Here is a 54,590-nt window from a genome sequence, read left to right as displayed (position 1 = left end):
GGCTGCCAAAGCTCGAGGTGATTTCCGTCAGCACCAGCGGGTCCGAGCACAAAGGCAAAATCCCCGAGTAAGGCGGCACGCGAAACTCCGCCGGCTGGTCGTGCTCGCGCGGCGCGGCAAAGGCCGAGGTAGCGCCGACGAGGCAAAATAACGCCAAGTGAAAAACAACGCGGCGAAAAACGGAGCCTGTCATGGGAATCCCCTCGATCGAGTCGGCCGAATTGGGGCGAATGCGCGCCGGCGCGTCAAGCGGCGATTTGCGAAGCTGCGAAAAAGCCCTTTATACTTTCCACATGGTTGACGCCCGCAACGCTCGTCCCGTCACGCTGCGCCGCGCGCTGGCGCTCGCTCTGATAGCGCTCGCCGCGCTCCTCGCAGGCCCGGAAGCCGCCGTGGCGCAGGACCCCTTTTCCGATTTCTTCGGCGGCCTGTTCGGCTTCAAGCGCGCGCCGGTTCAGCGCCCCGCCGACGAGCCGCGCGTGCGCCGGATCATGCCGCACCAGGAAAATCGGCCGCCGACCTATTGGCGCGGCGGCGAGGCGGCGCGCTCCACGCCGAAACGCGCCGTGAAGCGCAGCGAGCCGTCGCCGGGCGCGGGCGAAGCGGCAAAGCGCGAGACGCCCGAGGTCGCGGCGACTTATTTCGTCGCCGTGATGGGCGATACGCTGGGCATATTGCTCGCGAATGGCCTGGAGGAGACGTTCGCCGACAAGCCCGAGATCGGAATATTGCGCAAGGGCAAGGAAAGCTCGGGCCTCGTGCGCAGCGATTTCTACGACTGGCCGAAGGCGGCGAAAGACATCGCCAACGGGTCGCAGAAGATCGACGTCGCCGTGATGATGATCGGCTCGAATGACAGGCAGTCGCTACGCGAGGGCGCGCAGAGCGACGAGCCCTTCTCTCCGCGTTGGCGCGAGACCTACGCCGCCCGCATTGACGCGGTGATGGCGCCGTTCCGGGAAAAGAAAATTCCGGTGGTCTGGGTCGGCCTGCCGATGATGAAGAACGAGAGCTTTTCCGCCGACATGGGAAAGCTCAACGATCTCTTTCGGGAGGAGGTCGCCAAGAACGACGGGATTTACGTCGATCTTTGGGAAGCGCTCGCTGACGAGCGCGGCCGGTTCAACGCCTTCGGCCCCGACATCAACGGGCAGATCGTCAAGCTGCGCACGGCGGACGGCGTGCATTTCACCGAGGCCGGCGCGCTCAGCGTCGCGCATTTCGTCGCCACTGAAATCAAGAAGCTTTACGACGAGCGCAAGCAGCCGGAACTGGAAGCCGCTCCTGACGCGCCGGCGGCAAAAGCGCAGCCGCCCGCGTCGGCGGCCGCCCCCTCGGCCCCGCTCATTTTCCGCTCGCCCGAAAAGCCTCTCTCGAGCGAGGCCCCGGCGCTTCCCGAGCGCCCCGCCATCGGACCTGTCCAGACTTTGACTGGCGCGCCGGCTCCGGCCGGGGCGCCGGAACTGGCGCGACGCGCGCCTGCCCCGGCGCCCGCCGGCGCCGACGCGCAGGCGCTCGCGCGGCATGTATTCGTCGAGGGCGGCGATCAACCGCCGCGCCCCAATCGAGCGGACGATTATTCATGGAAGCCTGCTGCACCCTGACGCTCGATTGCGCTTTTACGCGATCGAGCGCGATTTCGATTTTTTGAAGGAAATTTTACCCTATCGGCCAATGTGCGCAGGCATATGGAACGCTTTGCCAGGCTCCGGCATTTTCCTGCCCAGATAAGTCTGGGGAGCTATTCAAATGCATCTTTTCGATTTCCGGCCTCTCGCCGCCGCGGCCTTCATGCTGACTGCCGGCGCCTTCTCAACAGAAGCCTCGGCGCAAGACCGTAGTTTCCTGGCGCTTTTTGAAGAACCGAGTCCCACCGCGGCTGGAAACGAGGATGCCTCTTACGGCCGCCAACAGGCCTCCTACGAGCAGCAGGACGACATGCGCGTGCAGCGGGACTATCCCACCGTAACGCGCGAGATGGTCTCCGACCCGACGAAGGAACGCCCCGGCACGATCACCGTCGATACGGAAAACCGCTACCTCTATCTCTCGCTCGCCGATGGACAAGCGGTGCGCTACGGGATCGGTGTGGGCCGTGAAGGATTTACCTGGAAGGGGCGCGTCCGCGTCGGCCGTAAGGAAACCTGGCCTGGCTGGACGCCGCCGAAGGAAATGCTGAAGCGCCGTCCCGATCTGCCGCGCCACATGGCCGGCGGCGAAGAGAACCCCCTCGGCGCGCGCGCCATGTATCTCTACTCGGGCGCCAAGGACACGATGTTCCGCATCCACGGCTCGAACGAGCCCTGGACCATCGGACAGGCCGTCTCCTCCGGCTGCATCCGTATGACCAATGACGACGTCACCGACCTTTTCAGCCGCGTGAAGATCGGGACGAATGTCGTGGTGCTGTGATACGAGATCCGCTTGATTGGGTCGGCGTCATTCTCGACGCTCGCGCCGTTTGGACACACAGGGGCTCACCGCCGTCATTTGCGAGGAGGCGGAGCCGACGAAGCAATCCAGGGCCGCATCGCCGCCCTGGATTGCTTCGCTTCGCTCGCAATGACGGGCTCTGGGCAAAACCAGCGCTTTTGCGGCTCTGGATTCCCGGTCGGGCCTTCGGCCCGACGGGAATGACAAGACCCCCACGCGAGCTATTCAACCGGAAATGATATGATTTATTTCTCCGCCGAAACAACAAAAGCCCCGGAAATCCGGGGCTTTTTTTGACTGTCGTCTGGCTGGACGCTTATTCCATATTGCAGTCGAAGACGAAATTGGTCAGCCCCGACAAGGTGATTTGAATGACGACCCAGGCCGCGATCAAAATCCAGGCGATTTTCTTCTGATCACGCCCGTAGAGAAAGGCGCCCGCCAGCGGCAGGACCAGAAAGAAGAACTGCCACGGCTGGGTGACGAATGTGTCGCAGTACCAAAGGTTCAATTTTTCGCTGACCATTTTTTCTCACCTTGGCAGATTTGTTTCGCCCATCAAATGCAGGTCGACCGCATGGGCGCATTGGCGCCCCTCGCGAATAGCCCACACCACGAGCGATTGACCGCGCCGCATGTCCCCGCACGCGAATACTTTTTCGCGCGATGTCTTATAGGCGCGCGTATCCGCCGCCACATTGCCGCGCGCGTCGAGATCGACGCCGCTTTGTTCGAGGAGCCCTTCCTTGATCGGCGAGACGAAGCCCATGGCGAGCAGCACCAGATCAGCCTTGATCGTGAAGGCGCTGTCGGGAATCTCCTGCATCTTGCCGTCGACCCGCACGCAGCGCAGCCCCTCGACCGCGCCGCCCTCGCCGATGAACTCCTTGGTCAGCACGGAGAACTCGCGCGCCGAGCCCTCCTCATGCGAGGAGGAGGTGCGCATCTTCAGCGGCCAGTCCGGCCAGGTCAGGAGCTTATTTTCCTTCTCCGGCGGCTTGGGCATGATTTCGAGCTGCGTCACCGACAGCGCGCCATGGCGCACCGAGGTGCCGATGCAGTCCGAGCCCGTATCGCCGCCGCCGATGACGACGACATGCTTGCCGGTCGCGAAGATCGGCTCGTTGGTCGTGAGCGGCTCGCCAGCGACGCGGCGGTTCTGCTGAGCCAGGAAATCCATGGCGACATGCACGCCGCGCAGCTCGCGCCCGGGGATCGGCAGCTCGCGCGGCTGCTCGGCGCCGCCGGCCAGAATTACCGCGTCATGGCTGGCCACGAGGTCGCGGACGTTCATGTCCACGCCGACGTTGACGCCATAATGGAAGACGACGCCCTCCGCCTCCATCTGCGCGACGCGGCGGTCGATCAGATGCTTTTCCATCTTGAAGTCGGGAATGCCGTAGCGCAGCAGACCGCCGGCCTTGGCGTTCTTTTCGTAGAGATGGACGTCGTGGCCGGCGCGTGCGAGCTGCTGCGCAGCGGCGAGACCCGCGGGGCCCGAGCCGACGACGGCGACCCGCCGCCCGGTCTTGCGCTTGGGCGGCTCGGGAACGACCCAGCCCTGCTCGAAGCCGCGGTCGACGATCGCGCATTCGATCGTCTTGATGGTGACGGGCTGGTCCTGAAGGTTCAGCGTGCAGGAGGCCTCGCAGGGCGCGGGGCAGATGCGGCCGGTAAACTCGGGGAAGTTATTGGTCGAGTGGAGATTGGCGAGCGCGCGCTTCCACTCGCCGTGATAGACGAGGTCGTTCCAGTCGGGGATCTGGTTATTGACCGGGCAGCCATTGTGGCAGAACGGGATGCCGCAATCCATGCAGCGTGCGGCCTGGCTTTTGGTCGCCTCTTCAGAGAGCGGGATCACGAACTCGTCATAGTGACGAATGCGATCGGCCGCCGGCTTATATTTGCGGTCCTGCCGGTCGATTTCGAGAAAGCCCGTGACCTTGCCCATATCGCATCCCACCTTTCGCATCGGGCTCCGGATGGTCGAAACCAGCCGGATCAAGCTCGAATTCCGCCAGTCCGCCGTCTGCTCAGCCCACTGCGTGATTTCGTGAGGAGTTCTAAACGCTTTCGCTTGGGCCCCGTCAAGCGAGTCCGGCTCCCAAATTGAACCTAAGCAAGAAAGCGCCTAGATATACGTCCTGCAAAATGGATATCCGGAGGCGCAAATGCGCATCTCAAGATGGGGCAACAGCCTGGCGGTGCGGCTTCCAGCCAAATTGGTTGAGGAACTCGGTTTGAAGGAAGGGGATGAGGTGTCGCTCGACGTGCAGCGCACCGAGGCCGGCGCTTTGTTGGCGCAAATCGAAAAGCTCGACGCGCTTCCGAAAATCTTCCCTGCCGACTACCGATTCAAGCGTGACGACGCCTATGAGGAGAAGTGACGTCTTTTTGGACACGAATATCCTCGTCTATGCTGTTTCGGAGGACAAGGAGCGGTCGGGACGCTCGAAGGAATTGCTGGCGCGCGGCGCCGTGGTGAGCGTCCAGGTGTTGAACGAATTCATTGCCGTTTCTCGCAGGAAAAGCCGCACCCCGTGGGAGACGCTGGAAAGGAGCGTCTCAACATTTAGAGAGACGCTCAATGTCGTCGCATTGACGCTCGAAACACATGAGCTCGGCGTCGCCCTTGCACGCCAGCACAATTTCGCTGTCTACGACGCCATGATCGTCGCAGCGGCGCAGCTCGCCGGCTGCCGCACACTCTACTCGGAAGACATGCACAACGGCCATCAGATTGGCGGGTTGAGGGTTGTGAACCCCTTTTCATGACCGCCGCGCTTATCGCAGTAGCCCAAAGAAAATGGCGCGGGACTCATCGTCCTGCGCCATTCTTTTAGAGGTCCGCTCTTAGGCTCGGCTCGTTACTCGCCCGCCGCCTTGAGCCGCCCCGGCTGCGCCTTCTTGGCCATCTCCGTCAGCGCGCGGCGGTATTCGATCGGCATCACCTTGCGGAACTTGCCGCGATAGTTCTCCCAATCATCGAGAATCTGCCGCGCGCGGGTCGAGCCCGTGTAGCGCAGGTGCCGCTCGATGAGCTGGCGCAGGCGCTCGGCGTCGAAGCGCGTCATATCCGACATAACATCGACCTTGCCATGCGTCTCCAGATCGCCGGTCTGATGATAGTTCTCGGTCATGAGCGTCTCTTCGGCGCTCACGGGTTCGAGATCGACCATCGCGAGGTTGCAGCGGCTCGCGAAGCTGTCGTCCTCATCGAGGACATAGGCGATGCCGCCGGACATGCCGGCCGCAAAGTTGCGCCCCGTCTGGCCCAGCACGACCACGACGCCGCCCGTCATATATTCGCAGCCGTGGTCGCCCGCGCCCTCGACCACCGCGACGGCGCCCGAGTTGCGCACCGCAAAGCGCTCGCCCGCGACGCCGCGGAAATAGCACTCGCCCGCGATCGCGCCGTAGAGCACCGTATTGCCGACGATGATGGAGTTCGACGGATCGATCTTCTTGGCGTCGCGCGACGGATAGACGATCAGCTTGCCGCCCGAGAGGCCCTTGCCGACATAGTCGTTCGCCTCGCCTTCGAGCTGCAGCGTCACGCCGCGCGCGAGGAAGGCGCCGAAGCTCTGCCCGGCCGTGCCGACGGCGCGGATGTTGATCGTGTCCTCCGGCAGGCCCGTGTGACCATAGATGCGCGCGACCTCGCCCGAGAGCATGGCGCCCGTGGTACGGTCGACGTTCTTGATCGACGTCTCGATCGACACTTTCGCACCGCGGTCGAGCGCCGGCCGCGCCTCGGCGATGAGCTTGTTGTCGAGAACCTTGTCGAGGCCGTGGTCCTGGAACTGCGAATGGCGGATTGCCGCGCCCTCGCCTTCCGGCTTGTAGAAGAGCTTCGAGAAGTCGAGGCCCTGCGCCTTCCAGTGAGCGATGGCCTTGCTCTTGTCGAGCATCTGCATCTGGCCGACGAGTTCGTCGAAGCTGCGGTAGCCCATCTGCGCCATCAGCTCGCGCGCTTCCTCGGCGACGAAGAAGAAATAGTTGATGACATGCTCAGGCTGGCCGGCGAAGCGCTTGCGCAGCACCGGGTCCTGCGTGGCGACGCCGACGGGGCAAGTGTTGAGATGGCACTTGCGCATCATGATGCAGCCGGCCGCAATGAGCGGGGCCGTGGAGAAGCCGAACTCGTCCGCGCCCAGCAGCGCGCCGATGATGACGTCGCGGCCCGTGCGCAGGCCGCCGTCGACCTGCACGGCGATGCGCGAGCGCAGACCATTCAGCACCAGCGTCTGATGCGTTTCGGCGAGGCCGATCTCCCAGGGCGAGCCCGCATGCTTGATGGAGGTAAGCGGCGAAGCGCCCGTGCCGCCATCATAGCCGGAGATCGTCACATGGTCGGCGCGGCCCTTTGAGACGCCCGCCGCAACCGTGCCGACGCCAACTTCGGAGACGAGCTTCACCGAGACACCGGCCTTCGGATTCACATTCTTCAGATCGAAGATGAGCTGCGCCAAATCCTCGATCGAATAGATGTCGTGGTGCGGCGGCGGCGAGATGAGGCCGACGCCCGGCGTCGAGTGGCGCACCTTGGCGATCACCGCATCGACCTTGTCGCCGGGGAGCTGGCCACCTTCGCCGGGCTTGGCGCCCTGCGCCATCTTGATCTGGATCATGTCGGCGTTGACGAGATATTCCGTCGTCACGCCGAAGCGGCCCGAAGCGACCTGCTTGATAGCCGAACGCATCGTGTCGCCGTTCGCGAGCGGCTTGAAGCGATCCGGCTCCTCGCCGCCCTCGCCCGTGTTCGACTTGCCGCCGATGCGGTTCATGGCGATGGCGAGCGTGGTGTGCGCCTCGCGCGAGATCGAACCGAAGGACATGGCGCCGGTGGCGAAACGCTTCACGATCTCGGAAGCGGGCTCCACCTCATTGAGCGGAACCGGCTTGCGGCCGTCTTCATCGGCGCTCTTGATGCGGAACAGGCCGCGCAGATTGAGCAGCTTCTCGTCTTGCTCGTTCAACGCCTTGGCGAAGGCGCGATACTGCTCCTGCGCATTGCCGCGGACGGCGTGCTGAAGCAGCGAGATGGTCTGCGGCGTCCAGCTATGCGCTTCGCCGCGCGTGCGGAAGGCGTAATCGCCGCCGACGTCGAGCGCGTCGCGATAGACAGGCGCGTCGCCGAAAGCGAGGCGATGGCGGCGCACCGTCTCTTTGGCGATCTCGTCGAGGCCCACGCCCTCGACGCGCGTCGTCGTGCCGGTGAAGAACTCGTCGACGAAGCTCTGCGCAAGGCCCACGGCGTCGAAAATCTGCGCGCCGCAGTAGGATTGATAGGTCGAAATGCCCATCTTGGACATGACCTTCAGCAGGCCCTTGCCGACCGCCTTAATGTAGCGCTTGATCGCCGTATCCGCGTCGACGTCCGCCGGGAATTCGCCGGCCGAGGCCTCCAGCGTGTCGAAGGCGAGATAGGGGTTGATCGCCTCGGCGCCGTAACCTGCAAGGCAGGCGAAGTGATGCACTTCGCGCGCTTCGCCGGTCTCGACCACGAGGCCGACCGAGGTGCGCAGGCCCTTGCGGATCAGATGATGATGCACCGCCGCCGTCGCGAGCAGCGCCGGGATCGGAATGCGATCCGGTCCCGCCATGCGGTCGGAGAGGATGATGATGTTGTAGCGGCCGGAAACAGCTTCTTCCGCGCGCTGGCACAGACGCTGGATAGCGCTACCCATGCCCGCCGCGCCCTTGCTGGAATCATAGGAAATTTCCAGCGTCTTGGTGTCGAAGCTGTCCTCCACCATGCCGATCCAGCGGATCTTTTCCAGATCCTCATTGGTGAGGATCGGCTGGCGCACTTCGAGGCGCTTCTTATTGGCCGAGCCCTCATGATCGAGAATGTTCGGACGCGGGCCGATGAAGGACACAAGGCTCATCACCAGCTCTTCGCGGATCGGGTCGATCGGCGGATTGGTCACCTGCGCGAAGTTCTGCTTGAAATAGGTGTAGAGCAGCTTCTCCTTGTCGGAGAGCGGCGACACCGGCGTGTCCGTGCCCATGGAGCCGATGGCCTCCTGACCCGTGACGGCCATGGGGAACATCAGCGTGTAAAGGTCTTCCTCGGTGTAGCCGAAGGCCTGCTGGCGATCGAGCAGCGTGACGTCGGCGCGCGCCGGACGCGCCTCGACGGGCCGCAGCTCCTCGAGCTGAATCTGCGTGCGCGCCAGCCATTCCTTATAGGGATGCGAGAGCGCGAGCTCCTTCTTGATCTCGTCGTCGGAGATGATGCGGCCCTGCTCCAGATCGACGAGCAGCATCTTGCCCGGCTGCAGGCGCCACTTGGTGACGATCTTTTCTTCCGGAATCGGCAGCACGCCCATTTCCGAGGCCATCACCACAAGGCCGTCGTCGGTCACAAGGTAGCGCGCCGGACGCAGGCCGTTGCGGTCGAGCGTCGCGCCGATCTGGCGGCCGTCGGTGAAGGCCATGGCGGCGGGGCCGTCCCACGGCTCCATGAGCGACGCATGGTGCTCGTAGAAGGCGCGGCGGTCGTCGTCCATCAGCGGATTGCCGGCCCAGGCCTCGGGGATCAGCATCATCACTGCATGCGCCAGCGAATAGCCGCCGCGCACCAGGAATTCGAGCGCGTTGTCGAAGCAGGCGGTGTCGGACTGGCCCTCATAGGAGATCGGCCAGAGCTTGGTGATGTTATCGCCGAAGAGCGGCGAGGACACCGACGCCTGACGCGCCGCCATCCAGTTGAGGTTGCCGCGCAGCGTGTTGATCTCGCCGTTATGCGCGACGAAACGATAAGGATGCGCGAGGCGCCAGGACGGGAAAGTGTTCGTGGCGAAGCGCTGATGCACCAGAGCGATCGCCGAGACGAAACGCGGGTCCTTGAGGTCGCGGAAATATTCGCCGAGCTGCGAGACCAGCACCATGCCCTTATAGACGATGGTGCGCGTCGAGACCGAGACCGAATAGAATTCGCGGCCGTTCTCGAGCTTGTAAATCTCGTTGGAAGACGACTTGCGGGCGAGATAAACGCGCCGCTCGAAATCTGCTTCGTCCTTCACATCGGGACCGCGGCCGACGAAGAGCTGCATGTGGTGCGGCTCAACGGCCTTCACCGCTTCGCCGAGGTCGCTCGAATCGACCGGCAGATCGCGCCAGCCGAGCACGACGACGCCCTCATCCTTCATCTGCGCGTCGAGAATCTCGCGCGCCTTGGCGCGCACTTCCGGATCGCGCGGCATGAAGAACTGGCCGATGGCGTATTCACCCGCGGCCGGAAGCGCGAAGCCGAGCTTGGCGCATTCCGCCTTGAAGAAGTCGTGCGGGATCTGGACAAGAATGCCGCAGCCGTCGCCGAGCTTCGGGTCGGCGCCCACCGCGCCGCGATGGTCGAGGTTGAGAAGAATCTGCAGGCCCATCTCGACGATGGCGTGCGACCGCTCATTGTGCATGTTGGCGACGAAGCCGACGCCGCAAGCATCGTGCTCTTTCGACGGATCGTAGAGCCCCTGCGCGGCCGGCAGGGCCGGATCGCGCCCGATGGCGATCTCTTGGCCCAGGGCCTCTTGCACGGCGTTATCAACGACCTTCGTCATGGCGGCGTCTCCTCGACGCGGCGCGGCGTGTTTCTGCGGCCGACGCCTCGTCACATTCGTTTTCCAAAAACTGCATAGAGCAAGTTCGCGGTGGATAGAAGCGCGCTTGCTCCCTCTCCAGCGCCTGCTTGCGCGCGCTTTCTTGCGCCTTCCCTTCGGCCAGGCCGCCGCGCCTCAGGCAAGAGGCGCGCCAAACCGTCTCGATCGTCGGTCGTTCGGCCCGCGCCGCCGGCTCTGACCGCGGCGCGATGGAAAATGGCGACTATCGAAGGGCGACGGCGCCGAAAGGTCAGCAGCACTGACATATCGACGCCCGTAATTTTTGCCAGATTTATGCTCCGGTGACAAGCAACCGCCTCCCGCGAGCGCCGTTCTTACCGGCAATTAATGTTGCGCGTCCAAGGCTCGCCGCAATCCCGGAGAAGATGGTAAGCGTGAGGGGGCGACGGTTTAAGGAAAAGTGTGCATGTCTTCTACCTGGCCGAAATGGGGAACCCCTCTTGCCCTCGGGCTCGCGTTGGCCTGCGGGATTGGCGCCGACGCCGCGACGGCGCAGTTCTTCTTCCGCCCTTTCGCCTATAGCTGGAGCTATCAGCCGCCGCCCGACGACGAGGATTTCGGAGAGCCGCGCTTCGCCTCGCGCGGCGCCGTGGCGCGCATCCTCGCCCGCGAGGGTTTCCAGCTCGTGGGGCCACTTGGCCGGCGCGGCGATCAGATCGTCGCCACGGGCGTCAGCCGCCGCGAGGGCGAGACGCGCTTTTTCATCGACCCCTTCGAGGGCGCCATCCTCCACGCCGTGCGGCTTGGCCCGCCGCCAGCCGCCGAGCGTCCTCGCCCGGACGATAACGGATTCGTTCCACAGCTTGGCGGCTCCCACCCGGTCGTCAAGGAGATCGGCAAAAACCGCGCGCCGGTCGACGAAGGGCGCGGAAATGGGCGTATCCTGCACGTGCCGCAGCCCGCCCCGGAGGCGCCCGCCGCCCAACAGACGCAGCGGCCCGCCAGCGGCGGCGCGGCGCGTCCCGCGCTTGCGCCCAGCGCGCCGGCCGTCGCCCAACCGGCTCCAACCGTGAAACCCGCCGAAACGCAAAAGCCGATCGAATGGGCGAAGCCGGCCGAAATTGCGAAGCCCGCCGAACCGGCCAAACCGACGGAGCCGCCCAAGGGGCCAGAAGCCGCCAAGGAGGCCCCTAAGCCGACGGAGGCGCAAAAACCGGCTGCGGCCACGCCGCCTGAGGCGGCTCCTGCCCCAGCAAAACCGGCTCCGGCGCAAAAGCCGCTCGAAACCAAGGCGGAGGCCGTCAAGCCACCGCAGCCGGGGCCGCTCGCCGACCCCGCCAAATCTCCGACCGCAGCGGCAAAGGCGCCCCCGGCGCGCACTGTCGCTGCGCGTTCGACCGCCGCCTCGCATCGCGCCATCGTCCCGCCGAAGGCGACCGAAGGCGCCGCCGCCGTCACCCCATCGGCGCCAACGACCGCCACGGCTCATGCCGCGCCCAGCGCCAAGACGCCCCAGAAGACGCCATAGAGTTTCCGGCAAAATAAAAGAGGCGCCCGAGCGGGCGCCTCTACAGGACGATTGACGAACGGCCTTACGCGGCCTTGGATTCTACAACCTTGGCGGTCGGAGCGCTGCCGCCAATCTCGATGCGACGCGGTTTCTGCGTCTCGGGGATTTCCCGCACGAGGTCGACATGCAGCAGGCCGTTGACTAGGCTCGCGCCCGTCACGACCACATGGTCGGCGAGCTGGAACCGGCGCTCGAATGCGCGGGCGGCGATCCCTTGATGCAGCATCTCACGACCCTGGGCGGGCGGGGTCTGATCCTTGGAGCCTTTGATCGACAGCGTATTTTCCTTGGTCTCGATCGTCAGCTCCTCGCGCGAGAAGCCGGCGACCGCCAGCGTTACGCGATAGGCGTTCTCGCCGGTGCGCTCGATATTATAAGGCGGATAGGTCGACGCGCCGTCGACGCCGCCGCCCTGGTCGAGAAGATTGAAAAGACGATCGAAGCCCACGGTCTGGCGATAGAGGGGCGAAAGATCGAAGTGACGCATGACATATCCTCCGTATGAAGCGACATGCGGCGCGCTGCGTAACGCGCCGCGCCTATTCGCGCGTCCAGTGCGGCCCGCGCTGAATTCGATTTGGGAAGCGGCTCGAGGGAGTTCAAGGGCCGGCTTTTTGTTGCTGGCCGAAAATAGGGTTGCCGAAAAGACACAGTTGAAGCAAATACGACTCTTATATGACCTAAGTCGCTAGCTAAGCCACGAACGCCTTAGCATAAATCCGCGACATGCGGATTCGAGGCCACATTTCCCGCGCGAATAGGAGCGGCGTCGTCATTGCCGGCTGGGCGCGTCACGCGCTCGCGCTGGCGATGACGCTGTTCCTTGTCGTGCAGGCTGGCTCCCCGCAGTGGATGCGCGGCGGCTCCGGGCACGGCTCGGCAATGGCCGCTGCGGAGTGCCAGCGTCCCGGCGTCGCGCTGGGCGCGGGCGCGCCGCATCTGCCGGGGACAAGCGCTGACCATGATTGCAGCGCGTGTCTGGCCTGCGTCTTTTCAGCGATCGACGCGCGCCCGTCCGTTCAAGTCGCGCCCGCCATTACGAGCCGGCTCGTCTTCTTCTTGCCCAGCGGCGTTGCGACGCCTCACGCCCGCCGGCGCGCCGCCCATCCCGCGCGCGCGCCGCCGCTTTTCTCCTGACGGAACCAGCCAACGCGAATCCAGTCTAACCGCCGTCGTTCGGCGGATCAGGAGAAGTTTGTCCATGTCACGTCTAGTCTTGACGCGCGGCGCATCCGCCGGCGCGATCGCTCTCGCCTTGTTCGGCTACGCCCAAGCGCAAACGCCCCTACCCGCAATTACCGTGGGAGCGGCCACCCGCGGCGCCGCTGCCGCCGCGCCGCGGCCCAACACGATTGTCGCCCAGCCCGACAAGCTGCAGGACGCGACCGTGATCGGACCGCGCGAGATCGCCAATGAGCTGCCGGCCGCCGCCGACACAGTGCAGCTCCTCCAAAATGCGCCAGGCGTGAATTGGTACGAAGCGGGCGGCGTCTCCCGATTGCCGGTCATTCACGGCATGGCCGACGATCGGCTGAAGATCCTCGTTGGCGGCGTCGAGGCGACCTCGGCCTGCGCCAACCATATGAATCCGCCGCTCTCTTATATCGATCCGAATAACGTCCAGAATATTGAAGTGCACTCCGGCGTCATGCCGGTGAGCAAGGGCGGGGATTCGATCGGCGGCTCCATTCTCGTGACGCCGCGGCAGCCCGCCTTCGCGCCAAGCCCCGCCGCCGCCCCGGCGGTCGTGGAACCCACGGGCCCGTTCCTGCTCGGCTCGCCTTATCCGCCGTTTTTGCCGTTCCGCGGCCAGGGCCTGCGCTTCGGCGCCCAGAACGAAATCCTCGCCACGGGCGCGATCTCGGCCTTCTTCCGCACCAACAACAACGGCATCACCGTCTCGGGCACGGCGAATGTCGCCAACGAGCATTGGAGCGTGCTCTACAACGGCGCCTGGTCGCGCGCGACGGATTATCATCAGGGCGGCGATGGCAGGAAGGTGCTGTCGACCAACTTCATCTCCGAGCAGCATTCGGTCACGGCGGCCTATCAGAACAACGGGCACCTGTTCTCGTTGCGCGGCGCCATCGAGAACATTCCCTATCAGGGCTTCCCCAATCAGCGCATGGATATGACCGGCAACCGCGCCTATACCGCGGACGCCAAATATCAGGGCGCCTATGATTGGGGCACGGTCGACGCGCGCGCCTTCTATCACTATGTCGCGCATACGATGGGCTTCCTGCAGGACAAGCAGCCGTCGAACATGCCGATGAACACGATCGGCAAGGATTTCGGCTATTCGATCAAGACGGAAATCCCCTTCACGCAGCTTTCCGGCCGCGACCTTCTGCGGCTTGGCAGCGAATATCACGGCTTCCGGCTGAACGATTGGTGGGAGCCCATCTACCGCTCGATGATGATGGGCCCCCTCACCTTCTGGAACATCAACAACGGCGATCGCAACCGCGTCGGTCATTTCGCCGAATGGGAAGCCAATTGGACGCCGCAATGGTCCACCCTGCTGGGCGTGCGAAACGACGTCGTGTGGATGGATACGGGCAATGTCTCGCCCTACGATCCGCGCGCGCGCATTCCGATGGGCATGATGATGGGCATGCCCATGTATATGAATAACCCGGACGCCATCACGGCCGGCATTTTCAACAGCCGCAACCGTTCGCGCACCGACGTGAACTTCGACATGGTGGCGAAGGCCCGTTACCAGCGCGACGAAACGAGCGCCTATGAGGTGGGCTATTCGCGCAAGACGCGCTCGCCGAGCCTCTATGAGCGTTACGCCTGGCCGGTGACGATGGGGACCACCATGAACAATTGGTTCGGCGACCTCAACGGCTACACCGGCAATATGGACCTCAAGCCCGAGGTCGCCCATACGTTCGGCGTCACCGCCGAATGGAAGGACCCGAGAGGTAATTGGGAAGCGCGCGCCAATCCCTATTACACCTATATTGAAAACTTCATCACGGCCGAGCGCTACGGCAACACGACCGGCCCTGCGGGACTGGTCTTCCCGGTCCTGCAGTTCCGCAATCACAAGGCCCAGATTTATGGTTTCGACATCTCGGGCCGCGTGAAATTGTGGGAGACGCCGGAATATGGGCAGTTCTTCGCGTCCGGAAATATCAACTACGTCTTCGGGCGCGATTTCGACATGCCCGATTACACGGCGTGCGGCCTCTCAGGCTTCAATTGCTATATGCTTGCGAAGAATGCGCGCAAGGGCGACGGCCTCTACCACATCATGCCGCTCAATGCGCGCGGCGCCATCGAACATCGCCTCGGCGGCTGGTCAAATGTGGTGGAGCTGCAACTTGTCGACAGCAAAACGCATGTCTCCGTTGCGCGCAACGAGCTGAAGACCGGCGGCTACGCTCTGCTCAATCTGCGCACGGCCTATGAGTGGGGCAATGTGCGCTTCGACCTCGGGTTGGAGAATGTCTTCGACCAGAAATATTTTTCGCCGCTCGGCGGAAGCTATTTCACCTTGGCCAAGGTCACGAACAACCCGGCCAATTACGGTCCCGTGCCGGGCATGGGCCGCAATTTCGTGGCCGGGATGACGATGAAGTTCTGAGGACGGGGGCGGCGCGAAAGCGTCGCCCCGATTTTTTGGCGCTGTCGCGCCGCATATCGAGAGACGAAATCCTTACATCTCTCCGGTTTGACGCAGATGCAGAAGCCCCTCATTCTGTGGCTGCTGCGACGCAAAAGCGTTGCTCAGTTCGTTGACAAACCTCCGAGGCGGCCTCGTCCTTCGAGACGCGAGCGTCGCTCGCTCCTCAGGATGAGGCCTAAGTGTTTGGCGAAGTTGCAGAAGCTCCTCATGCTGAGGAGCCTGCGCAGCAGGCGTCTCGAAGCATGAGGGGCGTCACCGCCACTTTGTCGGCAATCTGAGCGGCGCGAAAGCGTCGCCCTTTCGTTACGGAAGCGGCCAATGATATTCCGGATTGCGTTCCTTCTTATTTTTGCCTGCGCCGCCACTTTTGCCCGCGCGGAGCTCCTTGGCATGCAGGTCGAACGCTCGGTGACAGAGGCGGAGATGAAAGCCTCCTTGCGGGAGGTCGCGCTCGTCGACGAAAAAGGCGCCCCGCTCGATCTGCGCGCGCTCATGGCGAATGGCAAACCGACGCTTGTTTCCCTTTGGGCCTATTGGTGTCCCAATTGCCTCGGGGAGGTCTCCGGCTACAAGGCAATTGCCAAAGCCTGTCCGCAACGCTGGAACATCGTCGTCGTTTCGGCGATCGCAAAGGACTTCCCCAAGGACCTCGCGAAGTTCAAGAGCTACGGCCTGCCCTGGCAAATCTACCGCGTCGGCGATTTAAGCAAAACCGACCTCGCCAAGGCGAAGGCCGCGCGCGCCTTCTATGGCGAGACCAAGGCGGGCGGCGTGGCGACGCCCCTGCATTATTTCCTCGACGCCTCCGGCGCCGTCTCCGCCATTGTGACAGGCAAGATGAACTTTGCGGAGCCTGACCGGCTCGCGGCGCTCTGCTCGATGTGACAGCTTTCCGCCTGTTCCGGCGCCGCGCGAAAATGCACTATGGTCGCGCGGTTGGATTCGGGCCGCCATCGCCACGGAGGACACATGCTCGAGCTGGTCGCGACGTCAGATAATCCCATTCCCGACGGCGCCATCGTTCAGCAGTTGAAGGCCTATGATGGCAGACGCCTGCGCGCCGCGATCTTCCCCTGCCCGACGACGGCGCGCGGCACGGTCGCCGTTTTCCAGGGACACAACGAGTTCATCGAGAAATATTTCGAGACGATAGAGAATCTGCGCAAGCGGGGCTTCGATGTCGTCGCGCTCGATTGGCGTGGACAGGCGGGCTCGGAACGCGAACTCGCCGATCCCCGCAAAGGCCATGTCGACGATTTCTCGCAGTATCAGCGCGACCTCGACGTCTTTGTCGCGCAAGTGCTGAGCCCCCGGCCGCAGCCCTGGTTCGCGCTCGCCCATTCGATGGGCGGCGCGATCATGCTCGATCTGGCGCATTCCTCCCGCCCGCCTTTCGAGCGCATGGCGCTCATCGCGCCAATGGTCGACCTCGCCAATCTGCCTTTCCCGCGCGGCGCGCGATGGCTCGCCGATACGCTCGATATGCTCGGCCTCGGCGGCCAGTTCATCCCTTTCGGCGGCGGGCGCAACTATCTCGAATTAGCCTTCGAGGGAAACAAGCTCACGACCGATCCAGTCCGCTTCGCCCGCAATGCGCGCATTATCGCGGCGGCGCCGCAGCTCGTCATCGGCGATCCGACGATCGGCTGGGTCAACGCCGCCTTCCGCCTGATGAAGCGTTTCGAGGCGCCGGAATTCGCGCGCGCCATTCGCACGCCGACGCTGATTTTCGAAGCTGGGCGAGAGAAGATCGTGTCGAACGCCGCCATGGAGCGTTTCACGCAAAATCTCGACACGGGCGCGCTGCTCACCATCGCAGGCGCCAAGCACGAGATTTTGATGGAGCGCGATGAGTTGCGCGGGCAGTTTTGGCGGGCGTTCGATGCGTTTATTCCGGGCTCCGGGGGCTGACGATCGACGCCCCGAAGCTTTGGCTACGCGCCGATACTTCGACGAGATTCTTGCCGCTCTTTAAGCTACTGGACCCAGAGAAATCCCGATATTACAGTGCGATAATATGCCGCGGGAGCGAGGCGCGGAAAGCGACGCAAAGCAGTGGCCCGCATGCGACGACAAGATGACTGCGAAATTTCGACGCTGAAGCGCCTTAGCGACATCAGCACAAGGCTTTGGCGAGCCCGAGACTGCCAGCAGGGGCTGCAGGAAATGCTCGCCGCCACAATCGAAATGCTCGCCGCGGACATGGGCAATGTTCAAATCCTGCAGCCTGAACGCGGCATTTTGACCATCGCCGTCCAGCAAGGGTTCGATCCAGAATTTCTGGACTTCTTCGCCGAAGTTTCCGCGGACGATGACTCCGCCTGTGGCCGGGCTTTGCGCACGCGCGAGCGCGTTGTCGTGGCGGACGTCGAGACCGAACCGGCATTCGCGCCTTATCGCGACATTGCCCGCGCCGCCGGATTCCGCGCGGTTCAGTCGACTCCCCTCCTCTCGCACGACGGGACTCCCCTCGGAATCATCTCCACACATTTCCGCTGGCCCCGCTGCCTGAGCGAGCAAGAACATTATTGTCTCGACCTTTACGCCAGGCTAGCCGTGAACTTCATCGAGCGCTTCCACTACGAAGAGCGACTGCGGCAACGCGCCGATGAGCTCAGCGCGATACTGGACGCCTTGTATCAAAAAAACTGGGGCGCAGTTACCCTGCCAACAACCTCATCGCCGCCTCATGCAGCGCCTTGTCTCCTGCAGCGACAATCGCGCCGCCCTGCGCCGGATCCCCGCCGTCCCATGTCGTGACGACGCCCCCCGCCCCTTCGACGATAGGGATCAGCGCGACAATGTCATAAGTGTTGAGGCCCGCTTCAATCACGAGATCGACATGGCCGGCGGCGAGCGCGCAATAGGCGTAGCAATCGCCGCCATAGCGCGAGAGGCGCACTTGCGATTCCACGCGGTGGAATTTATCGCGCAGCGCCGGCTCGATGAGCAGCGGCGAGGTTGTCATCAGCGTCGCCTGGGCGAGCGTCGCGCAAGGGCGCACGACAAGCTTGCGCCGCTCCTCCGCGGCCTTGCCATGGCGTGATGGCCCGCGCCAGAAGGCGGCCTCGCCGTCGCCGTGGAAACGCTCGCGCGTGAAGGGCTGATGCATCAGGCCATAGCAGGGGCGCCCGCGATGTGAGAGGCCGATGAGCGTGCCCCATGTCGGAAAGCCGGAGATGAAGCTTTTCGTGCCGTCGATCGGATCGAGCACCCAGACATATTCGGCGTCCTGATTCCTCGAGCCGAATTCTTCGCCGATGATTCCGTGGCTCGGAAAGGTCCGCTCGATCAGCCGCCGCATCGCGATCTCGGCGGCGCGATCCGCCTCCGTCACCGGATCGAATGCCCCGCCATGCGCCTTATCGTCCGCGGCGATCGCCGTGCGGAAGAACGGCATGACGGCCTCGCCTGAAACATCGGCGAGCTCTTCCACGAATTTTTCGAAATCGACGACTGTCATAGATGCTCCAGCGACGAGAGGCCGCGTTTATTCTGCGGCCATCCTGCGCGGGCCGCCAAAGGATTCGCCCAGCTCGACATCTTGAGCAAGCCCGGCGACGACCTCTGCGAGATCGGCGGCGACCGCCGCAAAGCGGTCGCTCTTTTCCAGAGTCGCTTCATTCATGTAAAGCCCGCGCGAGACTTCGATCTGCAGCGCGTGCCAGCCCGCGCGCGGGCGGCCGAAATGCTCGGTGATGAAACCGCCGGCATAGGGTCGGTTCCGCTGGACATTATAGCCCCGCGCGCAAAGCCGCGCCTCGACGCCGTCGACGACGCTCGGCGCGACGCTCGCGCCATAGCGATCGCCAATGACGAAATCGACGCGTTTCTTTTCCCCGCCAGGCAGCGGAGACGCGCCGCGCGCGCCAGACGAGGGCATGGAGTGGCAATCGACGACGATCGCGACGCCAAAGCGGCGGGCGGCGCGCTCCACGAGCGCGCGCAGCTCTGCATGATAGGGTTTATAGAGCGCCTCGATCCGCTGCAGGCCCTCATCAAGCGAAATGCGGCCAGCGTAGATTTCCCGAGCGTCGGCCGCCACCCGCGGAACGGTGCCGAGCCCCGCCGCGACCCTGAGCGAGCGCGTGTTGGCGAATTGCGGCAAAGGCCCCTCGAACAGCTTCGGGTCGAGTTCATAGGGCTCGCGGTTGAGATCGAGATAGGCGCGCGGGAACAGTGCGCGCAGCATCGGCGCGCCGACCGACCGCGCCGACTCGAATAATTCGTCGACATAGGCGTCTTCGGAACGGCGCAGGGAAAGGGCGTCGAGTTTTGCGGCGTCGAGGAAGCGCTGAGGATAGACCCGCCCGGAATGAGGAGACGAAAAAACGAGCGGCGAGAGAAGTTCGTCCGGCTCGATCACCTGGAAAGGCGGCGACAGCTCGGGTTCGAGAGGCGACGCTTCGCTCGCCCCCTCTTCCCCTTGTCCTAATTTTCGGCCATCCATCGAATCGTCCCGGCCCGCTCCGACCCGCGGCACGCTCCATGCTTTGGCGCGCCGCAAGCTTCGATAGGTTCTATAGTCTAGCCTTCTAAGTTACCCTCACGCGGCCGGGTTTTCACCCGATATTTACAGGCTGGGGTTCATATGGAAAAAACCCCCTCGAGAGGACTGAGATGAACGACAGCCCGACGGCGAAGATCCTGCTTGCCGAAGACGACAACGACATGCGTCGCTTCCTGGTGAAGGCGCTACAGCAGGCGGGTTTTTCGGTGACCTCCTTCGATAATGGGCTCTCCGCCTATGACCAGCTCCGGGTCGAGCCCTTCGAGCTGCTGCTGACCGACATCGTCATGCCCGAAATGGACGGGATCGAGCTCGCCCGCCGCGCCACCGAGCTCGACCCCGACATCAAGGTCATGTTCATCACGGGCTTCGCCGCCGTCGCGCTGAACCCAGACAACCAAGCGCCCAGGCAGGCGAAAATTCTCTCCAAGCCCTTCCATCTGCGCGACCTCGTGAGCGAGGTTCAGCGCATGCTCGCCGCCTGACGCGCGGCATCCTCGGCCGTCATCCCGGCAAGAGCGCTTCATAGACCCGGCGCGCCAAAGATGGCGGCCGGTAGACCATGATTCCAGCGATCTCCAACGTCTGCTCCTCGAAAGGAACATGCGCGGGCCCCTCCATCAGGGTGAGATCGTCAGGAAGCCCCATCAACGCCGATTCCGATGCCGGCATGTCGAAAACGACGCTTTTGCCTGCTGGCAGCGCTTGCGCGACGTAATGGAGGATAATCAGGTTCTCCACCGCCTCGCGCGCGAGCGATTGGGCGTTTTTGCGGATCGTTCGATCTCCAGCCCTAATCGCATAGCAACCGCTTTGTTCGGTCGAGCGCAAAAGAGCGGCGACGAGGCGGCCGCGAATGTTCCATTGGCATCCGCCGCCCCGGGCGATCTCAACGAATGCGCCCTCGAACACGGTCGCGCTGCGTTGCAGGCGGGAGACCGGCCCCGAAATCGACGCCTGCGTCGCGTCGGCGTAGCAAAAGCGCATGTTGAGCGCCGGTCCCCGCGGTGTCGGGATCGGCTTACGCAGACGCTCGGCGACCGCTTGTGCGACGCGACCGAAAGAAGCGGCGTCGAGATGCTTGTGGTCGACATATTGGCTCGCATCGATATGGCCGAGTATGTCGGAGAGAAAGAGGCAGGCTGCGCCCCGCTTTTCCGCCGCAGCTCTGTAGATATTGTCGAGGAACAACGAGCCTTCGGCCTCGCCCTGCCCTTCGTGAGGCCGCAGACAAAGGCAAAGAAACAAGACCGCGATCCGTTCGCGCGCGCAGAAGGTCAGAACATCGCTCAACGTATCGGCGATGATCCGGGGATCGAGGCTCTCGCCCGCCAGCCAAACAGTGTCGTTCAGCGTATATTCGAAAATGATCGCGTCGGGCCTCGGATCGCCGTCCCGCGCCATTTTGAGCAGGCGCAGGAGCCCGAAAAGCGAGCCGACCGCCCCGAGGAACTTGTTGTCGAACACATGCTCGGGCGCAATCTTCGCCAACTCGGCCGCCCAACCGTGCTTCGGACTGGAATTGGAGCCGCCGAGAATCATGATTCGCAAGGTCTAGCCTCCGTGCGCTGGCCATGTCCGACGCACTCTTTATGGTGAAGCGACGAGGCCCGCCAGACTTGAGTCAGAAGGCCTTCTCGGATAGAGGACATCGAAACCAGGGATTGGCCGGGAATCGTCGCGATCTTCTCCCGGATGCCGCCGACAACGCTTCCTGATAGCCAGCCAGAACGCCCCAAATATGCATTTTATTATTGACGCCGACACCGGTGATCAGATCGTAGGTTGGCTCGCGCCGGATAATCCGTCGGAGATACCGAAATTCATTATTTCGATCCCCGGACGCGATGACATCGAGATCTCGGCAAATCTGCTCAGAGCCGACATCCGCGACTTCGGCCTCCATTCGACGGGTCAATGCGGCTTCTCCATCGGCCCGGATATCGTGCCCGACCTCGCGCATCTGCCCGAGGTCGAGATCATCGAAGGCGACAACCATCTGCCGATCTACCGGCGATTTCAGCCGGACCACGTCGAGCGCAAAATATTCCTGTTCGACTGCACGCTTATTCCCCAGCGCCGCATCCTGCAGGAAATCAACAATCGATTCAGCCTCAGCTACTTCAACTCCGAGCGCAACGGTCTCGAAACGACTATCGCGCTCATCGCCAACCCTTTCTGCAAGTCCATTTTCATCTCGGGGCGCTCGCTGCTTCTACGCTACAACGACCTCCTGAAAGAAAAGGGCTATCTGCGGATGGCCCTGCTGCGCGAGCCGCATGAGGAGCTGGCGGAGCGGCTTTATTTTCTGAACTTCCTCGTCAAGGAGGGAAGCGCCGACTCCTCCTTCGCCGGCTATACGACCGGCGTGAAGTCCCTTCTCGAATTCGCCGCCAACCTGCCCTTCAACGATCAGAAGGCCCTGACCAGCGCGTTTCGTGGCACGACCGAGCAACAACGCCGCGAGCTGATGAGCCCGATGACGAAAGTCTTTGGCTGCGACGTCGATGAAATGCCCAAGAACGCCAATGTTTCCCGAGCGCTCGACGCCCTGGCGGACTTCGACGTCGTCGGCACGCGCGAGCGCTTCCCGCTTTTCAAGGATCTCGTGACAGCCGCCGCCGGGGCGAATATTTTCGGGGACGAAGAGCCCGTCTTTTTCCAGAGCGTGAAGACTTTGGCCGAATCTCTCGCAAAGATCGGCATCGTGAACGACCTTCTCGCGGACGATCTCGCGCTCTTTAAATATGTCGACGAAGCGATTGGCGAGAGCCTGAGCGACCCGGACATGCTCATGCAAGGCGGGAGCTAGGTTGAGCCGCCGCTTTTTTGCCCGGAAACCTTGCCGACGGCCATGCATTGCGCTATGAGCGCACCAAATCGTCAGCTTCGACCGGCCGCCCCGCGCCGACAGGCGTCTCGGGGTCGTGACCGTTTCAAATCGCAGGAAGGACGCGTTCGATGAAAAACGAAATCCACCCCGACTATCACACCATCAAGGTGGTGATGACCGACGGCAGCGAATATCTGACGCGCTCGACCTGGGGCAAGGAAGGGGACACGATGAACCTCGACATCGATCCCAAGACCCATCCGGCCTGGACCGGCGGCTCGGCCCAGCTCCTCGACCGCGGCGGCCGTCTCTCCCGCTTCAACTCGCGCTTCGGCGGCCTGAGCTTCGGCAAAAAGTAAGCTTCTGCCTGCGTCTCTTTAGACAGATCAAACGCCGGAGCGCCCTGCCGCTCCGGCGTTTTTCGTTTCAGCGCCGGAAATAGGAAACGGCGGGACTTCCGTCCCGCCGCCGGAATTTCGACAAACCTACCGAGTCGGCCTCGTCCTTCGAGACACGAGCTTCGCTCGCGCCTCAGGATGAGGCCTAAGTGTTTGGCCTAGATGCAGAAGCCCCTCATGCTGAGGAGGCTGCGCAGCAGCCGTCTCGAAGCGCGAGGGGCGTCGACACCACGTCGATCTGGCGGCCAATATTGGAAGCCGGCTTCTCTATTGGGCGAAAGCGTCGCGCAGCTTGGCCAGTTGCTCCTGAACGGGGCTCGGCGCGGGCGTCGCATTGGCGGGCGCAGCCTCGGGGCCAGCGTAAATCAACTGATCGAGGTGGATGATCCGGGCCTGCAGGCGCAGCGAATGCAGGGCAAGGTCGCGCAGACGCTGCGGGAGGCGCTGAAAGACATCCGGCGCCGACGCCAGCTCCTGCTGGTGCAGCTTGACGCGATGCCGGTCGCTCGCCGCCTGACTGCGGGTGAGTTCGCCTTGGTTCACCGCGCGCTGCAAGAGGAGCCAGGAGGCGATCTGCATCAAACGGGTCGTCAGCCGCATGCTTTCGGCGGCATAGGCCAGCGCTTCTGTGCGCGGCAGCTCTTTCGCTTCGTCGCGGCCCGCGCCGTCGAGATAGGCCGCCGCCTCTTCCACGAGACCCATGCCTTCTCTGAACATCATGCCGAAAGCTTCGGAGCCCGCGAGCTTTTCGACGAAGGATACGGGCTGATTCTGCTCACCCCGACTGTCACTTACACGACCCATGATACGCTCACGCCCATGCCGGTCTTCGAGCCCCGGCGAAATTCGATATATGGGACCTTAGCTCAATTGACAGAGACGCGCTTGCTTAAGCGTTTTTTAACCTTAACAGTGACGCTTATTCCCCGACGATAAAAAGAGCTCCGGCGCTACGCCGGATTCACCATAGGCAAAGCTCGTTCGACGTGAGAGGCGCCTTCGATAAATCAATCACTTGCAATGAGTAACGCCCATTCTCTCCACAACAATTGATAGACTTTTGCGGAGAGAAAGCGCTCCAGCTTTTATAAATCCGCACGTCCTCATCGCTCGCATGATTGCGAACGGAGAACGCGCTAGCGCATGAAAAACGCGGTGGCGTCGAGCTTTTCGTGCTGCGCCTTTTCGGCGCGCGGGAGCTGCAAAGCGCCAAAGCAGAGGGCGAGAAGAACGACCGTTCGGAGAAATTGGCCGGCGTCGATACGCGTATATTTCGGCGTTGCTTTCGGCTGGCGAAAAGCCGGGGGCTGGCTACGGAGCGCGGAACGATAGAGCGCAATCATGGCCTGAGGCCGATCGTGACGCGCCATTCCGAAATCGACGTCCATGTTCGCCATCGGCGATGCTCCGTTCAAACGCGATTATGTAAAGAATTTGACCAAAATGCTTAACACACGGTTAAGACCCTGCCAGCCCCCATGCTAATCCCTCGCAAATGCTTGACGTATGGACCAGCGAAAGGCATGTCGTGGCTCCCCCCTGCGCGCCCCGAGGCTTCTTCCGATGATTCGCTCCGCTTTGATGAATGTGATGACCGCCGCCGCCATCAAGGCCGGCCGCGGCCTGAAGCGAGATTTCGGCGAAGTCGAAAATCTCCAAGTGTCGGTGAAGGGACCGGGGGACTTCGTTTCCGCCGCCGACAAGCGCGCGGAGAAGACCCTTTTCGAGGAGCTGTCCAAGGCTCGCCCGGGCTATGGCTTTATCATGGAGGAAGGCGGGACGGTCGAAGGCTCGGACAAGAGCCACACCTGGCATATCGATCCGCTCGACGGCACCTCGAACTTCCTGCACGGCGTCCCCGTCTTCGCCGTCTCGGTGGCGCTGGAGCGCGACGGGCAGCTCGTCGCCGGGCTGGTCTATAATCCCGCGACGGACGAGATGTTTGTCGCCGAAAAGGGCCAGGGCGCCTATTTCAACAATCGGCGCATGCGCGTCGCCGCGCGCCGGTCTTTGGCGGAGTCGATGGTCGCCTGCGGAATCCCGCCCCTCGCCCGTGCGCGCGACCATGAATCCTTCAAGAAGGAGCTTGCGGCCGGCATGGCCAAGATCGGCAATATCCGCCGCATGGGCGCCGCCGCCATGGATCTCGCCAATGTCGCCTGCGGCCGTTTCGACGGCTATTGGGAGCGCGGCATCAATTCCTGGGATGTCGCGGCGGGCATTGTGCTCGTGCGCGAGGCTGGCGGCTTCGTGAGCGACCTCTCGGGCGGGTCCGACATGCTGACCAAGGGCGAAATCTGCGTCGGCAACGAGGCGATCCACCGCCAGCTTCTCGACGTGATGAGGAAGGCGTGAGCGCCTGCCCGGGTCCGGACGCGGCGGCCTGCGCGCCGCCCGCGCCGCGCCTGCGCCGTCGCGAGGACGCCGATCTGGCTGAGATGCTCGATCTTTGGGTCGCCTCTTGGCGCGCGGCCTATCCGGAGATCGATTTCGACGCCCGCCGGGATTGGCTGACGCAGCAGATCGCGGCGCTGGAGGCGAAGGGCGCCGCCACCCTCTGCATATTCGACGGGAGCGGGGAGCGGCTTGCGGGATTTGTCGTGATCGACCCCGAAACCGGCTGGCTCGACCAGATTTGCGTCGGTCCGGCCTATCAGGGCGACGGCTATGCGGACGCGTTGATGGCGGCCGCCCGCGCGCTGTCGCAGGGCGTCATACGTCTCGACGTCAATGCGGACAATATGCGCGCGATCCGTTTCTACGAGCGCCGCGGCTTCGCCGAGATCGGCCGCGGCGCCAACACGCTCTCGGGCCGCAAGACGATCATGATGGAGTGGCGGGCCGCGGAATAGGCGGCCCTTCCTTCCGATCAGGGAGCGTCCTCGTCGGGGATCGCCGCCTCTTCGCCCAGATGCGCGATGCGGATCATGTTCGTCGCGCCAGGAGAGCCGAAAGGCATGCCGGCGACGATGATGACGCGGTCGCCGTCCTCGCCGAAACCCTCGCCCTTGGAATATTCGCAGGCGCGCTTCACCATATCCTCGATGTCCGTGGCGTCGCGCGTCTCGAGCGCGTGAACGCCCCAGACCAGCGCCAGCCGCCGCGCGGTGTCGCGCTTCGGCGTCAGGGCCAGGATCGGCGACTGCGGGCGTTCGCGGGCGATGCGCAGGGCTGTCGTGCCCGACGACGTCCAGGCGCATATCGCCTTCGAGTGCAGCGTCTGCGCGACGTCGCGCGCCGCCACCGCAATGGCGTCGGCATAGGTCGGATTGGCCAGCTCGCCGCGCTGAGCGTTGATGATCGAGCGGAACACCGCATCCGTCTCGACCTCCTCCGCGATGCGGCTCATGGTCGCGACGGCGTCCTGCGGATATTGGCCAGCGGCGCTCTCCGCCGAAAGCATCACGGCGTCGGCGCCCTCGAAGACCGCCGTCGCGACGTCCGAGACCTCGGCGCGCGTCGGCAGCGGCGACAGGATCATCGACTCCAGCATCTGAGTCGCGATGACGACCGGCTTGCCGAGCCGGCGCGCCGAACGATTGATGCGCTTTTGCAGGCCGGGCACGCGCTCGAGCGGCACCTCGACGCCAAGATCGCCGCGCGCCACCATCAGCGCGTCGGAGACCTCGATCACCTCGTCGAGGCGGTGGATCGCCTGCGGCTTCTCGATCTTGGCCATCACCAGGGCGCGTCCCTTGGTGATCCGCTTCACCTCGACCACGTCCTCGGCCCGCTGGACGAAGGAGATGGCGACCCAATCGATGCCCTGCTCCAGCGCCGCGTCGAGATCGGCGCGGTCCTTGGTGGTCATCGAGGTGATCGGGATTTCGGTATCGGGCAGGCTCACGCCCTTGCGGTTGGAGAGCCGGCCCGCAACGTCGACAACGGCGTGGGCGCGGTCCGGCGCGGCCTCGACCACATGCATCCGCACGCGGCCGTCGTCGATCAGCACGGTGTCGCCCACTTTGAGCGCCGCGAGGATTTCTGGATGCGGCAGACGCACGCGCGTGACGTCGCCGGGGGTGGGGTCGGAGTCGAGGATGAAAACGTCGCCCTTGCGCAGATGGACGGAGCCCTCCTCGAAGGCGCCGATGCGCAGCTTCGGGCCCTGGAGATCGACCAGAATGCCGATCGCCTGCGACATCTCCGCCTCGATCTCGCGGATGACGCGGACGTAATTGGCGAGAGCCGCATGGTCGGTGTGGCTCATATTGATGCGGAATACGTCGGCGCCCGCGCGCACGAGACCGGCGATGACCGCCTTGTCGACCGTCGCCGGTCCGAGCGTCGCGATGATCTTGGTCCGCCTGAGCCTTCTCATTTTCGTTCCTGAATCCTTTTGTCGTGTCCGCTATAGCGCGGCTCTATGTCATTGGGCGGACGGCGCGGCGTTTGGATCGGTGAGCTGCACCGTCCAGCTTTTGGCGTCTCGTCCGGTGTCGATCTCGAAGAAACCCGTCCGCTCGAAACCTCGTGCGAAGCAATCCTCGCGTCCGTCGATTCGGAATTCGCGGTCGCGGGTGCACATGAAGGCCTTGCCCTTCCACTCGCCGCCGCGCTCGTCCATCGCATAGACATAGTAAAATTGCGCGGCGAGCGGCCCGCGCAGCAGCGTCTCGCAGATGGTGGGCCTCAGGTTCCACCAGCCTTCCGAAAGCCAGTTTTTCCCGTCCGTATAGGCAATTGCGACGCTCACCCTGACATTCGTGTTGTTGCACAGGCGAAAATCGGCGCGCGCCGGCGCCGTCTGGGCCAGGCCCATTGCAACAACGGGGAGCAGCAGGCGTCTCATCATGGTCGGGGCTGAACCGGAGAGGTTGGCGCATGGCGGCGATCAAGCGCCGTCTTTGGCGAACAGGCAAACCACGCGCGGCAGGCTTTGGCAACCCCGTTCGGCGTCGAAACGCCCGGACGACCAGACGGGACCGCTCTGGTTTCCCGACGGCGCCCCGTTCGCGCCCTGCCCTGGCCTGCGCGCGGCTCCCGAGACGCTGATCGGCTTCGCCAGAGGAGTGGCGCGCGCGAATGCAGAGATTGGCGCGAGACGATCGAGGCTCTCGGCGCGCGGCGCGCTGATCGCCGGAACAAAGCCTCTCGCCTCTTGTTTCCGTCGCACGCGAGACCCAACGGCAGGAGGCGCGCGATGGAAAACAAAGAAGTCATTCAGACGCTCAACAATCTCGTCGAGATCAGCCGCGACGGCGAGAAAGGCTTTCTCACCGCGGCCGAGCAAGCGCGCGACCCTCAGCTCAAAACTGTCTTCCAGAGCGCGGCCCAACGCTGCGCGACCGGCGCGCGCGAGCTCGAGTCGGAGATCGCGCAGCTCGGCGGCACGCCGGCGCAGTCGAGCTCCATCACGGGCGCGCTGCATCGACTCTGGACCAATCTCAAATCCTTCGTCACCGCGCGGAGTGACAAAGCCATACTGGAAGAGGTCGAGCGCGGCGAAGACGTCGCCAAATCTGCGTATGAGATCGCCGTCGCCAAGCCGCTTCCGCCGCGCGTGCACGCGATCATCGATCGGCAATATCGCGGCGTGCGGGAGAACCACGACCGCGTGCGCGATCTGCGCGATCGCGCCGCCTGATCCTCATTTCGCGTCCCGCAAAAGCTCTGCCGCGCGCGGCGCGAAATAGGTGAGCACGCCAGCCGCGCCCGCGCGCTTGAAAGCGAGCAGGCTCTCCATCATCGCGCGCTCCTCGTCGAGCCAGCCGTTTTGCCCGGCGGCCATGATCATCGCATATTCGCCGGAGACCTGATACGCGAAGGTCGGCGTGTGAAAGGTCTCCGCGATGCGATGCACGATGTCGAGATAAGGCATGCCTGGCTTTACCATCACCATATCGGCGCCCTGCTCCAGGTCGAGCGCCACCTCGCGCAACGCTTCGTCGGTATTGGCCGGGTCCATCTGATAGGCGCGCTTGTCGCCGCGCAGCGTCTTGTTGGTGCCGATCGCGTCGCGGAACGGTCCGTAGAACGCCGAGGCATATTTCGCGGCGTAGCTCATGATCTGCACATTCTGAAAGCCTTCGGCGTCGAGCGCCGAGCGGATGGCGCCGACGCGCCCGTCCATCATGTCGGAAGGCGCGATGATGTCCGCCCCGGCGCGCGCTTGCGTCACGGCTTGCGCCGCGAGCACGGCGACGGTCTCGTCGTTGAGGATTTCGTCGCCCGAGAGAAGCCCGTCGTGGCCATGACTCGTATAAGGATCGAGCGCGACGTCGGTGATGACGCCGATGTCGGGCGCCGTTTCCTTGATGGCGCGACAGGCCCGGCAAACAAGATTATTCGGATCGAGCGCGACGCTCGCCTTCTCGTCGCGCAGCTTCGGATCGGTGTTGGGAAAAAGCGCCACCGCCGGCACGCCGAGCGCGGCGGCCTCTGCGACGGCCTGCGCGGCAAGATCGATCGACTGCCGAAAAACGCCGGGCATGGAAGAAACGGGTTCTCGCCGGCCCTCGCCTTCGATCACGAAAATCGGCCAGATGAGATCGGAGGCGTCGAGCGTGGTCTCGCGCACGAGGCGGCGCGACCAATCGCTTTTGCGATTGCGCCGGGGTCGCTGAACCAGCGGCAGCCGCGTCGAAGAAATCTCCTTGTCCGTCATTCACGCCTCCTCTTGTCGCGGACGCCTTATCACGCGGGACGGCGCCATTCGACTCCGCTATAGACAGATATGGCGCGTGAGCCTTGCGCGCATTGGAACATGCAATGATCGCCGTGGAACGCCTCCGGCCAACGCTCTCCACCAGTCCCGCCGCCATTTTTCGTTGCGCCATTCTCGGCGCCAGCCTCCTTGCAGCCGCGCCGGCATTTGCGCAGCAGACGCAGCCCACGCAGCCTGCTGCGCCCCGTCAGCCGAAGAGTCAGGCGGCGAAGCCCAAGGCGCCTGCGACCGCCGTACAGAAGTCGCCGACGACGAAACCGGGAACAGCGAAACCGTCGACGCCCACGACGCCCCAAGGCGTCGTGAAGCAACCGCCGGCGGCGCCGCCAGCCGATGCGGGCGCCGTATTGGCGCCGCTGCCGCCGGTCGATACGTCGACGCCGCCGCCCATGCTGCCGCGCGCCGCGCGCGAACGCATGCGCATCTGCGCCGAGGAATGGGAAAAGCACAAGCGCGCGTCACGCGCCGCTCAGCCGCTGTGGCGCGATTTCGCGACAGAATGTCTGACGCGCTGAGCGCCGAAAGCTGGCCGCAAAAACAACTTCGCCCGGGCCGCGCGATAAAACGCGCGCCCGGGCGATTGCGATCTTGCGCAAAAAACGCATTCGTGACGCGCGACCCTCTTCCGATCGCGCATGACGAACACGCCTTTAGGCGGCGCCTTCGGTCGGCGTTTCCGGCGGAGCGATCTTCACCTTGCGGGGAGCGCGCTTCTTGGCGGCCGCCTTCTTGACCGTCGACTTCTTGACAGTCGATTTCTTGGTCGCGCGCTTTTTCGTCGCCACCTTCTTGGTCGCGGCGCGCTTCTTCGTCGCTACCTTGCGGACAGCCTTGCGAGCAGTCTTCTTCACGGCGGTCTTGCGGGCGCCCTTCTTCGCGGCCGTCTTCTTCGTCGCGCGTTTTTTGGTTGTCGCCTTCTTGGTGGCGGCCTTGCGCGCACCCTTCTTCGCCGCTGCCTTCTTGGCCGGCTTACGCTTCGTTGTAGCTCTCGCCATAATAAGTCCCCTTGATCCGAATTGCCGGAATTATGGTCGACCGACAATACGCGCAATTAGCGTAACGTGGTTAATTGCTGGTTCAAGTGGCGCCACCGGACAAGTAAGCGTTACAACGCCTTTCGCATCGCCGCATTGGATGATCGACAATGAAGATGAGCGCTTCCGATGTCTTATCGAAACGCAATCTGAATGCTTTCGCCGACGTCGGCGCATTCGAAATTCGCGCGCGTTTTCGCGCTTCACAGCACGCAGGCGACAAGCGATCCAACGGCGAACCAAGACGACAAAGCGAGACGCTAATGTATTTCAATTATTTGTTTTTCTTCGCAGTCGCTTGCGTCGAGATGCATTTTGTCAAGGCAGCGCGCAACGCTCGAGCGGCTCCTGAAATACATCGACGCAGCGGATCGCACGCGATCTGCGGCGAATGATTTGGAGCGCAGAACTCGGCGCGTTCGCCAACGGCTGAGTCGCGTTCTCAGATGCATTGTCGCTTGAACGACACAACGAAAAAAAATTGTGCGAAGGCGGCCCAACAGCAAAAAAATATCGGCTTCGGCAGTGCGCTAAATGAAAAATCGCGCAAGCCGAAGCCGATTGTGATTCGATTCAGATCGAAACGGGCGTCGCTCAGATGCCCAATTTCTGTTTCAGCAGATCGTTCACGGCTTGCGGATTCGCCTTGCCGCCGGTCTGTTTCATCACCTGTCCCACGAACCAGCCGAGCATGGTTGGCTTTGCCTTCGCCTGTTCGACCTTATCGGGGTTCGCGGCAATGACGGCGTCGATCGCGGCTTCGATGGCGCCCGTGTCGGTCACCTGCTTCATGCCGCGCGTCTCGACGATCTCGCTCGGATCGCCGCCTTCGGTCCAGACGATCTCGAAGAGGTCCTTGGCGATCTTGCCCGAGATGACATTGCTCGAAATCAAATCGACGATGGCGCCGAGCGCCTGCGCCGACACGGGCGAACGCGTGACGTCGAGGCCTTCCTTGTTGAGCCGGCCGAAGAGCTCGTTGATGACCCAATTGGCCGCGAGCTTGGCGTCGCGACCCTTTGCGGTCTCCTCGAAGAAGTCGGCGCTGGCCTTCTCCATCACCAGCACGCCGGCGTCGTAAGGCGGCAAGCCATACTGCTCGATAAAGCGCGCGCGCTTGGCGTCGGGCAGCTCGGGCAGCTCCGCCTTCAGCGCATCGACGAATGCCTGGTCGAATTCGAGCGGCAGCAGATCGGGGTCGGGGAAATAGCGGTAGTCATGCGCTTCTTCCTTGGAGCGCATGGAGCGCGTCTCGCCCTTGCCCGGATCGAAGAGACGCGTCTCCTGATCGATCTTGCCGCCATCTTCGAGAATGCCGATCTGGCGGCGCGCCTCGACCTCGATCGCCTGACCGATGAAGCGAATGGAGTTGACGTTCTTGATCTCGCAGCGCGTGCCGAGCGGATCGCCGGGACGGCGCACCGACACATTGACGTCGGCGCGCAGCGAGCCCTGCTCCATATTTCCGTCGCAAGAGCCGATGTAACGCAGCAGCGCGCGCAGCTTGGTCACATAAGCGCGCGCTTCTTCGGCCGAACGCAAATCGGGCTTCGACACGATCTCCATCAAGGCGACGCCGCTGCGGTTGAGATCGACGTGGCTTTCGCTGGGCGAGAGATCATGCAGCGACTTGCCGGCGTCCTGCTCGAGGTGCAGGCGCTCGATGCCGACGGTGATGCGCTCGGTCGGCGACACGTCGACAATGACCTGTCCCTCGCCCACGATCGGATGCTTGAACTGCGAGATCTGGTAGCCCTGCGGCAGATCTGGATAGAAATAATTCTTACGGTCGAAGACCGAGCGATGATTGATCTGCGCCTCGAGGCCGAGCCCGGTGCGGACCGCCTGCTTGACGCATTCCTCGTTGATGACGGGCAGCATGCCCGGCATGGCCGCGTCGACCAGGGAGACGTGGTCGTTGGGCGCGCCGCCATATTCCGCAGAGGCGCCCGAGAAGAGCTTGGCCTTGCTCGTCACCTGCGCATGGATTTCCATGCCGATGATCACTTCCCAGTCGCCGGTCGCGCCTTTAATGAGCTTCGAAGGAGCCGCCTGTGTCGCCATATTTTCCTCACTAGACCTTTGGCCTTTCATATAGACCACGGCGCGCGCGAGCGGAACGGGCGAGAAGGCGCACATGGGAGACTGGCGCATGGCGAAGGACAACGAGCAGCCTGCGAACCGTAAAAACGGCCTGATCGCCCGCTTTCGCGACGCGCCGCCTCATATTGCCGTGCCGGTCGGCGCAGGCCTCATCATCGGCGGAACATTGCTGTCGCCTCTGCCATTCTTTGGCCTCTGGATGGCGCCGGTGGGGCTGGCGATCTTGGCCCCGCATTGGCGCGCGGCGGACAGGCTGTCGCGGCGACTTCTGAGATGGTCGATCAAGAATGGCTTCGTGCGGATCAAGCGGACGCCGCGCCAAGGGAAGGAGGAGCCGCCTGCGACGGAGGGCTAGAGCGCATTCCGCAAAAGTTGACAGACTTTTGGAAAAGAATGCGCTCCCGCTTTTTGAATCTGCCGAACTTTCTCATCACTGGCATGATTCCGTTCGAGCGATGAGAAAGCGTGCTAGAGACGCGCAATCAGGCGGTGAAGGGATCGACCAAAGCGACGTCGAGGCCGTCGAAATCGCTGGTATTGCGAGTCGCTAGCGTCATTGTGTGAGCGGAGGCGATTGCGGCTATCATGATATCGACCACGGCAAATGAGCGCCCGCGCCTTTGCCGGTCAGCGCGAAACACGCCATATCTATGGGCCGAGGGTAGATCAAAAACGAGGATCCGACCTCGGAATATCTCCTGTTCGAGGCGATCGAAGCTTTCTTCGAAGGCCTTTTTTCTCCTGCCTGCCGCCAATAAAGCCGCGCCGTAACGCAGCTCGGCCAAAACGGGGGTGCAAAGGAAGAAATGTTCAAGGGGGCGGGAGTCCAGCCACGCCTCGACGCGCGCGTTCGGCGTGGGCTTGATGAACTCCGAGACAATATTGGTGTCGAGCAGGATCATTCGACAAACGGTGGCGGCCGCTCCGTTGGGTCGCGGAGAGACACAAAATCGTCGCCGCGATATTTGACGGGAAACAACCCAGCCAAGAGTGCGCCGAGCCGCTGCCGGGGCTCCGCTTCTGAAGATTCTGCCTCCGCCAGAGCGCTCTCCAAAAGCCGTTCAGCCTCGTCGGCGAGAGTGCGCCTGTGGGCGCGCGCTCTTTCTTCGAGCTTTCGTCTCAGATCGTCTGAGACGTCATGCAGAAGGATGTCCGACATGGAGCGCGCCTCCGGTTATCCGAAATGAAGATAACGAGCAGGCGACCTCTCTGCAACGCCGGGCGTCAATCACGGGGGCTCACTCCCCCTTCGGCGCCCGATCCCCCATCAGCCGCTCCTCATAGGAAATCGACCACTCGATGATCGCCGTCCATAGATTCATGGCGACCTCGACCGAGAGACCCTCGCGCCGCGCGGCGCCGAGGACGCGCGCCAGCACTTCGTCCACACGGTCCGGCACGCGCGCCGGAACGCCGAGCGCCGGCTTTACTTTCGCGGCGCGCTCGATCTGGCGCTGGCGCTTGGCGAGCAGCGCGACGAGCTCATCGTCGAGCGCGTCGATGACGCGGCGCACGTCGGACATTTCGTCCCGCATCGCGTCGATGTTTGGCTCCGCGGCGGCCTTGTTCATTAGCGCCACCAGGGTTCGGGGAAATCGAATTTCGGCGCCGCCTGCTCGAGCGCATGCGCGAGCGAGAACAGCGTCTCCTCGTCGAACGGGCGGCCGATGAGCTGCAGGCCGAGCGGCAGACCATTGGCCGCGAGCCCCCCCGGCACGGCGATGCCCGGCAGTCCCGCCATGTTCACCGTGACCGTGAAGACGTCGTTGAGATACATTTCGACCGGGTCGGTCGAGCCCTGCTCGCCTTGCGCAAAGGCGGTAGATGGCGTCGCCGGCGTCAGAACGGCGTCCACTCCCGCCGCGAAAGCCTGATCGAAATCGCGCTTGATGAGGCTGCGCACCTTCTGCGCGCGCACATAATAAGCGTCGTAATAGCCGGCCGACAGCACATAGGTGCCGATCATGATGCGCCGACGCACCTCCGCGCCGAAGCCCTTGGCGCGGGTCTTCTCATACATGTCGATGATGTCGCGGCCCTGCTCGCGCAGCCCGTAGCGCACGCCGTCGTAGCGGGCGAGGTTCGACGAGGCTTCCGCCGGCGCGATGATGTAATAGGTCGGGAGCGCGTATTTCGTGTGCGGCAACGAGATTTCGACAATCTCGGCGCCCGCGTCCTTCAGCCATTTGACGCCCTGGTCCCAAAAGGCGGCAATCTCGGCCGAGATGCCGTCGAGGCGATATTCCTTCGGCACGCCGATGCGTCGGCCCTTCACCGAGGCGCCGATCGCAGCTTCGTAATCCGGCACAGGCGCATCGACGCTCGTCGTGTCTTTCGGATCATGCCCCGCCATGGAGCGCAGCATGATCGCCGCGTCGCGTACCGTGCGCGTGATCGGCCCGGCCTGATCGAGCGACGACGCGAAGGCGACGATGCCCCAGCGCGAGCAGCGGCCATAGGTCGGCTTGATGCCGACGGTGCCGGTGAACGCGGCCGGCTGGCGGATCGAGCCGCCCGTGTCGGTCGCCGTGGCGCCGAGGCACAAACGCGCCGCGACAGCCGCGGAAGAGCCGCCCGAAGAACCGCCGGGAACGATCTTGGCGTCGGGATCGCCCTTGCGTTTCCACGGCGATATCACCGGACCGAAAGCGCTCGTCTCATTGGACGAGCCCATGGCGAATTCGTCGAGATTGAGCTTGCCGAGCGTCACCGCGCCGTCGCGCAGCAGATTGGCCGAAACCGTCGACTCATAAGTCGGCGTGAAATCATCGAGGATGCGGCTCGCCGCCGTCGTGCGCACGCCCTTCGAGCAGTAGAGATCTTTTATGCCGAGCGGCACGCCCTCCAGCGGGCCTGCTTGGCCGCCGGCAAGCCGCGCGTCGCTCGCCTGCGCCTGCTTCATCGCGAGATCGGGCGTCTCGGTGATGAAGCAGTTGAGAAGCCGCGCGCTCTCCATGGCGGAAAGATGCGCCTTGGTCAGTTCGACGGCCGAGATTTTCTTCGACTTCAGCGCATCGCGCGCGTCGGCGAGAGTGAGATGGATGAGATCGGACATCGAGTCTCTTTATATATAAGGAGCGGGACGTTTCGGCCGGGGCGACGATCTTACTCGATCACCTTGGGCACGACGAAGTAGTGATCTTCCTTGGCCGGCGCATTGACGAGCACGTCGTCCGCGATGCCGCCGTCCGTGACCACGTCGACGCGCTTTTTCATTTGCATCGGCAGAACCGACGCAATCGGCTCGACGCCTTCGACATCCACTTCGCTCAGCGTCTCGACGAAATGGAGAATGGCGTTGATCTCGCCGCGCAGGCGCTCGACCTCGTTCTCGTCGACGGCGATGCGCGAAAGATGGGCGATGCGGCGAACCACCGCGGAATCGACAGACATTTGAGAGCTCCGCCGGGATGAACCTGTTACGGCGCTATAGCGCTTGGGGCGCAGGGGCGCAATGCGGGTGGATAAAGAGAGGGGCGGGAGTTTATCCTGAGCCGGCGGCATGGTAGCGCGGAGAGCATGAGCAATAAGATCGCGACGATCGAAGAGCTGGGAGGCGCCCTGCCCCCAAAGGGCCGGTTGATGGGCCTCGATCTCGGGACCAAAACCATCGGCCTTGCGCTCTCCGACGTCGAGCGCCGCCTCGCCTCGCCGCTCGACACCATCCGGCGGGTGAAATTCTCGACCGACGCGGACGCGCTCCTGAAACGCGCCGCCGATTTCGACGTCCAGGCGCTGATCTTCGGCCTGCCCCTCAATATGGACGGCACGGAGGGTCCGCGCGCCCAGGCGACCCGCGCTTTCATGAGAAATCTGCGTAAGCTGACGTCCCTGCCCTTTGCCTTCTGGGACGAGCGCCTCTCCACCGCCGCCGTCACCCGCGAGCTTATCGCCCAGGACGCCTCCCGGGCCAAACGAGCCGAGGTCGTCGATCGCATGGCGGCGGCCTATATTCTGCAAGGGGCGCTCGACCGGCTGTCGCGCCTCGACTGAATGTTTACGCTCGCGGCGCTATTGCAGGCGAAAGGTCGAGCGCTAGAGTTTATTCAAGACGCGACCCCGATTGTATGTATGCAACTCTTCCGCGAAAACTGAAACTTGACATCCATAGGCTGCGCTTTAAGAAAAAGACACGTCAAGGTCGAGTTTTAATTACCTTCGCAGAGGCGCTGCGTCGGCGGGAGGCAAACTGAATGGCTCGTTCTACTGCGCCTATCCCGCCCGCATCCCATGCAGGGAAAAAGGCGGGCGAAGCCGAAACGCCCGAGCGGCGCGCCGAGGAAGACGCGGCCGCATTGGCGAGCTATATCGCCGACATGGCCTCCGAGCTTTCGCAATTGGCCGGACGATCCGAAATGCCGATGGTCGCCTATTTCCTGAACCTCGCCCGCGTCGAAGCCGAGACGCATTCGCGCGAGATTGGCGAGCGCGAGCGCGCGGTCGAGCCGGAAGAGTAGCTCCTACTTTCGGTTGCCGACAAGCGCGACGCAATTCGCGCCATGCCGCTCCAGGCGGCCTTCAAGATCGAGCTCCATGAGCGCGCCCTGCACGTCGCGCGCCGATAGGCCGGCGGTCCGAATGAGGTCGTCGATCGCCACCGGCGCCGGTCCGAGAAGCGACATGACGCGCTCACGTGGGTCGGTGAGCGCAGTATAATTCGCCTCCGGCAGATGCTCGCTTGTGTCAACAGTCGGCTGGAAATCCGGTTGGTTGGCCGCCAGCTCGTCGAACGCAATTTGCTCCTGCTCGAACAAGGCCTCGAATTCTTCGAAGAACGGCCCCTGATCGGCTCCGCCGGCCATGTCGAAAAGCGACCCCGCCGATGATCCTCCGCCGCCCGCCGCCAAAGCGTCGACGACGTCTTCCGGCCGCGCGCACAGGGTCGCCCCCTGGCGCAGCAGATCATTCGTCCCCTCCGCGCGCGGATCGAGCGGCGAGCCGGGAACCGCGAAGATTTCCCGGCCCTGCTCATTGGCGAAACGCGCCGTGATCAGCGACCCCGAGCGCCGCGCCGCCTCGACCACGACCGTCGCGCGGCTCAGCCCGGAAATGATGCGGTTGCGGCGTGGAAAATCCCGGCCGCGCGGCTCCCATTCGATCGGCATTTCCGAAACGAGGAGTCCGCGCTCTGCGATCTGGGCGACGAGCTTTTCATGTTCGGACGGATAAGGGCGCGCCTGCCCGCCCGCGAGCACGGCGATCGTGGCGGTCTCGAGGCTCGCGCGATGCGCCGCCGCGTCGATCCCCCGCGCGAGGCCGGAGACGATCACATAGCCCTCCCGTCCCAGGCCACGGGCCAGCCGCTCGGCAAAGGCGAGGCCGGCGGTCGACGCATTGCGCGAACCGACCAGCGCCACCCCATCGCGCTGCGTGGTCTCGGCGACTCCGCGGATAGAGAGGACCGGCGGCGCGTCGGCGATTTCGCGCAGAAGCGGCGGATAATCGGCGTCGCAGATCGGGATGAAACGCACGCCCATTCTTGCCGCGGCGTCCATCTCGCGCATGATCTCGTCGCGCGGCGCAATGCGGACGGCGCGCCCGCGTAGCGATTTGGCGGCGAGCGCCGGCAAGGCCTCCAACGCCGCGCCGGCGCCGCCGAAGCGGTTGATGAGCGCCAGGAAGGTGCGCGGCCCGATATTTTCACTGCGGATGAGGCGCAGCCAGTCGACGAGCTGCTCGTCGCTGAGCCGCGCCCTGCTCATGCCTTTTGGCCGATGCGGCTCTCCGTGCCGGCGCGCAGGCGGGCGATGTTCTCCGCGTGCTTGCGCCAGAGCAAGGCCGCCATGGCGCCGACGACGAGGGCTTCGCCGCCATGGCCGAGAAACAGCAAGAGCAGCGGCGCGGCGGCGCTGGCGACGAGCGCCGAAAGCGACGAATAGCGCGTGATCGCCGCGACCGAGAGCCATATGGCGCAAAAGGCGAGCCCCACCGGCCAATGCAGGCCGAAAAGGCACCCGAGGAATGTCGCGACGCCCTTGCCGCCTTTGAACTGAAGCCAGACCGGCGCGATATGCCCGACAAAGGCCGCGAAGCCCGCGATTATGGCGCCTTCGGGCGAGAGATGGGCGCCGATGAGCACGGCGGCCGTTCCCTTGATCGCGTCGAGAACGAGCGTCGCCGCCGCGAGGTCTTTGCGGCCGGTGCGCAGGACATTGGTCGCGCCGATATTGCCCGACCCAATGCCGCGAATGTCGGTGGTGCCAGCGAGGCGCGTGAGCAGCAAGCCGAAGGGGATGGAGCCGAGGAGGTAACCGAGAATGAGCGCAAACGCGTCGGGCAGGAAGGACATCGGAAACGCTGAAACCTGTTCTCGAGAAGCGCGGGCGGAGGCGCCGCAGATGCTAACGGAGGCGCGGCGGGGCTGCAACCTGATACGAGATCCGCTCGATTGGTTCGGCGCCATCACCGACGCTCGCGCCGTTTGGACAAGCAGGAAATCACCGCCGTCATTGCGAGGAGGCGGAGCCGACGAAGCAATCCAGCGCCGCATTTGCCGCCCTGGATTGCTTCGCTTCGCTCGCAATGACGGCGGTCGGGCAAAACTAGCGCTCTTGTGGTTCTGGATTAAAATGGCAATCCGAGCTGATCAAACGGAAACGGTATGAGACGCCCAACGCGAAAATGCCGGTTCCCAGTCTCGCCCTTCGTAAAAGAGGCGCAGAACCGCAACAGTTATTGCCAGCTCCGGTTTCCGCAAAAGAGGATAGTTCTCGCGCGCGAAAAAATCGACTCGCGTGTCTCGTCATCATCCCGCTCCCGTTTTGCCGCCGGAAGCGCTAAAGGGAGGGGTCGAAGCCCGGACCGAACACATGAGCGATTCAGAGCGCAGACCCCGCCCGCGCGCCTTCCGCCTCAATGGCGACGAGACCGTGACCTCGAAGCCCGCGCCGCAGGTCGAGGAGGAGGCCGATATTTTCGCGCAAGCCGCCGAGCTCGCCGACGTCGCGCAGGGCGGTGAGGAGGCGGTCGAGGCCGCCCGCGCCAAGGGCTTCCTCGATCGCTATGTTTTCTCCTCTGGCGGCGTTTTCCTGTCGGCTCTCACCGGTCTGATCACGCTCGCGCTCAGCATCTGGATCTGGAACTTCGTCGAAGATCTCTTCGCCCGTTCGCCCATTCTCGGAACGATCGGTCTCGCGCTGGCGTCGGCCGCTGGCCTAACGGCGCTTCTCTTCGTGGCGCGCGAAATCCGCGCTATTCTGCTGCAAAACCACGTCGCCAAACTGCACGCCGACCTCGCCGCTGCGCGCACGGCCGACGACGTCGCCGCCGCGCGCACGCGCGTGCTGGACCTTTGCAAGCTTTACGAGAGCCGCGCCGAGCTCGCCCGCCCGCGCGCCCTCGTCGCCGACTATGTGAAGCAGATCATCGACGGCAAAGACCTCGTCGATCTCGCCGAACGCAGTCTCGTTGCGCCGCTCGACGAGATTGCGCGTCGCGAAATCGCCGCCGCCGCCAAGCGTGTTTCCGTTGTGACGGCGATCAGCCCGCGCGCCATCCTCGACGTCATCTTCGTCGCCGGCCAGGCCATCATGCTGATGCGACGCATCGCCGAAATCTACGGCGGCCGCCCCGGCCTTCTCGGTTTCTTCAAGCTCGCGCGCTCCGTTGGCGCGCATCTTGCCATTACCGGCACGGTCGCCGTCGGCGATACGCTGTTGCAGCAGGTGTTGGGCTATGGCGTCGCCGCGCGTCTTTCCGCAAAGCTCGGCGAGGGCGTGCTCAACGGCCTGCTCACGGCGCGCGTCGGCCTCTCCGCCATGGCGGTGTGCCGCCCTACTCCCTTCGTCACCGAGAAACAGCCCGGCGTGAAGGACGTCGCGCCTTTCCTGTTCAGTGGCGACAAGACCAAGGCTCAATAAATTGAAGATTACCACGTGGAACATTAATTCCGTGCGGCTGCGCATGCCGCTCGTCGCGCAACTCCTGAAGGACAAGGCGCCCGACGTTCTTTGCCTGCAGGAAACCAAATGCCGGGACGCTGAATTCCCCATGAAGGATTTCACCGCGCTCGGCTATAAGCACGCCGCCATCAATGGACAGAAGGGCTATCACGGCGTCGCCGTCGTCTCGAAAAAGCCGCTGCGGCTGATCGAGAAGCGCGACTTTTGCGAGAAGGGCGACGCGCGTCATATCGCCGTCGAGGTCGAGGGCGCGGGCGGGCCGATCACGCTGCATAATTTCTATGTGCCCGCCGGCGGCGACGAGCCCGACGTCGAGATCAACCCGAAATTCGCGCATAAGCTCGGTTTTCTCGACGAGATGAAAGAATGGGGCGAAAACGGCGCCGCGAAGGGCCGTGTCGTGCTCGTCGGCGATCTCAACATCGCGCCGCTCGAGCATGACGTGTGGAGCCACAAGGCGCTGCTGAAAGTCGTCAGCCACACGCCGATCGAGGTCGAGAAGCTGACCAAAGTCCAGCGCGCCGGCAATTGGATCGACGCCATGCGCCATTTCGTGCCGGCGGAAGAAAAACTTTACACATGGTGGAGCTATCGTGCGGCGGATTGGGCGGCCTCCAACCGCGGCCGGCGTCTCGACCATATTCTGGTGAGCGAAGCGCTCGGCGGCGCGCTCGGCAAGCTCGAAGTGCTCACCGAGGCGCGCGGCTGGGAGCGTCCGTCCGATCATGTGCCGGTGACGATAGAGTTGTCGGAGTAACGGCGCAGCGACGGGAGGCCAGATGATTGCGCGCGAGTTGATGACGCGGCATTTTCCTTTTGTCACGGCGGATGCGGACCTCGATTACGTCGCGAAGCTTCTTTCGGAATGCGAGGTCGGCGTTGTGCCCGTCGTCGACGAGCAGTTGGCGCCGATCGGGATCGTCACGCGCAGCAATCTCGAAAAGGCGCGCCCCCTCCCCGACGCCGGTCTCGGGCCCATTCCGGCGTTCTTGCTGCAAAACCGGCGTAACGCGCCCTTCCGCTCGAATGGCCGCGCGCTGCGCGAGGTGATGACGGCGCCCGCGATCTCCGTCCCCAGCGGCGCCAAGCTTTCCGACATCGCGAAAGTGATGCAGGAGCATCATCTCAAACGCGCGCCGGTGGTCGACGGCCACAAAATCATCGGCGTGCTCTTGCGCCGCGAAGTGCTGCACGCGCTCTCTGAGCGCAAACACCCACAGCAGCAGGACGTTCTCAGCCAGCCCAAATCCATCCTTTCAGAAACGCGACGCGAACCGCAAGCCTGCGACATCGCAACGGCGGAAGAGTTTCGCGATCTCGTCGCCGCGCATGAGCGCCAGCTCGATAAGGAGCGCGAGGACCGCCACCGCGCCATGTTGGAATTGCGCGAGCAGCGCATCAAGGACCTTGCCGCCCAGCGCCTCACCGAAGGGCAATGGCGCGAGATGGTGTCTCAGGCCCGCCGCGCCGCCGCCTCGGGCCTGACGGAGCATATGCTCATCCGATTTCCGGCCCAGCTCTGCCTCGATGGCGGGCGCGCGATCAACGCGCCCGACTCGCACTGGCCGGAAACGCTGCGCGGCGAGCCGGCGGATGTCTTCAAGCGCTGGCGCAACGAGCTGCAGCCGCGCGGCTTCAAAATTGCCGCGCAGATCGTCGATTTTCCCGAGGGCCTGCCGGGCGATGCGGCGCTGTTCCTGATGTGGGGCAAGCGCACATAGAGCGCATTCCGCAAAAGTTGATAGACTTTCCAGATCCGCTTGTTGGGCGGGTGTCATTCCCGACGCTCGCTTGAGCGAGCGATCGGGAATCCAGCGCCAAACCAGCGCTTTTGTGGCTCTGGATTCCCGGTCGGGCTTTCAGCCCGCCGGGAATGACATTCCCCAATGCGAGCCGTTCAAACGTCAAAACGCGAAGAATGGCCAGTCGGGTGCAAGGCCCAGCATGATTTGCCCGACCGGCTGCAGTTTCGCGGCGTTGATGAAGCCGTGCTGCGTGATGACGTGGACATCGCGGAAGTGCTGCGCGAAACGAAACTCCTCGCGTATGCCAGAGGCGCCGATAATCTCATGCACGATGTCCACCGCCGCCGTGGCTTCGAGCATGGCGTGGGTGATTGCGAGCTGCAATCTCCCCTTTATTTTTGTATCGATTGGCTGGCCCGCGACCGCTTGCGCATAGGCCTCTTCAAACGTCTGATAGAAGAAGGCGCGTCCGGCGCCGAGCCTCGCTTCGGCGCGCGCCAGTTGCGACTGCACGACGCTATTGTCCTCGAGCTTCTTTGCGCCAAAAGCTGGCGTCTTTTTCGTTATGAGCGCGATCGCCTCGTCGATTGCCGCCCGGGCGATGCCGAGCGCTGGCGGCGTCAGCGCGGCGATCGCCGGCCAGACTGTCAGGCGATAAAGCGGCCCTTCATAGGCGCTGCCCGGTTTGCGCAGCGGCTCCCAGGGGACGGCCCAATTGGCGGGGACGAATGCGTCATGCACGTCGACATCATGACTGCCCGTCCCTCGCATGCCGAAGACGTTCCAGTTGTCGACGATCGTCGCGTCTTTCGCCGAGCAGGCGACCAAAAGCGTTTCCGGCGCGCCGTCGGCGTTGCGGCGCAGATCGCCATCCTCAACGATGTTGGCGTAGCCCAGATAAGCGGTCGCCTGATGTGCGCCGCTGACAAAAGGCGTGCTGCCCGAAAGAAGATAGCCGCCGGCCACGGGAACGGCGCGACGCGCCGGCTGCTGGCCGCCGACGACGATGGCGTCGCCCCCAAAGATTTCACGCGCGGCGTCGTCGGGGAACCATGGCCCGAAAAGGTCGTGGGCGATCGACACCTGCAAATTCCAGCTTGCTGCGCTGTCGATGCGACCGAGTTCCTCGATGACGCGGAAACCCGTCTTGGGATCGACTTCCAGCCCGCCGAGCGCCTTGGGCCGCCAGAGTCGGTAAAGGCCCGCCTCGCGCATCGCCGCGGCCGCTTGCGGTGACAATCTGCGGTCGCGCTCGGCCGCCGCAGCATTTTCGCGGATGATGGGCTCGATCCGCCGAACAGCGTCTAAAAGAGCATCCATCCCTGGCATATGCCTCCCCGCCGACGATTTTGTCGTTGTTATCGCGGCAGGATAGCGACGCTGGCGAGGCGCCGTGAGGCGGCCAATGGCCGCATACAGCGAGGCAGGTTAGCGCTGTCGCGACTCGGCCTCGGCCCTCAAGGCGGCGAGCGAGGGATAGCGTTGCGCGCCTTCGGGACCGCGCACCTCGACCGAACCGTCGGACATCATGACATAGGTCGATTCGCCCGCCGTATAGCGGTCGACCTCCGTCGGCTCTTCGGCCGGCGGTCTCAAGAGGGACGAGAAGTCCGGCCGCGGCGGCTCGGCGGTGACGCCGTTCGCCTTGGGAGACTCGGGCTTCGCCGGAGCGGGGCTCACCCACATCTCCGCCTGAACCGCCTCCACAGGAGCCGCTTCCTCAACTGGCGCATCCTCAACCGGCTTGGGCGCGGCCGGTTGCGCGGCGGCGTCCGGCGCCGCGCCGAGGCGGGCGAGATGGGCGACGACCCGGCCGAGCGCCGCCGTCACCACACCGCCCGACAAGGCGACCGAGCCGGCGATAAACAGGCTCCAGCCGCGCTCGACCATGATCATGTCCCAGCCGGCCCACATTCCATAGGCCCCGCCGCCCGCGAGCAGCAGGCCAGCGGCTGTCACGCCCCATCCGGAAAGATTGCGCTTCATGCGGCTCCCATCGTCGTCGCCGCCCTTCTAGCACATACCGAGAGGCCGCGCGCAAGTCGCCGGGAAGGCGCGCGCGAATCTATACTTTCTATACTTTGAAAGCCGTTCATGCCCAGAGCCAGAGGGAAGATGGTTTTTCTACTAATATGGTCATTAACGCATTACAGTTCAATATGTTGATCGTCAGGACAGGAAGCGCGCTGCATTGTTGACATTGTAAGTTATTGTATTTCATATAGTTACATGTATTAGCAAGCATGCGTCCTGATGACGCATGGTAAAAGCAGCGCCCCGCACAAAGCTCTTGTATTGGCCGTGAGAGCGGCGGGCGACGGCGCAGGCGCTGTCGAACCAAGCGGCCGGTTCTCAACCTGATTAGGAGACGGACATGAGGGGGTTATCGAAGCGCCGGATTTGGGCCGCCGCTTTGGCTCTTATCGGAGCTTTGGGCTTTGCATCGACAGGCGCGCTAGCGCATGGCGGCGTGAAGCTCGAACAGGATGAATGCGTGTTCAAGATCGGCCCCAGCAACATGCATTTCATCGCCTATCAGCGCACGGGCGAGGAAGAGGAGTTTTGCGAGGCGGTCGCCAAGACCGGTCCAACCGTGATCGCGCTCGAAGCCGTCTCGGACGAGCTGCGCGACATGGCGATGGGCGTGCGCATCGTCAAGACTGAAGGCGACGCGACAGCGGCGAGCAACGCAGATGCGACGACCGTCTTCAAGCTCGAGCCGAAAATCTATCGCAACGGCATCATGACCTTCGAACACAACTTCAAGGATGCCGGCCACTATGTCGCAATCGTCACAGTGCGCGACGATCTCGGCAATGAGTTCGTGTCGCAATTCCCCTTCTCGGTCGGCCTCTATACGTTCTGGGGATTGATCGAATACATCCTTTACGGCGTCGGCTTCGTGTCGCTCGTCGCCGTCATGGTGGTGGCCCTGCGGGCAAAGTCCAAGAAATACAAGGAGGAAGCAGCCAGCCAGCCCGCCTGATTTCCTCTCTCGCGCAAATGCTGACGGCCCGGCCCCCGCCGGGCCGTTTTTCCGTGTCACGCGCCTTCTATACGGAATCCTTATTGCTTGTTGCCGCACGGCGGCGCCGGGTCTAGTTAACCGCGGGGCCCTCGAGCCCTATTCCTGTTCAGGAGAGCATTGATGTCCTTCACGCTTGAAGATCTCCCCTACGCTTACGACGCCCTGCAGCCTTATTTGTCGCGTGAGTCGTTCGAGTATCATCACGACAAGCACCATGCGACCTATGTCACCAACCTCAATAATTTGATCAAGGGCACAGAGTTCGAGGGCAAGTCGCTCGAGGAGGTGGTTGTCGCTTCCTTCGGCAAGAACACGCCGATCTTCAACAACGCCGCCCAGCACTACAACCACCACCACTACTGGAAGTGGATGAAGCCCAATGGCGGCGGCGCGATTCCGGGCAAGATCGAGAAGCTGATCGTCGATTCCTTCGGCTCGGTCGACAAGTTCAAGGAAGATTTCCAGAAGGAAGGCCTGGCGCAGTTCGGCTCGGGCTGGGTGTGGCTGGAGCTCAAGGACGGCAAGGCTGCGATCCGCAAGACCCCGAACGCCGAGAGCCCGCTGGTGCACGGCGCGCAGCCGCTGCTCGTCGCCGACGTGTGGGAGCATTCCTACTACATCGACTACCGCAATCGCCGCGCCGACTATCTCAAGACCTTCCTCGAGCATCTCGTGAACTGGGAGCACGCCGAGGAAATGCTCGACGCCGCCAAGTAAGGCGCGGTCGATCTCTTGCGCGCGGCGGAACGCCTGCCGCGCGCCTAATTCTTTATCAGTTTCAGTAGCAGACCGTGCGGCGCACGCGGCCGGTCCAGACGGTGCGGCAGACGCGCGCCGGAGCGCGATGCACGACGGCCGCTCCGCGATAGCCGACGCAACCGGCATGATAGCGCCCCACCGCGCAGGCCGCGGCGCTCGCCTCTTGCGGCATGACAGCCAGAGTCGCAGCGAAAGTCATGGCGCCAAGTCCAGCGATAAGCAGTTTTTTCATAGGCTCTTCTCCTGAGATGCAAAAGGCGCGGTCACGCCTCGACCAGCGACTTCAAATTGGCGAGGCCCTGCTCGAACTGTCCCCCGACCATCTTGTCCATGTTCGTGAAGACATGCATGGCCTTGCCAATGAATTCATTGTGGCCGGACATCGCCCAAGTGACTTCGGTCTTTGTCTCGCCGATCGGCTTGAGATCAAATTGCACCTCATTGGTCGCGGACATCGGCCGGGTGAATTCCAGCTTGAGACGAATGCGCTCGTTCTGGCTGCTTTCCTTTATCGTCATCTTCCCCGCGCCGACCTTTTTATTGCCAGACCAGCTCATGCTGGCGCCGGGCCCGAGCGGCGAGCCGTCGAATGTGTTGGTTGCGGCGGGGTCGAGCCTGGCCCAGGGCGACCAGGCCTCCCAGGCGTGCAGATCGTTGATGCGCTGATAAATCGCCTCCGGCGGCGCATTCACGACCGCCGAGCGGACGATTTTGAACGTATTCGGTCGCAAGGAAATATAAGCGATGAGCCCGCTCACAAGAGCGAGCGCAACGAGGAAAAGAAGGGTCATCTTGGCGCTCCCCTGAGGCGCAGGCTCACAGGCCCGCGCTTTTCTTCATATTAGAGCGCTGCGAACGAAAGCGTAAAGTTAGGGTGGCTTGCGAACGCAAGCCGGCGAGACTGTCTTTCGACCAATCGAAAATGATACCGCGTGGTCATTCCCGACGCCCGCGCAAGCGGGCGATCGGGAATCCAGAGCAATGTCACGGCTTTGGGGCGGTATTCCCGATCGGGCCTTCGGCCCGTCGGGAACGACATCCGCGACCTTACTTCAGGCTCGCGCAGAAGGACTGGATCTTCTCGCAGGCCGTCTCCAGCGTCAGGGCCGACGCCGCGTAGGAAATGCGGAAATTCGGCCCCGTGCCGAAAGCGGAGCCATGCACCACGGCGACGCCTTCGGCCTCGAGCAGCTCGGTGACGAAATCCTCGTCGGTCTCGATCACCTTGCCCGCCGGCGTCTTGCGGCCGATCGCCTCGGCGCAGGACGGGAAGACATAGAAGGCTCCTTCCGGCGTCGGGCACTTCAGATATTTCGCCTGATTGAGCATAGAGACGACGAGGTCGCGCCGCTCCTGGAACGCCTTGCGGAAGGTCGCGAGATGCTCCTGCGGCCCGTCGAGCGCCTCGACCGCCGCCCATTGCGCAATCGAGCAGGCGCCCGAGGTCTGTTGGCCTTGCAGAAGATCCATCGCCTTGATGAGCTTGCTCGGTCCAGCGGCGTAGCCGATGCGCCAGCCGGTCATGGCATAGGCCTTGGAGACGCCGTTCATCGTCAGCGTGCGCTCGATGAGGTTGGGCTCGACCTGCGCCGGCGTGACGAATTTGAAGTCGCCATAGACCAGATGCTCATAGATGTCGTCCGTGAGCACATGCACCTGCGGGTGGCGCAAGAGCACGTCGGTCACCTTCTTCATCTCGTCATAGCTGTAAGCGGCGCCCGACGGGTTCGACGGCGAGTTCAGCACCAGCCACTTCGTCTTGTGCGTGATGGCCGCCTCGAGCGCCTCCGGCTGCAGCTTGAAGCCGTCCTCCATCTTGGTGTCGACGAAGACGCTCTTGCCGCCGCAGATCGCGACCATCTCGGGATAGCTCACCCAATAGGGCGCGGTGATGATCACCTCGTCGCCAGGGTTGATGGTGGCGAGAAAGGCGTTGAACAGAATGTGCTTGCCGCCGGTCGCGACGATCGTGTCCGAGGCCTTGTAGTCGAGCCCGTTCTCGCGCTTGAACTTGCGGGCCACGGCCTCGCGCAACTGCGGAATGCCGAGCACCGGCGTGTAGCGGGTCTCGCCGCGGTCGATGGCCGCCTTGCCGGCGTTGCGGATGTGCTCGGGCGTGTCGAAATCAGGCTCGCCGACCGAGAGGCTGATCACCTCCCTGCCCTGCGCTTTCAAATCGCGCGCCTTCTGCGTCACGGCGATCGTGGCGGAGGGCTTAACGCGCGAGAGAGCGTGGGCGAGAAAGGTCATTTCCGTCTGTCCTGTAGGGGGAGTGTGCATCGCACCATAATTAGCGGGGCCGCGGCGGGCAATGAAAATCCGCGATCGTCGCTCACCCTGGGCGATTCCGTCGCATTAACCCGCGCCCACTATGGTCTCGCCGGTCGGCGTGGAGTGGCGAATGCTGGGGACAATCAGAAGCGGGGACTGGCTGACTGCAGAGCGGCTGCGCGTCTACCCGCTTATCTTCCTCGCCATTTTCCTCGTCGCTGTCGTCGGAGCCATCGCGACCTCCCATGACCGCATTGGGCCGAACAATCTCCCGCTCGGTTCCGATTTCAGCCAGGTTTGGGTCGCGGGCCAGGAAGTTCTCGCGGGCCATCCCGAGGCGCCGTTCGACATAACGCGCCACGCCGAGGCGCAGCGCAAAGAATTCGGCCCCGAGACGGGAATCTTCGGCTGGCATTATCCGCCCTATTTCCTGGCGCTCGCCGCGTTTTTCGCGACTTTGCCCTATCTGCCGGCGCTCGCGCTCTGGCAGGCCGGAACGCTCGCGCTCTATCTCATCCCCATCGTCGCGATACTGGGCAAATCCGGCGTCGCCCGGCGCGACGCTTTGATCGCGGCCCTCGCCTTTCCCGCAGTTATCGTCAATCTCGGACATGGCCAGAACGGCTTCCTCACCGCGGCGTTACTCGGCGGCGGCTTCCTGCTCCTCGACCGGCGCCCGCTTGTCGCCGGCGCGCTTTTCGCGCTTCTCGCCTATAAGCCGCAATTCGCCCTCGCCCTTCCGCTTGCGCTCCTCCTTGGCCGCCACTGGCGCGCGCTCGGCAGCGCCGCTGCGACTCTCGCCGTCATGAGCGCGACGAGCCTGGCGGCTTTCGGCGCAACAAGCTGGCGCGCCTTTTTCGAAAGCCTCGGCTTCACCCGCAAGGTTGTCGAGGAAGGCGGCCCCGGCTTCGAGAAAATCCAGAGCGTCTTCGCCGCTGTTCGACTGCTCGGCGGCGACATTCCGACCGCCTATTTCTGGCAGGGATCGGCGACCTTCGGCGCGCTCGCCTGCCTCATATGGGTGCTGCGTTCAAACGCCGACGCAAGGGTCAAAGGCGCGGCCACCATAGAAGCAATGCTGCTCACCACGCCCTACCTACTGGATTACGACCTGATGGCGCTCGCCCCGGCGATGGCTCTGCTGGTCTCGCGCGGAATAGACGAGGGCTTCCGCCCCTATGAAAAAACGGCGCTCGCGCTCGCATATGTCGCCCCGCTGGTCGCCCGGCCGGCCGCCATGGCGCTCGGGCTTCCGATCGGCGTCGCGGTACTCGTGCTGCTCTTCGCCGTGACGGCCCGGACCGGCCCCGAAACGGAGGCGCAGAACCTGGAACCGAACCCGAATCATGAGTGATTTCCGCCTCATCAACCCGGTTCGGACCCCGATTTAAAAAAATTGTGAAATTGTCCACAGCCCCATGCAACTTTTCGGGCTTGTGCTCGTTTCTATCCGGAGGGCGCAAGCAGGATGACTTTGCGCCGTCGCCGCCGCGGCGCAGAGGGAGAGCCCAGGCGGAAGGGGAATGCGAGGGCGATCACCCAGGGGAAGTAACAACCATGTCGCTCGTTGATAAATTCGACGATCAGATTGAACCAGCGTTCACGCGTCACTTCGATCGCGAGTCGGCTCGCCGACAGTTCCGCATCTCCATCCTGCTCGTCGCAGCGATGGCCACGGCCGCTTTCGTGCTGGGCTTCGCGCTGCCACTGAACACGACTCACGGCCACGCGCCGATCGCCGACAATCCCGGATTCTCCGGCCGTCTCGTCAGCGTCGATCGCTGAGCGTTCAAGACTGTCGACGTAAAACGCGCGCCGCCGGGCGCGCGTTGTTTGTTTTGGGGCGTTCCGCCGCTGCGGCGGAGAAAGGGCGTTTGTTCGCCCTCCCCGGCAGCACGCTGTCAGTGCGATTTATCCGACTTATCCATGTCGTGATGATGCTCGTGCCCGTGATGGTCGTGGCCAGCATCCTTTGGCCCGGACGTGTCCTTATTGTGCGCCTTTTCCCAGCGCTCCATGGCCTCGGCGTCGTGCGCATGCTGGGCGTCGGGCGCGTCGATGGCGGCGTCGATCACGACTTCGCCCGCCTTCTCGAAGACCAGCGTCATTTCGAGGCCCCAGCCGACCTCCAAATGCTTCTTGGCGCCGAGCAGCGCCACGTAAACGCCGCCCGGCGCGAGCGTCGTCTTCGACTTGGGCGGGAGAACCACGGGCGTCTCGAGCTCGAGATGCTTGGGGTCGCCGTGGATAACCGCCTTCTCGAACTTCTCAACCTTCACGCCGACGAGCTTGTCGGGCGTGTCGCCGCTATTGTGAATGAAAGCGTAGAAAGTCGCGTTCTTCTCGCCGTCGGCCGGGGCGCGCAGCCACGGGTGCTCGACCTTGAGCTTGCCGACGTCATATTCATGCGCTTTGGCCGAACGGGCCGGGGCAAAGACTCCAAGAAAGGCGCCGGCGAGCAAAGAGCCGCCTGTCGCCAAAAGATCACGCCGCTTGATGATCATGTCTCTCTCCCTTTCAACGGCCGGCTCGATTGCCGGCTCGAAAGCTCGCCTGCGCCTCAATGCGAGTGCAGGTTGATCTCGATCAGCGGCTCATTGGCCATCATCGCGGCCTGTGCGGCGAATTGCGTCGTGTTTCCGTCGCCCTCGCCGAACTGCTTGAATCGCGCGCGCACATAGCCCGAGCGATCGATGAGGAAATGCGCCTGCGAAATTTCGTTCGTATAAGGTACGTTGGGATAGCGGTTGATGATCGAATAGGCTTTCTCCGCCGCCGCCGGGTGAAGCGCCTCGCGACCCTTCGCCGCCGCCGGGCAATCGTCGCTATAGACGGTGACGTGATTCACGCCCGCCGATTTCGCCGCGCCTGCCGCAGTCAACAGACTTGCCTCCAGCTCCTTTTCGCCGTCGGCGCCCGCCGTGCAGCGCGCGAAGGACAAAAGCGTCGGCTTACCCCGTAGCTTGAAGAGGCTCGTCACCTCCTCTTGCGGATCGATCAGCGCGAAATCGGGCGCGATCAGCCATTGGACCATGGCCTGCGGCCCGATGAAGCGCGACTGGTTCGTGCTGGAAAGCATCAACAGATAGTTGATCATGTCCCAACGATCATCGACGTCGAGCACATGGGCGAAGCTCGGCATGACGCCGCTCTGGCCGCCAAACGTCAGCCAGTGGAAAATATCGCCGATCGTATGCGTGCCGACATGCGGCGCGGTGAGATCCGCCGGCTGGATCGGCAGGCCATCCTTGTTCTTCAGATCCTTCGCCATGGGGCCGTTGCCCTCGCCAATCGGACCGTGGCAGCCGACGCAGTTCTCCTGAAAGGTCGACATGGCGCGCGCAACCGATTCGGCGGTGAAATCCTGCGTGGGATCGTTGTAGGTGTCGATATAGGCCTCGGTGGAGAAGGACACCGCCAGGCAGAACAGAGCGGCGATCGTCGCCGCCGGCGTGGCGTAGAGACGCTTCTCGCGGGTCGCCGGCGTCCACCAGATGAGCGCGGCGGCAATCGCAAAAACGCCAGAGCCGATGGCCCACCACCAGATCGCAGACGGAAAGACCGGCTTCTGCCCCCATGTCGCGATGTAAGACAGACGGAACGGCAGCGGCCAATAAAGATCGGTCTCATGCGAGGCCGGCGTGATGACGGCGATATAGCCGGCGATCGCCAGCAGGCCCACGCCGAAAACCGCCTCGAGGCTCCCGATCCTGCCGACCCAGGCGACGTCGAATTCGTCAATGGGGGGCGCGCGCATATAGCGCACGATGGCGAGCGCGCAGAGCAGCACGGCGACGAGCAGAGTGAGCTTCAGCGTCAATAGGCGGCCGTAGGGGGTGGCGAGCATGTTCGGCACGCTGCCGACATTCTCATAGGCCATGGCGACGCCGGTGACGGCGACAAGCGCAATCGCAACCTTTGCGATCCTCGACCAGCGTTCCGCGAGTTTGGCGGCAAGGTGAGGCGGCTTGTGATGCGCCGTGAACATCCACCAGATCAGGCCGAAGAGCCCGCCGAGCCAGGTGAGTCCCGCCGCCGTGTGCAGGAGGAAGCTGAGCTGCGTCCATAGCGGCAGACCGTCGTCGATGGCGTGGCCCGTGACGGATACGACGGCGAGCACGCCGACGCCGGTCCAAAGCGTCGCGCGGTCGAGGAGAGCGGACGCGCGGAACAAGCGCGCGATCGTCATTCCCGCAAAAACAAAGGCGAGAAGCTGCGTGCCCACCCACGCCTTGCCGACGCTGGTCCCGAAGGCGAACTCCTGCAGAACGGCGGCGTCGATCGGCCGCTCCGCCGGAATAATCGCACGGGCGGTCAGATAGAGAAGCGCAAAACCCAGCAGCGCGCGAAAAACCGCCGCCGCGGCGACCCAGGGCTTGAAGCGTCCGCCATCCTCATCGATGAGCCGCGGCAGAAGCAGCAGACCGACCGCGAGCGCCGATGGGACGCTCTCGAGAAAGCGTATGAATGCCAGAGAAAGATACATCGACGGGTCTCGCCCCTTGGCTCTTCCGCGTTTCGTTCAGAGACGCCGCTTGTGCGGCCAGTCGTAGGGCCGCCGGCGCTGGTCAGCCGGCGCGCCCGACATTGAGCGCTTTGAGAGGAGAAGCGCTTACTTCGGATCGACCGTGAACTCGTAGCTTCCTTCAACGATGTGGCCGTCGGTCGACAGCACGCGGTAGCGCACGACATATTTTCCCGCCGCGAGCTCCGGCGCGTCCATCGACAACTCGCGCGGCTTGTCGGGCACGCCATTGGCGCCCTCGCCGAGCACCTTTCCGCTGGCGTCCTCGATGCTGAGCTTGGAATATTTCGGCTCCACGCCGCCGCCGAAACGCAGCTTGACAGTCTTGGGCGCCGTCGCGACGTGGTCCTTCGAGGAGGGGTTCGCTTCGACGAGGAAGGAATGCGCGCGCGCTGGCGCGACGACGCCTGCGGCGATCATCGAAGCGGCGGCGAAAATGGCGGCGCGCCGCGAGAAAATAAACAGTCCCTTCATGAGATTTCCTCCCGGGCTTTTCCGCCCTTTTTCGCAGTTATTTTATGAGATGCGATCGACAGCGCCTCCGTTCAAGACGCGACCGTCTCCGTGGCCTTTTTCTTCGAGGACGGATGGGTGTGCTTCCAATAGACGAAGACCATCCCCGCGATGAGGATCGTGCCCGCAATCTGCGGCACCCACGCCCACAAGGTCTCGCCGACCCTGAATCTGAACTGCTCGGTCTGCTGCTCGCCATTATCGCGCGTGAGCGTCACGAGACCGATGTAATGGCCGTTGGCATCGAAATTATGCTCGAGGCTGAAAGTGCCCTTCGTATATTTCTTCGCGGGAAGATGCAGCACCGTCAGCGCCTCGAGATCCGTGTCCTTGGTGATCGGCGTCACCGGATCGCGAATGATGCGTAGCTCGAGGGGAAGGTCGCGGAAGGCCGGCGTCTCGAGATCGAAGACCATGATCGTGCGGCCGGTGGCGGGAATCTCATCGCAATATTCGCTGCGCGATTTATCCGGCTGAAAGGCAGTGATGTGGATCATGTCATAGCCGAACATGACCATGCACATATTGCCCATGGACATGGCCTCTGGGCCCGCGCCGCCTTCCGCGCGCGTCTGCGGCGCGAAACTAAGCGAGAGCGCCAAGCCGAAGAAGGCGGCTGCAAGGCTGCGCCAATTCATCATTTCTTCCCTCGATTTCTTATCGAGGCGCTTTTACCGCGCCTCTTTTGATTTTGCCGTGCGCCGCTTTGCACGGTCGATCACGAACCCACAGTCGTTCCATTTACGCCAACTATCGCATGCGCCTGCAATAGCTGCGCTAATTGCTGCGACGCTACTTAACGCGGCGCATGGCGCGCCTGCAATGGCGTCTTTGGCAAAACGGCGCCAGCTCCATTGCTAGATTGCATCGAAAATATGCGCAGGCGCGAGCGAAAAACCTGAGCCTCGTTTGCGTCGAAAGGACGCAGGAATTGATTTTGAGCAAAAAATGGGAACGAAGGCGCAAAGGCGTGCGCGCGACATCCCAAGCGTCCCCCCGAAAAAAAAAGCGACCGGCCGGACTTTCGTCCGGCCGGCGCATTAGTCAGGCTACCGAGTTTCGCTTAGGGCATGTCGCCGGCGACGAACTTCGGAA

58 protein-coding genes (1 of these 58 running past the window's edge) are annotated in these 54,590 nt (G+C 63.4%); 28 read left to right on the top strand and 30 right to left on the bottom strand.

The window, feature by feature from the left end; translation table 11 throughout:
- Window positions 1-193, bottom strand: the beginning of a protein-coding gene (locus JJT62_RS04940; RefSeq protein ID WP_202071597.1) for a hypothetical protein. The gene continues 269 nt to the left of window position 1, outside the view; only the first 193 of its 462 coding nucleotides appear in the window; it begins with the start codon at window positions 191-193; its stop codon lies beyond the left edge, outside the window.
- Between JJT62_RS04940 and JJT62_RS04935 the strand changes: the two genes are divergently transcribed.
- Both JJT62_RS04935 and JJT62_RS04930 read left to right on the top strand, forming a co-directional pair.
- On the top strand, window positions 192-1,604 hold the full coding sequence (locus JJT62_RS04935; RefSeq protein WP_246744730.1) for an SGNH family hydrolase: 1,413 nt from the start codon (window positions 192-194) through the stop codon (window positions 1,602-1,604). The two genes, JJT62_RS04940 and JJT62_RS04935, sit on opposite strands and share 2 nt — an antisense overlap.
- Window positions 1,605-1,749: 145 nt before the next feature.
- Window positions 1,750-2,412: a L,D-transpeptidase gene (locus JJT62_RS04930; RefSeq protein WP_202071596.1), complete on the top strand. Its 663-nt coding sequence runs from the start codon at window positions 1,750-1,752 to the stop codon at window positions 2,410-2,412.
- Window positions 2,413-2,749: 337 nt separating this feature from the next.
- Here the strand turns inward: JJT62_RS04930 and JJT62_RS04925 are convergent, their stop codons facing one another.
- Together JJT62_RS04925 and JJT62_RS04920 are read right to left on the bottom strand one after the other, a co-directional pair.
- Entirely contained in the window at window positions 2,750-2,959 is a 210-nt protein-coding gene (locus JJT62_RS04925; RefSeq protein ID WP_202071595.1) for a hypothetical protein, read from the bottom strand.
- A gap of 6 nt (window positions 2,960-2,965) precedes the next feature.
- Window positions 2,966-4,384 (bottom strand): glutamate synthase subunit beta, encoded by a 1,419-nt coding sequence (locus JJT62_RS04920; protein ID WP_202071594.1) that lies wholly within the window; start codon window positions 4,382-4,384, stop codon window positions 2,966-2,968.
- 220 nt (window positions 4,385-4,604) lie between these two features.
- Between JJT62_RS04920 and JJT62_RS04915 the strand changes: the two genes are divergently transcribed.
- Window positions 4,605-4,820: an AbrB/MazE/SpoVT family DNA-binding domain-containing protein gene (locus tag JJT62_RS04915; protein WP_202071593.1), complete on the top strand. Its 216-nt coding sequence runs from the start codon at window positions 4,605-4,607 to the stop codon at window positions 4,818-4,820.
- A gap of 7 nt (window positions 4,821-4,827) precedes the next feature.
- Complete coding sequence (locus tag JJT62_RS04910) at window positions 4,828-5,208, top strand: PIN domain-containing protein (protein ID WP_246744729.1); 381 nt, start codon at window positions 4,828-4,830, stop codon at window positions 5,206-5,208.
- 92 nt (window positions 5,209-5,300) lie between these two features.
- On the opposite strand, the gene gltB is transcribed toward JJT62_RS04910, so the two are convergent.
- The gene (gene gltB / locus JJT62_RS04905; RefSeq protein WP_202071591.1) at window positions 5,301-9,998 is read right to left on the bottom strand and encodes a glutamate synthase large subunit; all 4,698 of its coding nucleotides are present in this window, start codon (window positions 9,996-9,998) and stop codon (window positions 5,301-5,303) included.
- A gap of 466 nt (window positions 9,999-10,464) precedes the next feature.
- Here gltB and JJT62_RS04900 point away from each other — a divergent pair, with 466 nt between their 5' ends.
- Complete coding sequence (locus JJT62_RS04900; RefSeq protein ID WP_202071590.1) at window positions 10,465-11,526, top strand: hypothetical protein; 1,062 nt, start codon at window positions 10,465-10,467, stop codon at window positions 11,524-11,526.
- A gap of 64 nt (window positions 11,527-11,590) precedes the next feature.
- Here the strand turns inward: JJT62_RS04900 and JJT62_RS04895 are convergent, their stop codons facing one another.
- Complete coding sequence (locus JJT62_RS04895; protein ID WP_202071589.1) at window positions 11,591-12,055, bottom strand: Hsp20 family protein; 465 nt, start codon at window positions 12,053-12,055, stop codon at window positions 11,591-11,593.
- Window positions 12,056-12,294: 239 nt separating this feature from the next.
- On the opposite strand from JJT62_RS04895, the gene JJT62_RS04890 reads away from it, so the two are divergent.
- From JJT62_RS04890 to JJT62_RS19495, 5 genes are all read left to right on the top strand, one after another.
- Window positions 12,295-12,705: a hypothetical protein gene (locus JJT62_RS04890; protein ID WP_202071588.1), complete on the top strand. Its 411-nt coding sequence runs from the start codon at window positions 12,295-12,297 to the stop codon at window positions 12,703-12,705.
- Window positions 12,706-12,769: 64 nt separating this feature from the next.
- Window positions 12,770-15,166, top strand: a complete 2,397-nt coding sequence (locus tag JJT62_RS04885) for a TonB-dependent receptor (protein WP_202071587.1) — start codon at window positions 12,770-12,772, stop codon at window positions 15,164-15,166.
- Between the two features lie 432 nt (window positions 15,167-15,598).
- Window positions 15,599-16,093, top strand: a complete 495-nt coding sequence (locus JJT62_RS04880; RefSeq protein ID WP_246744728.1) for a TlpA disulfide reductase family protein — start codon at window positions 15,599-15,601, stop codon at window positions 16,091-16,093.
- Window positions 16,094-16,177: 84 nt separating this feature from the next.
- Window positions 16,178-17,119: an alpha/beta fold hydrolase gene (locus JJT62_RS04875; RefSeq protein WP_202071585.1), complete on the top strand. Its 942-nt coding sequence runs from the start codon at window positions 16,178-16,180 to the stop codon at window positions 17,117-17,119.
- A 153-nt stretch (window positions 17,120-17,272) separates the two neighbouring features.
- Window positions 17,273-17,968: a GAF domain-containing protein gene (locus tag JJT62_RS19495; protein ID WP_370568498.1), complete on the top strand. Its 696-nt coding sequence runs from the start codon at window positions 17,273-17,275 to the stop codon at window positions 17,966-17,968.
- Here the strand turns inward: JJT62_RS19495 and hisN are convergent.
- On the bottom strand, window positions 17,868-18,671 hold the full coding sequence (gene hisN, locus JJT62_RS04865; RefSeq protein WP_202071583.1) for a histidinol-phosphatase: 804 nt from the start codon (window positions 18,669-18,671) through the stop codon (window positions 17,868-17,870). The two genes, JJT62_RS19495 and hisN, sit on opposite strands and share 101 nt — an antisense overlap.
- Before the next feature lie 27 nt (window positions 18,672-18,698).
- Window positions 18,699-19,658 (bottom strand): N-formylglutamate amidohydrolase, encoded by a 960-nt coding sequence (locus JJT62_RS04860; RefSeq protein WP_202071582.1) that lies wholly within the window; start codon window positions 19,656-19,658, stop codon window positions 18,699-18,701.
- A gap of 170 nt (window positions 19,659-19,828) precedes the next feature.
- On the opposite strand from JJT62_RS04860, the gene cpdR reads away from it, so the two are divergent.
- Complete coding sequence (gene cpdR, locus JJT62_RS04855) at window positions 19,829-20,203, top strand: cell cycle two-component system response regulator CpdR (protein ID WP_202071581.1); 375 nt, start codon at window positions 19,829-19,831, stop codon at window positions 20,201-20,203.
- 19 nt (window positions 20,204-20,222) lie between these two features.
- On the opposite strand, the gene JJT62_RS04850 is transcribed toward cpdR, so the two are convergent.
- Window positions 20,223-21,269, bottom strand: a complete 1,047-nt coding sequence (locus tag JJT62_RS04850; RefSeq protein ID WP_202071580.1) for a hypothetical protein — start codon at window positions 21,267-21,269, stop codon at window positions 20,223-20,225.
- A gap of 190 nt (window positions 21,270-21,459) precedes the next feature.
- Between JJT62_RS04850 and JJT62_RS04845 the strand changes: the two genes are divergently transcribed.
- Window positions 21,460-22,530, top strand: coding sequence for a hypothetical protein (locus tag JJT62_RS04845; protein WP_202071579.1), 1,071 nt, complete (start codon window positions 21,460-21,462; stop codon window positions 22,528-22,530).
- A 149-nt stretch (window positions 22,531-22,679) separates the two neighbouring features.
- The gene (gene rpmE, locus JJT62_RS04840) at window positions 22,680-22,910 is read left to right on the top strand and encodes a 50S ribosomal protein L31 (protein ID WP_202071578.1); all 231 of its coding nucleotides are present in this window, start codon (window positions 22,680-22,682) and stop codon (window positions 22,908-22,910) included.
- A 306-nt stretch (window positions 22,911-23,216) separates the two neighbouring features.
- Here the strand turns inward: rpmE and JJT62_RS04835 are convergent, their stop codons facing one another.
- Complete coding sequence (locus JJT62_RS04835) at window positions 23,217-23,753, bottom strand: DUF1465 family protein (protein ID WP_202071577.1); 537 nt, start codon at window positions 23,751-23,753, stop codon at window positions 23,217-23,219.
- Between the two features lie 332 nt (window positions 23,754-24,085).
- Window positions 24,086-24,346: a hypothetical protein gene (locus tag JJT62_RS04830; protein WP_202071576.1), complete on the bottom strand. Its 261-nt coding sequence runs from the start codon at window positions 24,344-24,346 to the stop codon at window positions 24,086-24,088.
- A gap of 166 nt (window positions 24,347-24,512) precedes the next feature.
- On the opposite strand from JJT62_RS04830, the gene JJT62_RS04825 reads away from it, so the two are divergent.
- Together JJT62_RS04825 and JJT62_RS04820 are read left to right on the top strand one after the other, a co-directional pair.
- Window positions 24,513-25,304, top strand: coding sequence for an inositol monophosphatase family protein (locus tag JJT62_RS04825; protein ID WP_202071575.1), 792 nt, complete (start codon window positions 24,513-24,515; stop codon window positions 25,302-25,304).
- Window positions 25,301-25,801, top strand: coding sequence for a GNAT family N-acetyltransferase (locus tag JJT62_RS04820; protein ID WP_330084753.1), 501 nt, complete (start codon window positions 25,301-25,303; stop codon window positions 25,799-25,801). The genes JJT62_RS04825 and JJT62_RS04820 overlap by 4 nt, the downstream gene beginning before the upstream one ends.
- Before the next feature lie 17 nt (window positions 25,802-25,818).
- Here the strand turns inward: JJT62_RS04820 and pyk are convergent, their stop codons facing one another.
- Both pyk and JJT62_RS04810 read right to left on the bottom strand, forming a co-directional pair.
- Window positions 25,819-27,270 (bottom strand): pyruvate kinase, encoded by a 1,452-nt coding sequence (gene pyk / locus JJT62_RS04815; protein WP_202071574.1) that lies wholly within the window; start codon window positions 27,268-27,270, stop codon window positions 25,819-25,821.
- A gap of 48 nt (window positions 27,271-27,318) precedes the next feature.
- Window positions 27,319-27,744: a DUF1036 domain-containing protein gene (locus JJT62_RS04810; protein WP_202071573.1), complete on the bottom strand. Its 426-nt coding sequence runs from the start codon at window positions 27,742-27,744 to the stop codon at window positions 27,319-27,321.
- A 348-nt stretch (window positions 27,745-28,092) separates the two neighbouring features.
- Here JJT62_RS04810 and JJT62_RS04805 point away from each other — a divergent pair, with 348 nt between their 5' ends.
- Window positions 28,093-28,536 (top strand): PA2169 family four-helix-bundle protein, encoded by a 444-nt coding sequence (locus JJT62_RS04805; RefSeq protein WP_202071572.1) that lies wholly within the window; start codon window positions 28,093-28,095, stop codon window positions 28,534-28,536.
- 3 nt (window positions 28,537-28,539) lie between these two features.
- On the opposite strand, the gene hemB is transcribed toward JJT62_RS04805, so the two are convergent.
- Window positions 28,540-29,556 (bottom strand): porphobilinogen synthase, encoded by a 1,017-nt coding sequence (gene hemB / locus JJT62_RS04800; RefSeq protein ID WP_202071571.1) that lies wholly within the window; start codon window positions 29,554-29,556, stop codon window positions 28,540-28,542.
- A gap of 104 nt (window positions 29,557-29,660) precedes the next feature.
- On the opposite strand from hemB, the gene JJT62_RS04795 reads away from it, so the two are divergent.
- Window positions 29,661-30,131: a hypothetical protein gene (locus tag JJT62_RS04795; protein ID WP_202071570.1), complete on the top strand. Its 471-nt coding sequence runs from the start codon at window positions 29,661-29,663 to the stop codon at window positions 30,129-30,131.
- Between the two features lie 135 nt (window positions 30,132-30,266).
- On the opposite strand, the gene JJT62_RS04790 is transcribed toward JJT62_RS04795, so the two are convergent.
- Entirely contained in the window at window positions 30,267-30,611 is a 345-nt protein-coding gene (locus tag JJT62_RS04790; RefSeq protein WP_202071569.1) for a hypothetical protein, read from the bottom strand.
- Between the two features lie 633 nt (window positions 30,612-31,244).
- Window positions 31,245-32,714: an Asp-tRNA(Asn)/Glu-tRNA(Gln) amidotransferase subunit GatB gene (gatB, locus tag JJT62_RS04785; protein ID WP_202072014.1), complete on the bottom strand. Its 1,470-nt coding sequence runs from the start codon at window positions 32,712-32,714 to the stop codon at window positions 31,245-31,247.
- An 88-nt stretch (window positions 32,715-32,802) separates the two neighbouring features.
- Here gatB and JJT62_RS04780 point away from each other — a divergent pair, with 88 nt between their 5' ends.
- Window positions 32,803-33,108 (top strand): hypothetical protein, encoded by a 306-nt coding sequence (locus JJT62_RS04780; RefSeq protein ID WP_202071568.1) that lies wholly within the window; start codon window positions 32,803-32,805, stop codon window positions 33,106-33,108.
- A gap of 127 nt (window positions 33,109-33,235) precedes the next feature.
- Here the strand turns inward: JJT62_RS04780 and JJT62_RS04775 are convergent, their stop codons facing one another.
- From JJT62_RS04775 to gatC, 4 genes are all read right to left on the bottom strand, one after another.
- On the bottom strand, window positions 33,236-33,655 hold the full coding sequence (locus JJT62_RS04775) for a type II toxin-antitoxin system VapC family toxin (RefSeq protein ID WP_202071567.1): 420 nt from the start codon (window positions 33,653-33,655) through the stop codon (window positions 33,236-33,238).
- Between the two features lie 336 nt (window positions 33,656-33,991).
- Window positions 33,992-34,324 (bottom strand): chorismate mutase, encoded by a 333-nt coding sequence (locus JJT62_RS04770; protein WP_202071566.1) that lies wholly within the window; start codon window positions 34,322-34,324, stop codon window positions 33,992-33,994.
- Window positions 34,324-35,808 carry an Asp-tRNA(Asn)/Glu-tRNA(Gln) amidotransferase subunit GatA gene (gatA, locus tag JJT62_RS04765; protein ID WP_202071565.1) on the bottom strand — a complete coding sequence of 495 codons (1,485 nt, stop codon included), beginning with the start codon at window positions 35,806-35,808 and terminating at the stop codon, window positions 34,324-34,326. Before gatA ends, JJT62_RS04770 begins: the two co-directional genes overlap by 1 nt.
- 50 nt (window positions 35,809-35,858) lie before the next feature.
- The gene (gene gatC / locus JJT62_RS04760) at window positions 35,859-36,146 is read right to left on the bottom strand and encodes an Asp-tRNA(Asn)/Glu-tRNA(Gln) amidotransferase subunit GatC (RefSeq protein ID WP_202071564.1); all 288 of its coding nucleotides are present in this window, start codon (window positions 36,144-36,146) and stop codon (window positions 35,859-35,861) included.
- 126 nt (window positions 36,147-36,272) lie between these two features.
- On the opposite strand from gatC, the gene ruvX reads away from it, so the two are divergent.
- Complete coding sequence (ruvX, locus tag JJT62_RS04755) at window positions 36,273-36,746, top strand: Holliday junction resolvase RuvX (RefSeq protein WP_202071563.1); 474 nt, start codon at window positions 36,273-36,275, stop codon at window positions 36,744-36,746.
- A 200-nt stretch (window positions 36,747-36,946) separates the two neighbouring features.
- Entirely contained in the window at window positions 36,947-37,210 is a 264-nt protein-coding gene (locus JJT62_RS04750) for a hypothetical protein (protein WP_210340578.1), read from the top strand.
- A 3-nt stretch (window positions 37,211-37,213) separates the two neighbouring features.
- Here JJT62_RS04750 and dprA read toward each other — a convergent pair whose 3' ends face one another.
- Both dprA and plsY read right to left on the bottom strand, forming a co-directional pair.
- On the bottom strand, window positions 37,214-38,455 hold the full coding sequence (gene dprA / locus JJT62_RS04745) for a DNA-processing protein DprA (protein WP_202071562.1): 1,242 nt from the start codon (window positions 38,453-38,455) through the stop codon (window positions 37,214-37,216).
- Complete coding sequence (gene plsY / locus JJT62_RS04740) at window positions 38,452-39,042, bottom strand: glycerol-3-phosphate 1-O-acyltransferase PlsY (protein WP_202071561.1); 591 nt, start codon at window positions 39,040-39,042, stop codon at window positions 38,452-38,454. The genes dprA and plsY overlap by 4 nt, the downstream gene beginning before the upstream one ends.
- A gap of 520 nt (window positions 39,043-39,562) precedes the next feature.
- Between plsY and JJT62_RS04735 the strand changes: the two genes are divergently transcribed.
- From JJT62_RS04735 to JJT62_RS04725, 3 genes are read left to right on the top strand one after another with little or no spacing between them, the layout of a single operon-like run.
- Window positions 39,563-40,612: a YcjF family protein gene (locus tag JJT62_RS04735; RefSeq protein WP_202071560.1), complete on the top strand. Its 1,050-nt coding sequence runs from the start codon at window positions 39,563-39,565 to the stop codon at window positions 40,610-40,612.
- A gap of 1 nt (window position 40,613) precedes the next feature.
- On the top strand, window positions 40,614-41,411 hold the full coding sequence (xth, locus tag JJT62_RS04730; protein ID WP_202071559.1) for an exodeoxyribonuclease III: 798 nt from the start codon (window positions 40,614-40,616) through the stop codon (window positions 41,409-41,411).
- Between the two features lie 22 nt (window positions 41,412-41,433).
- Window positions 41,434-42,375 (top strand): CBS domain-containing protein, encoded by a 942-nt coding sequence (locus tag JJT62_RS04725; protein ID WP_202071558.1) that lies wholly within the window; start codon window positions 41,434-41,436, stop codon window positions 42,373-42,375.
- Window positions 42,376-42,558: 183 nt separating this feature from the next.
- Here JJT62_RS04725 and JJT62_RS04720 read toward each other — a convergent pair whose 3' ends face one another.
- Window positions 42,559-43,719 carry an acyl-CoA dehydrogenase family protein gene (locus JJT62_RS04720; RefSeq protein ID WP_202071557.1) on the bottom strand — a complete coding sequence of 387 codons (1,161 nt, stop codon included), beginning with the start codon at window positions 43,717-43,719 and terminating at the stop codon, window positions 42,559-42,561.
- Window positions 43,720-43,827: 108 nt separating this feature from the next.
- Window positions 43,828-44,385, bottom strand: coding sequence for a hypothetical protein (locus JJT62_RS04715; protein WP_202071556.1), 558 nt, complete (start codon window positions 44,383-44,385; stop codon window positions 43,828-43,830).
- A gap of 388 nt (window positions 44,386-44,773) precedes the next feature.
- Here JJT62_RS04715 and JJT62_RS04710 point away from each other — a divergent pair, with 388 nt between their 5' ends.
- Window positions 44,774-45,385 (top strand): hypothetical protein, encoded by a 612-nt coding sequence (locus JJT62_RS04710; RefSeq protein ID WP_202071555.1) that lies wholly within the window; start codon window positions 44,774-44,776, stop codon window positions 45,383-45,385.
- A gap of 162 nt (window positions 45,386-45,547) precedes the next feature.
- The gene (locus JJT62_RS04705) at window positions 45,548-46,144 is read left to right on the top strand and encodes a superoxide dismutase (protein WP_202071554.1); all 597 of its coding nucleotides are present in this window, start codon (window positions 45,548-45,550) and stop codon (window positions 46,142-46,144) included.
- A 61-nt stretch (window positions 46,145-46,205) separates the two neighbouring features.
- Here JJT62_RS04705 and JJT62_RS04700 read toward each other — a convergent pair whose 3' ends face one another.
- The 3 genes from JJT62_RS04700 to JJT62_RS04690 form a co-directional block, all read right to left on the bottom strand.
- Window positions 46,206-46,418, bottom strand: coding sequence for a hypothetical protein (locus tag JJT62_RS04700; protein ID WP_202071553.1), 213 nt, complete (start codon window positions 46,416-46,418; stop codon window positions 46,206-46,208).
- A gap of 31 nt (window positions 46,419-46,449) precedes the next feature.
- Complete coding sequence (locus tag JJT62_RS04695) at window positions 46,450-46,977, bottom strand: SRPBCC family protein (protein ID WP_202071552.1); 528 nt, start codon at window positions 46,975-46,977, stop codon at window positions 46,450-46,452.
- 256 nt (window positions 46,978-47,233) lie between these two features.
- Window positions 47,234-48,436 (bottom strand): pyridoxal phosphate-dependent aminotransferase, encoded by a 1,203-nt coding sequence (locus JJT62_RS04690; protein ID WP_202071551.1) that lies wholly within the window; start codon window positions 48,434-48,436, stop codon window positions 47,234-47,236.
- A 151-nt stretch (window positions 48,437-48,587) separates the two neighbouring features.
- On the opposite strand from JJT62_RS04690, the gene JJT62_RS04685 reads away from it, so the two are divergent.
- Both JJT62_RS04685 and JJT62_RS04680 read left to right on the top strand, forming a co-directional pair.
- Complete coding sequence (locus JJT62_RS04685; RefSeq protein WP_202071550.1) at window positions 48,588-49,811, top strand: glycosyltransferase family 87 protein; 1,224 nt, start codon at window positions 48,588-48,590, stop codon at window positions 49,809-49,811.
- Between the two features lie 203 nt (window positions 49,812-50,014).
- Window positions 50,015-50,242, top strand: coding sequence for a hypothetical protein (locus tag JJT62_RS04680; RefSeq protein ID WP_202071549.1), 228 nt, complete (start codon window positions 50,015-50,017; stop codon window positions 50,240-50,242).
- Between the two features lie 116 nt (window positions 50,243-50,358).
- Here the strand turns inward: JJT62_RS04680 and JJT62_RS04675 are convergent, their stop codons facing one another.
- The 4 genes from JJT62_RS04675 to JJT62_RS04660 form a co-directional block, all read right to left on the bottom strand.
- On the bottom strand, window positions 50,359-50,961 hold the full coding sequence (locus JJT62_RS04675) for a copper chaperone PCu(A)C (RefSeq protein WP_202071548.1): 603 nt from the start codon (window positions 50,959-50,961) through the stop codon (window positions 50,359-50,361).
- A 56-nt stretch (window positions 50,962-51,017) separates the two neighbouring features.
- Entirely contained in the window at window positions 51,018-52,943 is a 1,926-nt protein-coding gene (locus JJT62_RS04670) for a CopD family protein (protein WP_202071547.1), read from the bottom strand.
- A gap of 126 nt (window positions 52,944-53,069) precedes the next feature.
- Window positions 53,070-53,456, bottom strand: a complete 387-nt coding sequence (locus tag JJT62_RS04665) for a copper resistance CopC family protein (RefSeq protein ID WP_202071546.1) — start codon at window positions 53,454-53,456, stop codon at window positions 53,070-53,072.
- Between the two features lie 71 nt (window positions 53,457-53,527).
- On the bottom strand, window positions 53,528-54,136 hold the full coding sequence (locus JJT62_RS04660) for a hypothetical protein (protein ID WP_202071545.1): 609 nt from the start codon (window positions 54,134-54,136) through the stop codon (window positions 53,528-53,530).
- 167 nt (window positions 54,137-54,303) lie between these two features.
- Between JJT62_RS04660 and JJT62_RS18965 the strand changes: the two genes are divergently transcribed.
- On the top strand, window positions 54,304-54,590 hold a 287-nt coding region (locus tag JJT62_RS18965), incomplete at its 3' end, for a hypothetical protein (protein ID WP_210340577.1).

Source organism: Methylocystis sp. Sn-Cys, assembly GCF_016745395.1.
Classification (GTDB): Bacteria; Pseudomonadota; Alphaproteobacteria; order Rhizobiales; family Beijerinckiaceae; genus Methylocystis; species Methylocystis iwaonis.
Note: the sequence above shows the minus strand (reverse complement) of the source record. Positions and strands in the feature narration are given on the sequence as shown.

Bases quoted from the DNA above. Each gene is read 5' to 3' on its own strand.
- JJT62_RS04935 (WP_246744730.1), top strand. From the start codon at position 192: ATGGGAATCCCCTCGATCGAGTCGGCCGAATTGGGGCGAATGCGCGCC.
- JJT62_RS04930 (WP_202071596.1), top strand. From the start codon at position 1,750: ATGCATCTTTTCGATTTCCGGCCTCTCGCCGCCGCGGCCTTCATGCTG.
- JJT62_RS04925 (WP_202071595.1), bottom strand. From the start codon at position 2,959: ATGGTCAGCGAAAAATTGAACCTTTGGTACTGCGACACATTCGTCACC.
- JJT62_RS04920 (WP_202071594.1), bottom strand. From the start codon at position 4,384: ATGGGCAAGGTCACGGGCTTTCTCGAAATCGACCGGCAGGACCGCAAA.
- JJT62_RS04915 (WP_202071593.1), top strand. From the start codon at position 4,605: ATGCGCATCTCAAGATGGGGCAACAGCCTGGCGGTGCGGCTTCCAGCC.
- gltB (WP_202071591.1), bottom strand. From the start codon at position 9,998: ATGACGAAGGTCGTTGATAACGCCGTGCAAGAGGCCCTGGGCCAAGAG.
- JJT62_RS04900 (WP_202071590.1), top strand. From the start codon at position 10,465: ATGTCTTCTACCTGGCCGAAATGGGGAACCCCTCTTGCCCTCGGGCTC.
- JJT62_RS04895 (WP_202071589.1), bottom strand. From the start codon at position 12,055: ATGCGTCACTTCGATCTTTCGCCCCTCTATCGCCAGACCGTGGGCTTC.
- JJT62_RS04890 (WP_202071588.1), top strand. From the start codon at position 12,295: ATGCGGATTCGAGGCCACATTTCCCGCGCGAATAGGAGCGGCGTCGTC.
- JJT62_RS04885 (WP_202071587.1), top strand. From the start codon at position 12,770: ATGTCACGTCTAGTCTTGACGCGCGGCGCATCCGCCGGCGCGATCGCT.
- JJT62_RS04880 (WP_246744728.1), top strand. From the start codon at position 15,599: ATGCAGGTCGAACGCTCGGTGACAGAGGCGGAGATGAAAGCCTCCTTG.
- JJT62_RS04875 (WP_202071585.1), top strand. From the start codon at position 16,178: ATGCTCGAGCTGGTCGCGACGTCAGATAATCCCATTCCCGACGGCGCC.
- JJT62_RS19495 (WP_370568498.1), top strand. From the start codon at position 17,273: ATGCGACGACAAGATGACTGCGAAATTTCGACGCTGAAGCGCCTTAGC.
- hisN (WP_202071583.1), bottom strand. From the start codon at position 18,671: ATGACAGTCGTCGATTTCGAAAAATTCGTGGAAGAGCTCGCCGATGTT.
- JJT62_RS04860 (WP_202071582.1), bottom strand. From the start codon at position 19,658: ATGGATGGCCGAAAATTAGGACAAGGGGAAGAGGGGGCGAGCGAAGCG.
- cpdR (WP_202071581.1), top strand. From the start codon at position 19,829: ATGAACGACAGCCCGACGGCGAAGATCCTGCTTGCCGAAGACGACAAC.
- JJT62_RS04845 (WP_202071579.1), top strand. From the start codon at position 21,460: ATGCATTTTATTATTGACGCCGACACCGGTGATCAGATCGTAGGTTGG.
- rpmE (WP_202071578.1), top strand. From the start codon at position 22,680: ATGAAAAACGAAATCCACCCCGACTATCACACCATCAAGGTGGTGATG.
- JJT62_RS04835 (WP_202071577.1), bottom strand. From the start codon at position 23,753: ATGGGTCGTGTAAGTGACAGTCGGGGTGAGCAGAATCAGCCCGTATCC.
- JJT62_RS04830 (WP_202071576.1), bottom strand. From the start codon at position 24,346: ATGGCGAACATGGACGTCGATTTCGGAATGGCGCGTCACGATCGGCCT.
- JJT62_RS04825 (WP_202071575.1), top strand. From the start codon at position 24,513: ATGATTCGCTCCGCTTTGATGAATGTGATGACCGCCGCCGCCATCAAG.
- pyk (WP_202071574.1), bottom strand. From the start codon at position 27,270: ATGAGAAGGCTCAGGCGGACCAAGATCATCGCGACGCTCGGACCGGCG.
- JJT62_RS04810 (WP_202071573.1), bottom strand. From the start codon at position 27,744: ATGATGAGACGCCTGCTGCTCCCCGTTGTTGCAATGGGCCTGGCCCAG.
- JJT62_RS04805 (WP_202071572.1), top strand. From the start codon at position 28,093: ATGGAAAACAAAGAAGTCATTCAGACGCTCAACAATCTCGTCGAGATC.
- hemB (WP_202071571.1), bottom strand. From the start codon at position 29,556: ATGACGGACAAGGAGATTTCTTCGACGCGGCTGCCGCTGGTTCAGCGA.
- JJT62_RS04795 (WP_202071570.1), top strand. From the start codon at position 29,661: ATGATCGCCGTGGAACGCCTCCGGCCAACGCTCTCCACCAGTCCCGCC.
- JJT62_RS04790 (WP_202071569.1), bottom strand. From the start codon at position 30,611: ATGGCGAGAGCTACAACGAAGCGTAAGCCGGCCAAGAAGGCAGCGGCG.
- gatB (WP_202072014.1), bottom strand. From the start codon at position 32,714: ATGGCGACACAGGCGGCTCCTTCGAAGCTCATTAAAGGCGCGACCGGC.
- JJT62_RS04780 (WP_202071568.1), top strand. From the start codon at position 32,803: ATGGCGAAGGACAACGAGCAGCCTGCGAACCGTAAAAACGGCCTGATC.
- JJT62_RS04775 (WP_202071567.1), bottom strand. From the start codon at position 33,655: ATGATCCTGCTCGACACCAATATTGTCTCGGAGTTCATCAAGCCCACG.
- JJT62_RS04770 (WP_202071566.1), bottom strand. From the start codon at position 34,324: ATGAACAAGGCCGCCGCGGAGCCAAACATCGACGCGATGCGGGACGAA.
- gatA (WP_202071565.1), bottom strand. From the start codon at position 35,808: ATGTCCGATCTCATCCATCTCACTCTCGCCGACGCGCGCGATGCGCTG.
- gatC (WP_202071564.1), bottom strand. From the start codon at position 36,146: ATGTCTGTCGATTCCGCGGTGGTTCGCCGCATCGCCCATCTTTCGCGC.
- ruvX (WP_202071563.1), top strand. From the start codon at position 36,273: ATGAGCAATAAGATCGCGACGATCGAAGAGCTGGGAGGCGCCCTGCCC.
- JJT62_RS04750 (WP_210340578.1), top strand. From the start codon at position 36,947: ATGGCTCGTTCTACTGCGCCTATCCCGCCCGCATCCCATGCAGGGAAA.
- dprA (WP_202071562.1), bottom strand. From the start codon at position 38,455: ATGAGCAGGGCGCGGCTCAGCGACGAGCAGCTCGTCGACTGGCTGCGC.
- plsY (WP_202071561.1), bottom strand. From the start codon at position 39,042: ATGTCCTTCCTGCCCGACGCGTTTGCGCTCATTCTCGGTTACCTCCTC.
- JJT62_RS04735 (WP_202071560.1), top strand. From the start codon at position 39,563: ATGAGCGATTCAGAGCGCAGACCCCGCCCGCGCGCCTTCCGCCTCAAT.
- JJT62_RS04725 (WP_202071558.1), top strand. From the start codon at position 41,434: ATGATTGCGCGCGAGTTGATGACGCGGCATTTTCCTTTTGTCACGGCG.
- JJT62_RS04720 (WP_202071557.1), bottom strand. From the start codon at position 43,719: ATGGATGCTCTTTTAGACGCTGTTCGGCGGATCGAGCCCATCATCCGC.
- JJT62_RS04715 (WP_202071556.1), bottom strand. From the start codon at position 44,385: ATGAAGCGCAATCTTTCCGGATGGGGCGTGACAGCCGCTGGCCTGCTG.
- JJT62_RS04710 (WP_202071555.1), top strand. From the start codon at position 44,774: ATGAGGGGGTTATCGAAGCGCCGGATTTGGGCCGCCGCTTTGGCTCTT.
- JJT62_RS04705 (WP_202071554.1), top strand. From the start codon at position 45,548: ATGTCCTTCACGCTTGAAGATCTCCCCTACGCTTACGACGCCCTGCAG.
- JJT62_RS04700 (WP_202071553.1), bottom strand. From the start codon at position 46,418: ATGAAAAAACTGCTTATCGCTGGACTTGGCGCCATGACTTTCGCTGCG.
- JJT62_RS04695 (WP_202071552.1), bottom strand. From the start codon at position 46,977: ATGACCCTTCTTTTCCTCGTTGCGCTCGCTCTTGTGAGCGGGCTCATC.
- JJT62_RS04690 (WP_202071551.1), bottom strand. From the start codon at position 48,436: ATGACCTTTCTCGCCCACGCTCTCTCGCGCGTTAAGCCCTCCGCCACG.
- JJT62_RS04685 (WP_202071550.1), top strand. From the start codon at position 48,588: ATGCTGGGGACAATCAGAAGCGGGGACTGGCTGACTGCAGAGCGGCTG.
- JJT62_RS04680 (WP_202071549.1), top strand. From the start codon at position 50,015: ATGTCGCTCGTTGATAAATTCGACGATCAGATTGAACCAGCGTTCACG.
- JJT62_RS04675 (WP_202071548.1), bottom strand. From the start codon at position 50,961: ATGATCATCAAGCGGCGTGATCTTTTGGCGACAGGCGGCTCTTTGCTC.
- JJT62_RS04670 (WP_202071547.1), bottom strand. From the start codon at position 52,943: ATGTATCTTTCTCTGGCATTCATACGCTTTCTCGAGAGCGTCCCATCG.
- JJT62_RS04665 (WP_202071546.1), bottom strand. From the start codon at position 53,456: ATGAAGGGACTGTTTATTTTCTCGCGGCGCGCCGCCATTTTCGCCGCC.
- JJT62_RS04660 (WP_202071545.1), bottom strand. From the start codon at position 54,136: ATGATGAATTGGCGCAGCCTTGCAGCCGCCTTCTTCGGCTTGGCGCTC.